This window comes from Enterococcus sp. C53, assembly GCF_040887425.1.
Taxonomy (GTDB): domain Bacteria; phylum Bacillota; class Bacilli; order Lactobacillales; family Enterococcaceae; genus Enterococcus_B; species Enterococcus_B hirae.
Genome location: NZ_JBFOFT010000001.1, coordinates 115,344 through 173,014, shown reverse-complemented (window position 1 = coordinate 173,014; position 57,671 = coordinate 115,344). Strand labels below are relative to the sequence as shown.

General features: G+C 36.0%; 52 protein-coding genes, 1 tRNA gene and 1 other annotated feature (2 of these 54 cut by a window edge). Of the genes, 10 read left to right on the top strand and 43 right to left on the bottom strand.

Features of this window, described 5'->3' with window-relative positions; genetic code table 11:
- Both AB3I42_RS00845 and AB3I42_RS00840 read right to left on the bottom strand, forming a co-directional pair.
- A protein-coding gene (locus AB3I42_RS00845) for a hypothetical protein (RefSeq protein ID WP_081122978.1) crosses the window boundary here: on the bottom strand, positions 1-701 show its 5' portion. 703 nt of this gene lie to the left of the window's left edge; 701 of the gene's 1,404 nt are visible here — the first part of the coding sequence; it begins with the start codon at positions 699-701; its stop codon lies beyond the left edge, outside the window.
- A gap of 100 nt (positions 702-801) precedes the next feature.
- Positions 802-1,056, bottom strand: coding sequence for a hypothetical protein (locus AB3I42_RS00840; RefSeq protein ID WP_220379638.1), 255 nt, complete (start codon positions 1,054-1,056; stop codon positions 802-804).
- Between the two features lie 191 nt (positions 1,057-1,247).
- Here AB3I42_RS00840 and AB3I42_RS00835 point away from each other — a divergent pair, with 191 nt between their 5' ends.
- Positions 1,248-1,937: a hypothetical protein gene (locus AB3I42_RS00835; protein ID WP_010719971.1), complete on the top strand. Its 690-nt coding sequence runs from the start codon at positions 1,248-1,250 to the stop codon at positions 1,935-1,937.
- 542 nt (positions 1,938-2,479) lie between these two features.
- Here the strand turns inward: AB3I42_RS00835 and AB3I42_RS00830 are convergent.
- From AB3I42_RS00830 to AB3I42_RS00760, 15 genes are all read right to left on the bottom strand, one after another.
- Complete coding sequence (locus tag AB3I42_RS00830) at positions 2,480-4,204, bottom strand: DUF6119 family protein (RefSeq protein WP_181933626.1); 1,725 nt, start codon at positions 4,202-4,204, stop codon at positions 2,480-2,482.
- Between the two features lie 323 nt (positions 4,205-4,527).
- Entirely contained in the window at positions 4,528-7,203 is a 2,676-nt protein-coding gene (locus tag AB3I42_RS00825) for an AAA domain-containing protein (protein WP_081122976.1), read from the bottom strand.
- Positions 7,204-7,303: 100 nt separating this feature from the next.
- Positions 7,304-7,543, bottom strand: a complete 240-nt coding sequence (locus AB3I42_RS00820; protein ID WP_010738376.1) for a hypothetical protein — start codon at positions 7,541-7,543, stop codon at positions 7,304-7,306.
- A gap of 454 nt (positions 7,544-7,997) precedes the next feature.
- Positions 7,998-9,389, bottom strand: coding sequence for a Fe-S cluster assembly protein SufB (gene sufB, locus AB3I42_RS00815; protein WP_010738383.1), 1,392 nt, complete (start codon positions 9,387-9,389; stop codon positions 7,998-8,000).
- A gap of 4 nt (positions 9,390-9,393) precedes the next feature.
- Entirely contained in the window at positions 9,394-9,864 is a 471-nt protein-coding gene (gene sufU / locus AB3I42_RS00810) for a Fe-S cluster assembly sulfur transfer protein SufU (RefSeq protein ID WP_010738384.1), read from the bottom strand.
- Complete coding sequence (locus AB3I42_RS00805) at positions 9,851-11,086, bottom strand: cysteine desulfurase (protein WP_368022197.1); 1,236 nt, start codon at positions 11,084-11,086, stop codon at positions 9,851-9,853. The genes sufU and AB3I42_RS00805 overlap by 14 nt, the downstream gene beginning before the upstream one ends.
- Entirely contained in the window at positions 11,083-12,372 is a 1,290-nt protein-coding gene (gene sufD, locus AB3I42_RS00800; RefSeq protein WP_010738386.1) for a Fe-S cluster assembly protein SufD, read from the bottom strand. The genes AB3I42_RS00805 and sufD overlap by 4 nt, the downstream gene beginning before the upstream one ends.
- 13 nt (positions 12,373-12,385) lie before the next feature.
- Entirely contained in the window at positions 12,386-13,159 is a 774-nt protein-coding gene (gene sufC / locus AB3I42_RS00795; RefSeq protein ID WP_010738387.1) for a Fe-S cluster assembly ATPase SufC, read from the bottom strand.
- Between the two features lie 456 nt (positions 13,160-13,615).
- Complete coding sequence (locus AB3I42_RS00790) at positions 13,616-14,464, bottom strand: MetQ/NlpA family ABC transporter substrate-binding protein (protein WP_081122975.1); 849 nt, start codon at positions 14,462-14,464, stop codon at positions 13,616-13,618.
- 23 nt (positions 14,465-14,487) lie between these two features.
- Complete coding sequence (locus tag AB3I42_RS00785) at positions 14,488-15,174, bottom strand: methionine ABC transporter permease (protein ID WP_010719980.1); 687 nt, start codon at positions 15,172-15,174, stop codon at positions 14,488-14,490.
- The gene (locus AB3I42_RS00780) at positions 15,167-16,201 is read right to left on the bottom strand and encodes a methionine ABC transporter ATP-binding protein (protein WP_010738389.1); all 1,035 of its coding nucleotides are present in this window, start codon (positions 16,199-16,201) and stop codon (positions 15,167-15,169) included. The genes AB3I42_RS00785 and AB3I42_RS00780 overlap by 8 nt, the downstream gene beginning before the upstream one ends.
- Positions 16,202-16,277: 76 nt before the next feature.
- Positions 16,278-16,547, bottom strand: a binding site (T-box leader).
- Between the two features lie 88 nt (positions 16,548-16,635).
- The gene (locus tag AB3I42_RS00775; RefSeq protein ID WP_010738390.1) at positions 16,636-16,974 is read right to left on the bottom strand and encodes a glycine cleavage system protein H; all 339 of its coding nucleotides are present in this window, start codon (positions 16,972-16,974) and stop codon (positions 16,636-16,638) included.
- Position 16,975: 1 nt separating this feature from the next.
- On the bottom strand, positions 16,976-17,332 hold the full coding sequence (locus AB3I42_RS00770) for an arsenate reductase family protein (protein ID WP_010719983.1): 357 nt from the start codon (positions 17,330-17,332) through the stop codon (positions 16,976-16,978).
- A 5-nt stretch (positions 17,333-17,337) separates the two neighbouring features.
- On the bottom strand, positions 17,338-18,534 hold the full coding sequence (locus AB3I42_RS00765; protein WP_010719984.1) for an FtsW/RodA/SpoVE family cell cycle protein: 1,197 nt from the start codon (positions 18,532-18,534) through the stop codon (positions 17,338-17,340).
- A gap of 174 nt (positions 18,535-18,708) precedes the next feature.
- Positions 18,709-19,527 carry a LysR family transcriptional regulator gene (locus AB3I42_RS00760; protein ID WP_010738391.1) on the bottom strand — a complete coding sequence of 273 codons (819 nt, stop codon included), beginning with the start codon at positions 19,525-19,527 and terminating at the stop codon, positions 18,709-18,711.
- 318 nt (positions 19,528-19,845) lie between these two features.
- On the opposite strand from AB3I42_RS00760, the gene AB3I42_RS00755 reads away from it, so the two are divergent.
- Both AB3I42_RS00755 and AB3I42_RS00750 read left to right on the top strand, forming a co-directional pair.
- Entirely contained in the window at positions 19,846-20,808 is a 963-nt protein-coding gene (locus AB3I42_RS00755; RefSeq protein WP_010738392.1) for a TDT family transporter, read from the top strand.
- 200 nt (positions 20,809-21,008) lie between these two features.
- Positions 21,009-22,049: a YeiH family protein gene (locus AB3I42_RS00750; protein WP_034866233.1), complete on the top strand. Its 1,041-nt coding sequence runs from the start codon at positions 21,009-21,011 to the stop codon at positions 22,047-22,049.
- A gap of 144 nt (positions 22,050-22,193) precedes the next feature.
- Here the strand turns inward: AB3I42_RS00750 and AB3I42_RS00745 are convergent, their stop codons facing one another.
- Complete coding sequence (locus AB3I42_RS00745) at positions 22,194-22,679, bottom strand: methylated-DNA--[protein]-cysteine S-methyltransferase (RefSeq protein ID WP_025480548.1); 486 nt, start codon at positions 22,677-22,679, stop codon at positions 22,194-22,196.
- A gap of 216 nt (positions 22,680-22,895) precedes the next feature.
- Here AB3I42_RS00745 and AB3I42_RS00740 point away from each other — a divergent pair, with 216 nt between their 5' ends.
- Complete coding sequence (locus tag AB3I42_RS00740; protein ID WP_368022196.1) at positions 22,896-23,837, top strand: glycosyltransferase family 2 protein; 942 nt, start codon at positions 22,896-22,898, stop codon at positions 23,835-23,837.
- Positions 23,838-24,045: 208 nt separating this feature from the next.
- Here AB3I42_RS00740 and AB3I42_RS00735 read toward each other — a convergent pair whose 3' ends face one another.
- The 3 genes from AB3I42_RS00735 to AB3I42_RS00725 form a co-directional block, all read right to left on the bottom strand.
- The gene (locus AB3I42_RS00735; protein WP_368022195.1) at positions 24,046-25,527 is read right to left on the bottom strand and encodes a helix-turn-helix domain-containing protein; all 1,482 of its coding nucleotides are present in this window, start codon (positions 25,525-25,527) and stop codon (positions 24,046-24,048) included.
- A gap of 137 nt (positions 25,528-25,664) precedes the next feature.
- Complete coding sequence (locus AB3I42_RS00730; RefSeq protein ID WP_081122970.1) at positions 25,665-26,072, bottom strand: hypothetical protein; 408 nt, start codon at positions 26,070-26,072, stop codon at positions 25,665-25,667.
- 848 nt (positions 26,073-26,920) lie between these two features.
- Positions 26,921-26,993 (bottom strand) — tRNA-Thr (locus AB3I42_RS00725).
- Between the two features lie 119 nt (positions 26,994-27,112).
- Here AB3I42_RS00725 and AB3I42_RS00720 point away from each other — a divergent pair.
- Positions 27,113-27,355 carry a hypothetical protein gene (locus AB3I42_RS00720; protein WP_368022194.1) on the top strand — a complete coding sequence of 81 codons (243 nt, stop codon included), beginning with the start codon at positions 27,113-27,115 and terminating at the stop codon, positions 27,353-27,355.
- Between the two features lie 393 nt (positions 27,356-27,748).
- On the opposite strand, the gene upp is transcribed toward AB3I42_RS00720, so the two are convergent.
- From upp to AB3I42_RS00685, 7 genes are all read right to left on the bottom strand, one after another.
- Complete coding sequence (gene upp, locus AB3I42_RS00715) at positions 27,749-28,378, bottom strand: uracil phosphoribosyltransferase (RefSeq protein ID WP_368022193.1); 630 nt, start codon at positions 28,376-28,378, stop codon at positions 27,749-27,751.
- Positions 28,379-28,612: 234 nt separating this feature from the next.
- On the bottom strand, positions 28,613-29,560 hold the full coding sequence (locus AB3I42_RS00710; protein WP_181914628.1) for an alpha/beta hydrolase: 948 nt from the start codon (positions 29,558-29,560) through the stop codon (positions 28,613-28,615).
- Positions 29,561-30,092: 532 nt separating this feature from the next.
- Positions 30,093-31,337 (bottom strand): serine hydroxymethyltransferase, encoded by a 1,245-nt coding sequence (glyA, locus tag AB3I42_RS00705; RefSeq protein ID WP_181914629.1) that lies wholly within the window; start codon positions 31,335-31,337, stop codon positions 30,093-30,095.
- Between the two features lie 231 nt (positions 31,338-31,568).
- Complete coding sequence (locus AB3I42_RS00700) at positions 31,569-32,600, bottom strand: L-threonylcarbamoyladenylate synthase (protein WP_081122966.1); 1,032 nt, start codon at positions 32,598-32,600, stop codon at positions 31,569-31,571.
- Between the two features lie 190 nt (positions 32,601-32,790).
- Positions 32,791-33,630, bottom strand: a complete 840-nt coding sequence (prmC, locus tag AB3I42_RS00695) for a peptide chain release factor N(5)-glutamine methyltransferase (protein WP_368022192.1) — start codon at positions 33,628-33,630, stop codon at positions 32,791-32,793.
- Positions 33,623-34,696, bottom strand: coding sequence for a peptide chain release factor 1 (gene prfA / locus AB3I42_RS00690; protein ID WP_010719998.1), 1,074 nt, complete (start codon positions 34,694-34,696; stop codon positions 33,623-33,625). Before prfA ends, prmC begins: the two co-directional genes overlap by 8 nt.
- Positions 34,697-34,698: 2 nt before the next feature.
- Entirely contained in the window at positions 34,699-35,283 is a 585-nt protein-coding gene (locus AB3I42_RS00685; RefSeq protein ID WP_010719999.1) for a thymidine kinase, read from the bottom strand.
- Between the two features lie 233 nt (positions 35,284-35,516).
- On the opposite strand from AB3I42_RS00685, the gene AB3I42_RS00680 reads away from it, so the two are divergent.
- Entirely contained in the window at positions 35,517-36,125 is a 609-nt protein-coding gene (locus AB3I42_RS00680) for a class I SAM-dependent methyltransferase (protein ID WP_034866230.1), read from the top strand.
- Between the two features lie 139 nt (positions 36,126-36,264).
- Here AB3I42_RS00680 and lepB read toward each other — a convergent pair whose 3' ends face one another.
- The 4 genes from lepB to AB3I42_RS00660 all read right to left on the bottom strand — a co-directional run bounded on the left by lepB (position 36,265) and on the right by AB3I42_RS00660 (position 39,231).
- A complete protein-coding gene (gene lepB, locus AB3I42_RS00675; protein ID WP_010720001.1) occupies positions 36,265-36,834 on the bottom strand; it encodes a signal peptidase I in 570 nt (189 codons plus the stop codon).
- A gap of 207 nt (positions 36,835-37,041) precedes the next feature.
- Complete coding sequence (locus AB3I42_RS00670) at positions 37,042-37,815, bottom strand: DUF6681 family protein (RefSeq protein WP_010720002.1); 774 nt, start codon at positions 37,813-37,815, stop codon at positions 37,042-37,044.
- Entirely contained in the window at positions 37,812-38,312 is a 501-nt protein-coding gene (locus AB3I42_RS00665; RefSeq protein ID WP_025480242.1) for a hypothetical protein, read from the bottom strand. The genes AB3I42_RS00670 and AB3I42_RS00665 overlap by 4 nt, the downstream gene beginning before the upstream one ends.
- Before the next feature lie 187 nt (positions 38,313-38,499).
- Positions 38,500-39,231 (bottom strand): epoxyqueuosine reductase QueH, encoded by a 732-nt coding sequence (locus AB3I42_RS00660; RefSeq protein ID WP_181914631.1) that lies wholly within the window; start codon positions 39,229-39,231, stop codon positions 38,500-38,502.
- 153 nt (positions 39,232-39,384) lie between these two features.
- Here AB3I42_RS00660 and AB3I42_RS00655 point away from each other — a divergent pair, with 153 nt between their 5' ends.
- Positions 39,385-40,785, top strand: coding sequence for a TrkH family potassium uptake protein (locus AB3I42_RS00655; protein ID WP_010720005.1), 1,401 nt, complete (start codon positions 39,385-39,387; stop codon positions 40,783-40,785).
- A 167-nt stretch (positions 40,786-40,952) separates the two neighbouring features.
- Here the strand turns inward: AB3I42_RS00655 and AB3I42_RS00650 are convergent, their stop codons facing one another.
- Complete coding sequence (locus tag AB3I42_RS00650) at positions 40,953-41,615, bottom strand: CPBP family intramembrane glutamic endopeptidase (protein WP_181914632.1); 663 nt, start codon at positions 41,613-41,615, stop codon at positions 40,953-40,955.
- Between the two features lie 498 nt (positions 41,616-42,113).
- Between AB3I42_RS00650 and AB3I42_RS00645 the strand changes: the two genes are divergently transcribed.
- The 3 genes from AB3I42_RS00645 to AB3I42_RS00635 all read left to right on the top strand — a co-directional run bounded on the left by AB3I42_RS00645 (position 42,114) and on the right by AB3I42_RS00635 (position 45,215).
- Positions 42,114-42,956 carry an Rgg/GadR/MutR family transcriptional regulator gene (locus AB3I42_RS00645; protein WP_010738404.1) on the top strand — a complete coding sequence of 281 codons (843 nt, stop codon included), beginning with the start codon at positions 42,114-42,116 and terminating at the stop codon, positions 42,954-42,956.
- 221 nt (positions 42,957-43,177) lie between these two features.
- Positions 43,178-44,530: a Mur ligase family protein gene (locus AB3I42_RS00640; RefSeq protein ID WP_010738405.1), complete on the top strand. Its 1,353-nt coding sequence runs from the start codon at positions 43,178-43,180 to the stop codon at positions 44,528-44,530.
- Complete coding sequence (locus AB3I42_RS00635; protein WP_010738406.1) at positions 44,523-45,215, top strand: type 1 glutamine amidotransferase; 693 nt, start codon at positions 44,523-44,525, stop codon at positions 45,213-45,215. Before AB3I42_RS00640 ends, AB3I42_RS00635 begins: the two co-directional genes overlap by 8 nt.
- Before the next feature lie 400 nt (positions 45,216-45,615).
- Here the strand turns inward: AB3I42_RS00635 and AB3I42_RS00630 are convergent, their stop codons facing one another.
- The 10 genes from AB3I42_RS00630 to AB3I42_RS00585 all read right to left on the bottom strand — a co-directional run.
- On the bottom strand, positions 45,616-46,668 hold the full coding sequence (locus AB3I42_RS00630) for a hypothetical protein (RefSeq protein ID WP_181914633.1): 1,053 nt from the start codon (positions 46,666-46,668) through the stop codon (positions 45,616-45,618).
- A 50-nt stretch (positions 46,669-46,718) separates the two neighbouring features.
- The gene (locus AB3I42_RS00625; protein WP_225428991.1) at positions 46,719-47,219 is read right to left on the bottom strand and encodes a hypothetical protein; all 501 of its coding nucleotides are present in this window, start codon (positions 47,217-47,219) and stop codon (positions 46,719-46,721) included.
- 41 nt (positions 47,220-47,260) lie between these two features.
- Entirely contained in the window at positions 47,261-48,994 is a 1,734-nt protein-coding gene (locus tag AB3I42_RS00620) for a peptidoglycan amidohydrolase family protein (RefSeq protein WP_220380961.1), read from the bottom strand.
- Between the two features lie 169 nt (positions 48,995-49,163).
- Positions 49,164-51,614, bottom strand: coding sequence for a VirB4-like conjugal transfer ATPase, CD1110 family (locus AB3I42_RS00615; RefSeq protein ID WP_181933623.1), 2,451 nt, complete (start codon positions 51,612-51,614; stop codon positions 49,164-49,166).
- Positions 51,553-51,930, bottom strand: coding sequence for a PrgI family protein (locus AB3I42_RS00610; protein WP_010720014.1), 378 nt, complete (start codon positions 51,928-51,930; stop codon positions 51,553-51,555). Before AB3I42_RS00610 ends, AB3I42_RS00615 begins: the two co-directional genes overlap by 62 nt.
- Before the next feature lie 33 nt (positions 51,931-51,963).
- On the bottom strand, positions 51,964-52,806 hold the full coding sequence (locus AB3I42_RS00605; RefSeq protein WP_306690226.1) for a hypothetical protein: 843 nt from the start codon (positions 52,804-52,806) through the stop codon (positions 51,964-51,966).
- A 4-nt stretch (positions 52,807-52,810) separates the two neighbouring features.
- Positions 52,811-53,014 (bottom strand): hypothetical protein, encoded by a 204-nt coding sequence (locus AB3I42_RS00600; RefSeq protein WP_010720016.1) that lies wholly within the window; start codon positions 53,012-53,014, stop codon positions 52,811-52,813.
- Between the two features lies 1 nt (position 53,015).
- Positions 53,016-54,413, bottom strand: a complete 1,398-nt coding sequence (locus AB3I42_RS00595) for an immunoglobulin-like domain-containing protein (RefSeq protein ID WP_368022191.1) — start codon at positions 54,411-54,413, stop codon at positions 53,016-53,018.
- Positions 54,395-54,676, bottom strand: a complete 282-nt coding sequence (locus AB3I42_RS00590) for a hypothetical protein (RefSeq protein ID WP_258924864.1) — start codon at positions 54,674-54,676, stop codon at positions 54,395-54,397. The genes AB3I42_RS00595 and AB3I42_RS00590 overlap by 19 nt, the downstream gene beginning before the upstream one ends.
- 76 nt (positions 54,677-54,752) lie before the next feature.
- A protein-coding gene (locus AB3I42_RS00585; protein WP_181914637.1) for a SpaA isopeptide-forming pilin-related protein crosses the window boundary here: on the bottom strand, positions 54,753-57,671 show its 3' portion. The gene runs 114 nt beyond the window's last position; the window shows 2,919 of its 3,033 coding nt (coding positions 115-3,033); its start codon lies beyond the right edge, outside the window — the gene reads right to left on this strand; it ends in the stop codon at positions 54,753-54,755.

The window sequence follows — 57,671 nt, the reverse complement described above, 5'->3', positions numbered from 1 at the left end:
ATGATTACTTGGTCAAACAGTTGATAAGATATCTTTTCGATATATTTCCTCCGTACAACGAGCTGCCGAATCTGCTCTGCTTGGATTCGTTGTTCTTCTACTAATTCTGTTTTACTTTTCCCATTTACTTGTTCTAGTCGTTGGTTTTTTTCAGCAATAAGCTTGGTTTCTTGTTCATTGATTTTTTCTAACTCGCGTTTACATTGCCTTTTAAAATCAGAGATAGCAGAAATACCAAGCGCTTCATAAAACGCCTGTTCTTGCTGATAATATTGATACTGTTCGTTTCCTTTTAGATCATTTAAGCTTTTTTTCGCTTGTTGATAATGTAATTCGATCGTTTTGAGCGTATGAGTATTCTTGACATTCAGCTGTTCATTTTGATTGATTTTTTCTTTGATATTTTGGTACTCATTCGTTAATTTTACCAATTCCTCCTGTAGTGACTTTACTCTTTTCTGGGTTTCTTCAGCAATTTTTTCACCGTCAATCCCATATTTTTGGCTGTATTCATTTAACTTGTGCCAGTGTTTCTCATTGGTTAAATACGCTTCTTCTTGTTGTTTTAATTTTAAGGTTACTTGTAACAGATCTTGGTCAAGTTGGTTGATTTCAGTTTCCTTAATCGTTATTTGTATCTGAATCTGTTGTTTTACTCCAGAAACTACATCAGTTAACCGCCTAGTTGATTCATCGATCATTCCTTCTAAGTGGCTGATTTCCTTCGTCAGTTGCTCAATCGGTAAAAGATCTGTCGTACTAGCTTCAATTTTTTGGATGATATGTTGAAATTCTTGATGATCATGGAGACATAATGGACAGACAGACGAAGACGTATCCGTTACGATAGAATAACCTAATTATGATAGATGCCAAATATTCACTAAAATCATTCAAGCAACGAGGTAACAGCATGATGTCAAACTCTTCTAAAAAGAAAGCGGCAATATGTGCGATATGAATCCCTTCAACAATCCCTTGTCGCCCTTCTGACTGAAGTTTCGTAATAATCCCGATCAAAGAACACTTCTCTTCATCTTTACTTTCAACATACACACCTGATCCTGAGCAACCTCGTATGTTCTCATACTCCGTGTTGTTAGACGATCCTATTTCATTGTCCAGTACCAATTTAAAAATATCTGGCTTACTGATTTGAGTTGCCTTTCCTCGATAGTCTGCATCCTTTAGACTTAAATTGTAAGCGAAAACGTTTACGACTATATTATATTAACAGGAGGAATATCATGAAAAAAAAATCATCACTGGTCAGTTTATTAATAGGAATGGTCGCTTTAGCCATCTTTTTAATACCGACCAAAGCAGCACATGCTGACGTCACTGTAACAAACGATTGTACGGACTTTTCAAGTATTCAGGTTTCAGTTAGTGCAAATTCTACAGGAAAGGGTAACACCGACTACTTCAATATCACACCTGGTCAATCAGACTCTTGGAGCAGACTTTCTCGTAGTGGATTTATCTTGGCGATTGTCCATAACGGAATGCTTAGAACCTATTATACGCCAACAAGTGCTTCTTACTCTTATAAAGATGGTAGCCTTTATCAACGAAACAGCTCAACTGAAATCACACCACTGAAAAAAGTAGTCTACTCTGATACAAAAGGAACTAAAATTGTAAATATGGTCAATCTCTCTGATGGAACTGTTCAGGTTGCATTAAGCAAATGGAAAACTGGCGGATATGCAGATTACTTTGAACTTGCTCGTCCAGCTGTAGAGAGCTGGAGCAGAAACAATGATCCAAGAGGCTTTTTAGTTTCAATGAAAGCCAAAAGTGAAATGAATGAATACATATATTATTTACCTAGCATTGAAAATATCGGTGGAAATTATTTAACTATTAAAAACCAAGCAATCCTTGATTGGGATGAAAGAACTCCATTAAAACTTGTAAATGTTATTAAATATTAATTTATAAGCAAATAAACCAAAAGAGACTTAGCCAAAAATTGACGGCTCTATAATTTATGGGACTGAAGAATCAATTTTGATTCTTCAGTCCCATTTTCATTTTTGCTATTAAAAAACATATCGTTCTCTAGTATGATTAAATCATCATAACATAAACAACTGAGAGAACGATATGTTCTATGAATGATTTCAACAAAAAAATGCTAAAATTAATAGATAAAAATTTAACAAAATTCAAATAAAAACTGAGCTAGAATGATGGTCCTTTTGATCCAGATTTGATTTTGTATCATTCATAGTTTTTAAATAAAGAGTAAAAAAAGCCAGTAAAACCTGCCATTAGATATTTCTAGCTAAAAAATTTTAATTTTTGCAGATTATTCCACATTAAAATACCTTCTCAATCAGTCTCATTAACCATCAAATCAAGTAATTAAGAGTCCATATAGTAGTTTAACGAGTTAATGGTTATCAAATTAAAATGATCAAAATCTGGTCATTTTAGATATGTTATTAGGAACAATACTTAATGTAAAAGTCTACTAAAATTGATCTTTTTTATTAACTTGAAGGTCTTTCCCCATATAAATTTTTGGTGTGAAATTATTTTCTAATATTGAACTATACCAATCAACAATCTTTAATTTTAATAGAATTGAACCTATTTGATTGAAGTCAAATTTCTTTTCTTCTGTCATCTTTACATATTTTTTTGTATTTTGTAACCACAACACTGAGGAAATCCTAGAATTTAAAATTTTCTCAATATTTTTTTTCTGAATATGAGGAAATTTACCTTTATCTTCATCTGTAGATGCTTTTCTATCATTATATTTTAATAACTCTTCTTCTACATTAAACTCAGTAATATTTCTTAATAATTGAAGTGATAATATAGATTGCTCAAAGCTATACATACTATTTGATGTATCCATTCCTCTTTTGATTGCTATTAACTCCTTGGTATCCTTTTTGTATACATCTGCTATTTCTATTGGAACTCCGTTGTAATTAATGTTTCTTTGATGTAACTTTATATAATTTTTATTCTCACTTAGTTTTTCAATATACCCACCTTCTCCTTTTAGCCTTCCTTCACCAGAAGAATAGTATATATTAAACTCTTCATTATACTCAATAACTCTATTTATCTCTTCTAATTGTTTTTTTAATAACTCTGAAAATTTATCGTTAAAGTATCCCCAAAATCCTGAATCCAAAGTATATAACATATTATTATATTCTAATTCACAATAAATCCATTCTTTTAATAGACGATTTTCAATTACATGATGTTCATGATTAGTCACTCTAATTTTCAGATCTGTTAAAGAAGTTATTTTTTCATTGTATTTACGAATGTATTCCAGTATAGAACTGTCGTAAGGTTCTATCTCTTCTTTCGTTTCTTTCAAATGCTTACTAACATATATCTCTAAATGGTTATTCTCCGAATATATATTAATCGAATTATTTACTAAGTGTATTTTACTCACGTCCAAAGCTATACCAATTTCATTGACATCATTTACTATTCTTTCTATAACTTCTTCATCCAATGATCCTGATAATTGAGAACTTTTCGCAATCCTTTTCTTTCTAGGTAAAATCGATTTATTTTCTTTTAAAGTTAAAGCTTTATCTACATTTTTTAATAATTCAGATAATTGATCAAATCCTTCTTTACTATTTATATCAAAATTTTTCGGAAAAGATACACCAGTTCCACAGTCAATAGAATTTCCATAAAAACTAAAATCTGGTTTTCCACTTATATAAGCATAGCTTTCACTTGCTTTAGGAAATTCTCCTTGATCTTTCTTATAATTAGTGATACCTTTCATTTTATTTTTTTGAATATAACTCACATTTTTTAAAGTAATATGCTCATTTTTGATGGTCTTTTCAGCAAACTTCAAGCCAAATTCTTCGTCAATAAACTTTTCAAGAACTCTAAATCCTTGACTTAACGAATGTGCATATAAGTTATTCGGAGTTTTTAGTATAATAACTGCATTATATTGATATAAAGTATCATCTATAATATTATGCTCTTTATAGTCTGCTTTACCAACATTAAAGAAACGTAATAATTCAGAAAGCCATTCTATCTGTTTCTTTTCATGACTCTCAAAGAAAAAAAACAATTCTAAATTATTTTTTGGCTCAGTTCTACTTTCTCCTATTTGTATATAACCATTTTCATTAAGTATCCTAGAAACCTCAGAAAAATTATTTGTTCTACATTTAGATAGTATAAGCTTCATTTTTTCATTTCCTTACATCACTTTATTTGTAAATATTAATTCCTATTTTTTAATACAAATATTTCCTTCCCCGAGGAACATCAAATTTCTTTCTTATATAACCCAATGTATTCTTGTAATATTCCATATTTCTTTCCTTTTCTATATTTTTTAAGATTTTTAATTCCAACTGCAGTAATGCTGACAAGTCTTCTTTATTTGATACACCGTAAAACCTCGAATTGACCAATTTCTTTCTCTAATCGGATTCGTCTTATATTGCTAACGATTACATTTTCTTTATAAATAATTTTCCCATAAACTGAGCAACTACTCATTTCAAATTAGGCACCACTCTTATTCATACACTCGTTTAAAAACTTTTTTGTTTTTCTCTCAATGTTTCCTTCAGTTGTCTTCAACCTAAGCAAAGGAATTTCAGCTTTTTCTAAAATAATATTTTTAAGCCTGTCACGTTCTTGCTGCACCTTATCATCATGACTACTTCCATCCACTTCAATCACTCCAATCGGAATCTTGCCGATCTTATAATAAATGACAAAATCACAGCTCGATTTTTGCTTCATGAATTCTATCTCTCTATCAGTAAATGAATTATTTTTAATGGAGACAAGTTGGATTAAATTGATCTGCATATGAAACGTCAAAGAAGCAAATTCATCTGTCCTTAAAATATCCCTCAACAAGGCAGCCATAATCCGCTCAGATTTGAAATATGAGTCCTTTAAATTTAATTGAGTATTTAATTTTTCCAGAGAACGATCATATTCCTTATATAATAAATCGAATGCAGAAATTACTGGACTATCATAGATGTATTGATCAGAGGCATAGTACTTAATATATCTAACTAAAGCTGCCAAACTTTTATTATTCTTTGTAAACACTTGATTACCAGTTACTAAAGTGAATTTATTGATGGCTCTAGAAACAGCTACATTCACCAAATGCGGATTATCAACAAAATCAATCGATGCTTGACTGCTTTTTTTCTTATCCAAAACTGTTGAAAAAATAATTTCTTTACATTCTCTTCCTTGAAATTTATGAATAGTTGCTCTAGCAAACTCTTCTGGTAGATACTTCCCAGCTAAATTCACTTGATTGTTATAAGGAGCAATAAATCCGATGTCTTTCTCATCTGACCAGCCAACTTCCACTAAAGACTCAATTTCCCGCAAATTAGCTCGTTTTCTTGTATGGTTTCCTTTAGATGTGATAATTAGTTCAATGGATGCTTCTCCTTCATCGATAGTCATAGGGATTAATTGATTATTGTAAAATTGCTGATTGCAAAATTGGATAATTTTAGGATGGCATCTATAGTGCTCTTTCAGCAAAGTAATCGGCACTTTCTCTTTAAATACATTGATAAAAGAATCCAGTAAACTATATTTTGTACATTCGTAATCATTAGAAGGCGCCTTGATTTCTGTCTTTTCAGGTATGTGAGGAAGTTGTTTGCGATCACCCACCACAATAATATTCTTTGCACAGCCCAGACTCAAAATCCCCGGAACGATATCTTGCTGTGATGCTTCGTCGATAATGATATAGTCTAATATCGCTCCCTCTGCTATAGAATTAATAATCGAATGTGCACTACTGCCAATCACTGGAAAACGTTTAATAAAATTACTGAACTCTTTTTTATAGCTATCTGCGGTAAAATTTGAATTAGATGGAATTGATTTTGATAATTGTTGCTTGAGAAATTGCATTGATTTATTCGTTAACTCTTCTAATAATTTTTCGAAATTATCCCTATTCAAATCGTTCTTATATTTTTGTAATTGCTGCTCTTTTTGTTGTAACGTTTTTTCATAATAATGAAATTGTAGAGAATAAATAAAATTTATTCGTTCAGTATAAGTATTTAAAAACTTAGTTCTAAATATTCTAAACCCTAGCAATAAGCGGAATCTCTCTTTAAAAGAAAATTTTATTTGAGAAAGATAATTCATATATGCAAGTAAATCAGAAGTTTTCTCTGGACTTAATTTGTATCTTTCGACATCCATTAACTCTACAAGTGTATTTTCTTCATGCCATTCTTCTAAGTACTTTTTCTCAACAAGCAGCTCGCTGATTTCTGCGGTCAATTGCGCTACTTTATTTTGTGTAGCCAGACTTGCTTTCACCTTCGCTAAAATATCATCAATTTCCTTTATAGGAGTAGCTGCAGAATTTGAATTATAACGAGGAACTTCTTTTACCCCTGCAAAGAATTCTGTCCTATTAGTTGAACACCCTAATTTCGCAATAAGGTAGTCTAGTTCTTTTTTAGCCATCTTCTCATACACATTTTCAACTGCTGGATTGTTATTTGAAACAATTGCAACAGATTTTTTATTTATTAAAATATTTGCAATGATATTTAAAATAGTTTGTGTCTTCCCTGTACCAGGAGGACCTTCAATAATACTAATTTGAGAGGAAAAAGCATTTTCAACAGCTTTTAATTGACTCTCATTCAATCCCAAGGGAAAAATCAAATGTTTCAAAGAATTTCTAGCCTCATTTTTACCATAGCAATACGAATGCAACGCTGTTCCTTTGTAAGGAGTGATTTTTTCCAATTGCCTTTCTATATTTTTGGTCATAGTTTTATTTTCTGGACTAGCATTACGAACACGCTCTTTTACAATTTCAGTAAAATAAGAAAATATATCCTCATTTTTCAAATCAGAACTCGAAATAATACTTACTTTTTCTGACTTCATGACATACTTTTTTTGGTCATTTGGATAGTTTACAACAATATACTTATTCCCGTATTCAGTGGCTTTATCTATTTGTTGATAAACATTTTCTTCTTTAGATAAAAGACCTGCATGTATCTCTTTTTGTGGTGTAATTTTACATAAATCTAATGGCTTCCAAAACGATTTACCTGACGGGAAATAAACAGTTACCATTAGTTTATTGTCTTTTTCCCAGAGCTTCCAATCAATTATTTGATTCGTTTTGTCTTGTCCATTCATAGATATGGAAAACATTTAGATCATACCACCTCAATTTCAGACTATATGCTTATTCTAGATTATTGGAAATAAAAGATTTAACTGGAATTCAGAGCCACTCAACTTTTCTGATAACCTATTCTATGGAACTTGAACTATATTTCATTTTTTCAAGTTCAAATGCTTCCATCTCTTGTGCATGTTGTTCTGCTAGACATTTTATACTAATAATAATTGCATTTATTTCATTAATATCTTCTAAACTGATTGAATTTACTATCAATCGTTCATAGGACATCTGGCTTAACGCTGAAAGACAGCTACTTAAACTATATGAATCAGCTACTAATTTATCGAGATCTACATTTTTTTCCATGAGAAATACTCTCCATTCTTTTATCTAGTTAAGGAACGAAACATCATTATAAATTTATATTAGAGCTGTTGCTTATCTTAATTAACTAATTCGGTATTAAAGCTATTGAATTAAATCTTTACTATTAAATAACTGTATAAGCTATCAACTTACGTTTATATAAATGATTAACGTAAGTTGATACTAATTCGTATTAAGTGACTTTCTCGTAGAATTCAGAAATATTAAGTTATATGGATACTTTTCGTTCATGTTAGCATATTCCCCTCAATTATTTTCCTCTTTTTTCAGCTTATTTCATTCAATTTTCTATTTTATCTTGCAAATAATTGATAAAATATTTCATTTTTTCTATAGCATTTACCTTTTAAATCTATCTTCTTTGCAAAGATGACTGAACAAACAAAAAAGCTAGAAACACCCTAAAAAGGTATTTCTAGCTTATGGTATTCATTTAACCCACGGAACCTTCCATCTCATAACTAATCAAACGGTTGAGTTCGACTGCGTATTCCATTGGGAGTTCTTTGGTGAATGGTTCGACGAAGCCCATGACGATCATTTCGGTGGCTTCGGATTCGGTTAGGCCTCGGCTCATAAGATAATAGAGTTGTTCTTCTGAGATTTTTGAGACTTTGGCTTCGTGTTCCAAAGAGACTTGGCTGTTGTGGATCTCGTTGAATGGGATCGTATCGGATTTTGAGTATTCGTCCATGATGATCGTGTCGCATTCAATGTGAGAGATGGAACCGGCGCTGTTTTTAGCAAAGGTTACTTGTCCTCGATAATTAACTTCTCCACCGTCTTTTGAGATTGATTTGGAGACGATGGAGCTTGACGTGTTTGGTGCGTTATGGATCATTTTTGCCCCAGTATCTTGGATTTGGTTTGCGCCAGCAAATGCAATGGAAAGCATCGTGCCACGCGCACCTTTGCCGTCTAGGTAAACACTTGGATATTTCATCGTTGTTTTAGCTCCTAGGTTGCCGTCGATCCATTCGACTGTGGCACCTTCGTAAGCTTTGGCTCTTTTGGTTACTAAGTTATAGACATTGTCTGACCAGTTTTGAATCGTGGTATAGCGACAATAGGCGTCTTTTCGGGTGAAGATTTCAACGATTGCTGCATGAAGACTGTTACTTGAATACGTTGGTGCTGTACAGCCTTCGACATAATGGATGCTGGCTCCTTCGTCAACGATGATCAATGTTCGTTCAAATTGTCCGGTATTTTCGGCATTGATCCTAAAGTATGTTTGTAATGGAACGTCGACTTTTACCCCTTTAGGTACATAAATAAATGTTCCTCCTGACCAAACAGCTGAATTTAAAGCAGCAAGTTTGTTGTCAGTGGGTGGGACTAATTTGGAAAAGTATTCTTTGAATAACTCAGGATATTCTTTCAATGCAGAATCAGTATCGGTGAAGACGATCCCTAATTTTTCAAATTCGTCTTTCATGTTGTGGTAAACGACTTCTGATTCATATTGAGCAGAAGCACCTGCGAGGTATGCACGTTCTGCTTCAGGAATCCCGATTTTTTCAAAGGTTTCTTTGATTTTATCAGGTACATCTTCCCAATCTCGGGCAGGTTTATCACTTGGTTTTTGGTAATATTTTATGGCATTGAAGTCGATGTCTGACAGGTCTGGTCCCCATTTTTGCATGGGCATTTTATTGAATGTTTCTAAGGATTTCAAACGAAAATCTAACATCCATTCAGGTTCACCTTTGATTCGAGACATTTCTCGAACGACTTCTTCAGTTAAGCCTTCTCCTGTACTGAAAACTGGTTCCACATCATCGTGAAAACCAAATTTATATTCTTCTAATTCTGGTACACCCATGTTCTCACTCCTCTTCCTGATGCACGTGATGGAAGGTTGCAGTGCCGTTTTCTTCCATTGCTTTTTCTAAGGCTTTCCAGCCTAATGTGGCACATTTGATTCTTGCGGGAAATTTGGCTACGCCACTGAGCATTGCTGCATCGCCTAATTGGTCGATGGCTTTGACATCTTTTCCTTGGACTAATTGCGAGAAATCAGTGATCAATTGTTGTGCTTCTTCAACAGATTTTCCCATGACAGCATCGGTCATCATGGATGCACTGGCTGTACTGATGGAACAACCGTTACCGTTGAATGCGATATTCTTGATGATTCCTTCTTTGACTTCGACTTGTAATTCGATGACATCGCCACAGGTCGGATTATTCAATTCGATTCGACTGGTTGATTCAGTCAACGTGCCTCGATGATGAGGATGCGAAGAATGATCAAGTATGACCTGGCGATAGAGATTATCTAGTTTAGAGAGTGCCATGTTGGAAAAACTCCTTCGTTGCAAGAATTGCTTCGACTAAACGATCTGCATCTTGTTTCGTATTATAAAAATAAAAGCTTGCTCGTGCGGTCGCTGAGACTTCTAAATAGTTCAATAAAGGTTGGGCACAATGATGACCTGCACGAACAGCGACACCTTCCATATCTAAAGCAGTGGCTACATCATGAGGATGCAAGCCATCTAGATTAAAGGCGATGACCCCTGTACGAGTAGCGGGATCTTGTGGACCATAAATGGTCAACCCATCGATTTGTTGTAGTTTAGGTAAGACATAGGCAATTAATTCTTTTTCATGATCATAGATATTGTCCAACCCAACATTTTCGAGATAATCAATTGCTTGACCTAGTACGATGGCTCCAGCGATATTAGGTGTGCCGGCTTCGAATTTCCATGGAAGTTCTTTCCAAGTACTATCGTACAAGTCGACAAAGTCGATCATTTCGCCACCAAATTCGACTGGTTCCATTTGTTCTAACCATTTTCGTTTGCCATATAAGACTCCGATCCCAGTCGGTCCACACATTTTGTGTCCGCTAAACGCAAAGAAATCACAGTCTAATTCTTGGACGTTGATTGGCATATGAGGAGCGGATTGTGCGCCATCTACGACTAGTACCCCACCTTGCTCATGGACAAGTTTTCCTAGTTCTTTGACGGGATTGATCACACCTAAGACATTTGAAACATGAGCAATCGATACGATTTTTGTTTTGTTAGTGATCAATTGTTTTGCTTGTGCCATGTCTAAAAATCCGTCGGTAGTCAAGTCAATATATTTTAATGTTGCTCCTGTCTTTTTGGCTAATTGTTGCCAAGGAATGACATTGGAATGGTGTTCCATGTAAGAAATTAAGATTTCATCCCCTGCTTGCAGAAACTGTTCACCAAAACTGCGAGCGACCCAATTCAAACTCGTAGTAGTGCCACGAGTAAATAGGACTTCAGCAGTTTCAGCTGCATGGATAAACTTTCTGACCTTTTCCCGAGCGCCTTCATAGGCAAATGTTGCTCGTTCGGCTAAGGTGTGGACTCCTCGATGCACATTGGCATTATCTTGTTCGTAGTATTTTTTTATTGCTTCAATTACTGCTATTGGCTTTTGCGTAGTGGCTGCATTGTCTAAATAAACGAGCGGTTCATCATTGACTTCTTGAAATAATATTGGAAAATCTTCGCGAATGGTTTCTTTCAGAATCATACATTCAACTTCCCTTCAATAACCTCCACTAACTCTTTTCGGACTGCTTCTACTGGAATTGCTGTTAACACAGAGCCAAGGAAGCCTCGAATAACCAATCGTTCTGCTTCTTCTTTATGAAGACCACGGCTCATCAAATAATACATTTCTTCAGGATCGACCCGACCAACACTGGCAGCGTGTCCTGCAGTGACTTCATTTTCATCAATGAGTAAGATCGGATTGGCATCTCCTCTTGCTTTATCTGAAAGCATCAATACTCGACTTTCTTGTTGGGCATCGGCTCCTTTTGCGCCTTTTAAAATATGTCCGATCCCGTTGAAAGTCAACGTCCCTTTTTCTCGGATCACACCATGTTGTAAGATATGTCCGATCGTATGAGGCGCTTTGTTCGTGACACGCGTATCAATTCCTTGGATTTGTTTTCCTGAGCTAATGGCAACGATTTTCACTTCTGCATGGGCGCCTTCGCCAACTAAATCAGAATCAAAATCAGCAATTACATGTCCATCATTCATCACGCCGATTGCCCAATCTACAGAAGCATCACGTAAAATATGACCTCGACGATTGATATAAGAAGTGATATTTTCTCCTAATTGATCGACAGCTGAATATTTGATTTTTGCTCCAGCTTTAGCGATCACTTCGACAATGATATTACCAGAAGCTTTTTGGATTTTCTCTTTGGTCGATTGGAATCGTTCCAAGTAAGAAAACTCACTATGTTCCTCTGCGACGATCAAGACATGTTTAAAGAAATGCTGTGCTAACTTGCCATCTTGGATGAATAAGCTCTCAATTGGCTCATTGATCACGACATTTTTAGGAACATATAAAAACACTCCGCTGTTCATGAAAGCAGCATGTAAAGCGGTCAATTGATCTTCATCCATTTTCACTGCTTTTTCCATATAGTATGGTTTGATTAAATCTGGATGCTCTTGGAGCGCTGTGAAGATATCTGTAAAGATCACGCCTTTTTCCATGAGTTCCACTGGTAATTGTTCAAAGATCGTATTTGTTCCTTCTTGCACCAACACAGGGTTATCCTTCATTACGTCAAACCCAGCTACATTTCCTGTTTCACTAAAGTGGTCTGTGAACTCATGGATATCGAATAATGGCCAGCGATGGAATTTTACACGATCGATCTGAGGAAGTGGTAATTGATTGGCTTTTTCTAACGCTGCTTGACGTAATTGGGTCATCCATTCAGGTTCTCCTTTGCTTAAAGAAAAATTGGTAACTGCGTCAAGTTGGTCGAGCCAGTTCGTTTCTTTCATTTTCCGCTCCTCCTTACGCTTCTTCTTCTTTATAGTCGATTCCTAGTTCTTTGCTGATACCAGCATACCCTTCTGCTTCAAGTCGTTTTGCTAGATCTGCATTCCCAGTCATCACGACACGTCCTTCCATCATGATGTGGACGACATCCGGAGTGATATAATTCAATAATCGTTGGTAGTGGGTGATGATCAATGCGCCAAAGTTTTCGCTACGCATTTCATTGACCCCTTTTGCTACGACTTTCAATGCATCGATATCTAATCCAGAATCAATTTCATCTAAAATGGCAAAAGTTGGTTCTAACATCAATAATTGTAAGATTTCATTTCGTTTCTTTTCGCCACCAGAAAAGCCTTCATTCAAGTAACGTTCGGCCATTTCTTCTGGCATATTTAACAGCGCCATTTTTTCATCTAATTTTTTCAAGAAAGTCAAAACAGACATTTTATCGTCTTCATCACGTTTGGCATTGATCGCTGCACGCATAAATTCTGCATTCGTGATCCCAGGAATTTCGCTTGGGTATTGCATCGCTAAAAATAATCCTAGACGTGCCCGCTCATCGACCTCTAAATCTAAGATATTTTTTCCGTCAAATAGGATCTCGCCTTCAGTGACTTCATAGTTTGGATTCCCCATAATAGCGGCTGACAGCGTCGATTTCCCTGTTCCATTTGGTCCCATAATGGCATGGATCTCGCCTGTTTTCATCGTTAAGTTTACGCCTTTAAGAATTTCTTTCTCTTCAATTGAGACGTGTAAATTTTTTATTTCTAAGACAGACATGCAAATTCCCTCCAGATTCTGTTTCGTTCTCACTTATTTTAGACTAATTGAGAATAGAGCGCAATGTTATAACCCACTAAAATCAAAACTTTTTTCACGAGTTATCATTAAATCAATATTACTAGATAATAATATTTATAAAGAAACTTCTGTTTTTAGCATTCATAGATCACTGGTTATGTTGATTTGTTTTATGTAAAACGATAGGTAAACGTTGGCTTGCAGAATGATGTCAGTACGCATCTCTTGATTACCGCTTATCTGTTCTTAATAAATGCTTCTTGAAAAATGCCATAATAAAGAGAGTTCTCTATTGGTTACATAGCTAATTTATTCACTATTCACTCTACAAAAAAACATCAAAGCTAGTAAAATCAACTAACTTTGATGTTTTTGATGACTTGATTATTTTTTAGATGAACATTTGATTTTGTTCAACTCTATTTTTTGAAGTGCTTATTTGGCATCAGCTGCGACAGGTTTGACTGAACCGCCCCATTTGTCTTCGATCCATTTTTGAACGTCTTCACGGTGTAAGACTTCAAGTAATTTTTCGATTTTTTCGCTATTTTCATCACCTTTACGTGTGGCAATGATATTCACATATGGTGAGTTGTCTTCTTCTAATAAGACAGAATCTTTCAATGGATTCAAACCAGCACCATAAGCAAAGTTTGCATTGATCGCTACTAAGTCACCTTCATCATTTTGATAAGTAGAAGCTAATAAAGAAGGATCAATCGAATGATTGAATTTTAAGTTTTTAGGGTTTTCAGCGATGTCATCAAACGTAGCTGTTTCTAGATCTACGCCATCTTTTACCTTAACTAAGCCAGCATTTTGTAAAATAGTGATGATTCGTCCCCAGTCAGATTCTGAATTTGAAGTAATCACTGTTGCGCCGTCTTTTAAATCAGCAATGTCTTTGATTTTCTTTGAGTACAAGCCCATTGGTTCAATATGGACAGCACCCGCATTGACAAAATCATAGCCTTTTTCTTTGATTTCTTTATTTAGATAAGGAATATGTTGAAAATAATTGGCATCGATATCGCCTTCTGCTAAAGATTGATTTGGTAAAATGTAGTCATCGAATTTCACGATCTCTAAATTAATGCCTTCGTCTTTCAATAGCGGTTGGACGTGTTCCAAGATTTCTGCATGAGGTGTTGGTGATGCGCCTACTTTTAAAGTTGTATCGTCACTTTTTGATGAAGCACCTTTACTATCGCTATTATTGCCACAAGCTGCTAACCCTACAGTCAGCAAGACCGCTGCTGCAAATCCAAAAATTTTCTTTTTCATATCCTTTATCCTCCTATTTCTTCTTATCTTTTATCTGTTTTCTTTGTTAAAAAGTCCCCGATTCCTTGAACAATAAATACAATGACTAGTATCACTAACGTTGCCACAAATGTCACGGTCAGATTACCACGTTGGTAACCTTCTTGCCAAGCAAGACCTCCCAAACCACCAGCTCCGATCGCACCCGCCATCGCAGTAAAGCCGATCATCGAAATGGTAGTAACTGTCAATCCGGAGATCAGTGCAGGCACGCTTTCTGGTATCAAGACTTTCCAAATGATTTCCCAGTAGCTGGCACCCATCGCATCCGCCGCTTCTAAAACTCCAGGACTAACTTCACGAAAAGCAATTTCAACTAGACGAGCATAAAATGGGGCAGCTGAAAGTACCAAGGCAGGAATAGCAGCTTGCGCCCCTAGCATGGTTCCGACGATTGCTTTCGTGAAAGGAATGATCAAGACCATCAAGATCATAAATGGCGTAGATCGAAAGATATTACTAATAATCGAAACAATGCCATAAATGATTCGTGCATAAGGTTTATTTTTTCGTCCAATCGAATACAGGATCAAACCTAGTACCAAACCAATGATGGTCACTAATACCATGGACACCAACGTCATATACAGCGTATCGATGAATGCTTGTTTCATCGTTTCCATGTTGATTTGACTAAAATCTAAATACGTTTCTGCAAAGCTTTTATCCACGGTGGATCACCTCCACTCCAACACCTTGTTCTTTAATAAACCGCTCTGCTTGATCCAATTCGTTCTCTGACCCAGTCATCAGTGTCGTTAAGGAACCAAAAGAACCTTCTGCTGTTTGTTTGATTTTACCGTAAACGACATTGATGTCGACGTTATACTGACGAATGGCTTGAGAGATGACTGGCTCGTTAGCATTTTTTTCGTTGAACACTAATGTCACTAATCGACCTTTTGGATTTTCTTTGATCAATTCAGCCAATAATTCTTTTGAGTCTGCTTCTGGTTCGATATCTTGTTGCACGAAACGTTTTGTTACTTCTTGTTTTGGATTTTTGAAGACTGTCAAAACATCGCCTTCTTCCACAACTTTTCCTCGTTCCATCACAGCTACCTTGTTACAGATTTTACGAATCACGTTCATTTCGTGCGTGATCAATACGATCGTTAAATGTAATTTCTTATTGATAGCTAATAAAAGATCCAATACTTCTTCAGTGGTTTGTGGATCTAGCGCACTGGTTGCTTCGTCACAAAGTAAGATCTCGGGATCGTTTGCTAACGCTCGAGCTATCCCAACTCTTTGTTTTTGTCCTCCTGAAAGTTGAGAAGGATAGGCATTTCCTCTACCCTCTAATCCGACTAATCCAAGCAATTCTTCCGCCCGTTCTTTGCGTTGGGCTTTAGGTACGCCTGCTAATTCTAATGGTAGTTGGATATTTTCTAAAACTGTCCGTGACCATAACAAATTGAAATGTTGGAAAATCATACCGATTTTTTTACGAAATGTTCTCAGTTCTTTATTTTTTAGTTTGGTAATCTCTTGGTCATTCACAACAACCGTTCCGCTAGTAGGTAGCTCTAATCCGTTCAATAAACGGACAAGTGTACTTTTACCTGCTCCAGAATAGCCAACGATGCCGTAAATATCACCCTTTTCAACAGTTAATGAAACATCATTTACCGCTTGGATCGTTCCATTTCTGCCACCAAATGTTTTCTCAACATTGGTTAATTGGATCAATGACATATTGCTCACATCTTTCTTTTATTTTTTACATGGAGATCAAGTAGGAAACAAAAAAGCTTCCGCCCCCTTGCTTTAGCAAAAGGACGAAAGCTGAAACTTCCGTGTTACCACCTTGATTTGCTGCTATCTCACAATAACAACCTTTACCAGTACTTGGGTCATCGTTCTTTCATCATAATCCTGCCCGTATACCGTTGTGCTGTAACGGGCACCCCCGTAGTAAGTTTGCAAGGCTCACCTACTCTGCTCTAAGACCATCTTCCATCTCATTTCCGTTACCCTTTTTCAGCAATCAGGGCTCTCTTTGAACGTCTGTGACATGTACTCTTCTTTTCAAAGCTTTATTTATGATTGTTCTGATTATAGCAGTTGGAAAATAACGTGTCAACATTTTACCGGTTACTTCTTTAAAATTTTCTGAAAATTGCTAACTCTTATAATTTCTCAAATTCTGTTGGATCGACTTCTTTAAAGCTTAAAAGCCAAGCATTCATTTCATCTTGATCATTTAAGACATTGATATCTTCATTGATTTTTTCATTCACGGAAGAAACCGTACCGCTTAACGGGCTAGCAAATTCACTGACCGCTTTTTCAGCTTCCACTTCGATCAAAGGCTCCCCGATTTGATAAGACTGACCAGCTTTTGGCAAATTGGCAAATGTGATATCACCTAATTCTTTTTGTGCTTCATTAGTTAAACCGACACAATATTCTTTCCCATTAAATAAGATCCAAAGGTTATCTTTTTTCTTCAAGTGTTTCCCAGCCATTTTATATCAATACTCCTTCGTATATTTTTTCATTAAAACCGATTGCGACGAGTTGTTTGCCTTTGACGATCAGGGGACGTTTGATTAACATCCCATCACTTGAAAGAATGCGACTAGCTTCATTGATCGAAAAATCAGCCACTTGGTCTTTTAGCCCCATTTCCCGATACTTCATGCCACTCGTATTGAACAGACGACGTAATGGAATCTCATTATGTTCCAACCAGTCTGTGATCATTTCTTCCGATGGTGGACTAGCAATCATATCAATTACTTGATAATCAACATGATGCGCATCCAACCAAGCTTTCGCTTTTTTGCAAGTGGAACATTTCGGATACCAATAAAAACGATACAACAGTGTTACCTCCTAGAAGTTTTCGCAGGCGCCTCATTTTGATACCTCATGGATAATATCAAACCGATACCGATCATATTTCCAAGGATCGATGATCCACCTTGACTAATGAATGGCAGGGGAATCCCTGTTAATGGTAAGAGTCCAATATTAGCACCAATATTTTCAAATACATGGAACAAGAGCATCATGATCAAGCCGCTGGCGATATAAGCATAAAATTCATTGTTCGTATCAAAGCAGACACGAATCATACGATAAATCAAAATAAAATACAAGAAGATGACGAATGCGCCACCGATAAACCCAAAATTCTCACCAATCACGGTGAAAATCATATCTGATTCACGAACAGGTACATAGATATTACTTACATTAAATCCTTTACCTAATAATCCACCAGTTCCTATTGCAAGCAACCCTTGTGCTGGCTGATAGCTCATCCCAGTCGTGTCATGGAATGGATCAAGCCAAGAATCGATACGAGCAAACTGGTAAGATTTAAACCCGATTTTATATAATAAATCTCTTCCGCCTTCTGTGGTAACTAAAAAGATCGTCCCAGCACCGACAATCACTGCCAAAGCAATTACGGGCACGATAATGCGCCAAGAGATACCAGACATTAAGAAAACTCCACCAAAAATTGCTAAGAATACCAGCATGGTCCCAAAATCATCTTGTGCCATAATCAAGGCTAAAACCGGGAGCGTCACAATCAACATCTTGGCGATCAACCAAAAATCTGATTTGAGCGTTCGTTCCTTCATCTGAGTATTATGTTTTGTCACGATCAACGCCATCATTAAAATATAAGCAATTTTCATTAACTCTGCTGGCTGAAACGTCAAGGAACCAAAACTAAACCAGTTTTTGGAACCGGTCGACTGGGCGAGGTTGCGGTCATAAAACTTTAACAAGAGTCCCATTACAATTAGACCAAAACCATAGAGATAAGGTGTTAATTTCCAGATCCATTTGGAATTCAAATGCATAATCACGACAATAGCAATTGAGCCCACGATATACCAAATCGCTTGCATCCCAACACCTCTTACTACCGAAGGGTGGTTAGGATCATGACTCAGCGCGACATATAAAGAAAGCAATCCAATCAAACATAATAAGAAGACTGGTAATATGACGCCATAATCAATGCGATTATCACGATTATTATTAGAAGCTTTTATTTTTTTTTCCATGTTTCATCCCTTTTCTTAAAAACCATACTGTTCTATATTATAGCGGTCTAGCGGCATAATTGAAAGCCAAAGCAAATACATTTGGGAAAACTTAAAATTATTCTTATCTAATCATCTGCCTTGCTGCTCTTCAGTCAGACCCATCATCGAGATAACAGATAACGTTCTGACGAATCATTTTTGATAGCGTTCATTATATCTCAAGATCTCTTTACCAATCGCTTGTAAATTCTCTGAAACTAAATTTGTTCGCTGGATCAAATAAAAATTTCGATGATACGCTAATTTCTCGGTTGGTACTTCTGGTGGCACCGCACGTTTTGATAAAATCGAACGTCCTACTCCTTCCTTTAAAAGAGCGACAATGACTTCGTTGCTTTTTACTAACAACTTTTTCCCATGGATATTTTTTTCTTCAAAATACCGTTGCGTATAATGAAAAACTCCAGAAGTTGTTTCTCGAACTAACCATAACTGACTGTCAGGATCCCCCGCGATCACTAGTTCATCCTCCATCAATGAAAATCTTTGAACACCAGAAGTTTCTAAAGGTTTTTCGATAAAACCAAAGTCAGCCTCGTGTTTTGCTACTTGTTCCAACGCATCATGAGAATTGGCATAGGCAATCACAAAATTAATTTTAGGATATTTCAAAAGCAAATCTTTCAACAATTTTGGTAACAGATAGACGGCAAAAGTGTGAGAAGCAACGATTCGGCAAACTTCTTCTTCATTTTGTTCATCTAGTAATTGTTGTTGTGTTTCTTGCCACTCCTCTAATAAAACTAACGCTCGTTCGTAGAGTAGATCTGCTTGTTTTGTCGGCTTCATTTCTTTCCGACCATTTCGCTCAAAGAGAATCACTCCTAATTCTCTTTCCAGCTGTTTGATTTGATTGGAGACAGCAGGTTGAGATAAGAAAAGTAATTCGGCTGTTCGAGAAAAATTTCTTGTTTCGTATACGACACGAAAAGTTGTTAACAATTTCAGCATGCGATCACTTCCATAATTTTTTATTATAGTAACTATATCAACTATTTGATTTAAATATATCACGAAATGACTATAATAGTAAATGTAACGCACAATATATGAGATTGAAAAGCAACGAATGTTTCAATCTCGCTCAGACATAAAAAGATCGTTACTTGTATTCTTAATGATCAGTCAGGGCTACCGATTTGTTTATTTCCCAATAAATAGTCATTCATAATTATTTATGCAACCTACTATCAACCTTTCCACCTGACTGATCATTTTGTTCTGAGCTTTAGACAACACACTCATCTTATGAAAAGGAGAATTCAATTAATGAAGAATTTTTTAAAACTTATTCCTGTCCCGATTTGTGGGCTCATTCTAGGTTTAGCTTCGCTAGGTAATCTGTTTAAAGAATATCATTGGATTCATCTAGGGAATATCATTGGTGGGATTAGTATGATTCTCATGATCCTAATGTTTAGCAAATTGTTCCTATTATTTGAACATACGAGACAAACATTACATGATCCAATCATTGCCTCGGTTTCACCGACTTTTACGATGTCATTAATGGTTATTTGTACTTACTTTGTACCATTTACGCACCTTTTACCAATCGTTCGGATCATCTGGCTTGGCGCTGTCCTGCTACAAGTGATTTTAGTTGTTTACTTTACTTACCATCATGTAATCAAAGCAGACTTATCACTGGAAGTCATTTATCCAAGTTGGTTCATTATTTATGTTGGTTTCGGGGTAATTACAGTAACTGCTGGAAACTTTTTCCCATTCATTGGCCAACTATTCTTTTGGTTATCTCTAGCTTGTTACGTTTTCTTATTGCCAATCATCATCCATCGGGTGTTTTTCGTGAAAAACATGGCACATCCTACACTACCATTGATCACAATCGTTGCAGCTCCGGGATCGCTTTGTTTAACTGGCTATTTGAAAAACTTTGCGCAACCTTCCTTTTATTTAGTCGTTGCCTTATTTATCCTTTCGCAAACTTTATATTTTATCGTGCTATCTCTTTTACCACGATTACTTAAACTACATTTTTATCCAAGCTACGCTGCTTTTACCTTTCCACTAGTTATTTCTGCAACTGCTATGTTTTGTGCTGTAAATTACTTTCATTCATTAGGGATCGCTACTGGCTTTTTAACGGTCTTGAAACTGGCTGAATTAGTAATCGCTACTGGAATGGTGCTTTATGTATTAGGTCATTATATCCGCTTCTTGTTCAAAGAACATGGAAACACAAATAAATATGTCCCTAAAGAAATTTAATTAAGATGTTATTCTTCTGTCTTTTTCAAATTTAGAAAAAGGCAGAAGATTTTTTGCGTTTTTAAACTTTGTCAATCAAAACGAATAGTGCTACTATTATCAAGGATATTCTTGAGTTCAGAGTCGTCGTCCTCTAAATACGAGTACCCGTTTTTCAACTCTGAAACATGCGCACAGATAATGAAAGGAATTTTTAGAACATGAATCTACAAGTAACCATTAATCAATTTAAAAATCAAGGCTCACGAAGAATCTTGCCTGGATTACTTCTTGCTTTTTCAGTAGCAGTCATGAGCAAACTTCTCGCATTGTTGCTCCCACAGCTTGGTGCTGCCACGATCGCCATTTTATTAGGGATCTTGTTAGGTAATACTTTTTTCAAACAACCTTCTTTAGCCATTGGAACGAAATTCGCTGAAAGCAAATTATTGGAATGCTCCGTTTTCTTATTGGGAGCAACGGTTACGGCTCAAACGATTGCTCAAATCGGCATTAAAGGGATTGCCTTCGTCTTGTTGCAAATGAGTGTGACGATCGTCGGTGCCTATTGGATCGGCAAAAAATTGTTGTTTAGTGATACAGCTTCCTTGATGATGGCAGGAGGAAATGCTGTTTGCGGTTCTTCGGCTATTGCAGCGATCGCTCCAGTGATCCATGCTGAAGAGGAAGAAAAAGGACAGATCATTACATTAGTTAATTTATTAGGAACGATCATGATGCTTTCTTTACCTTTTCTTGGCTTACACTTATACGGAGATCACTTAATTGAAAAAAGTGCCCTTTTAGGTGGAACACTTCAATCTGTTGGACAAGTAGTCGCTGGCGCCAGTTTGCTTGATGCTTCAGTTGTTCAATTTGCCATGCTCTTTAAAATTTTAAGGATCATGATGTTAGTTGCTGTTGTCTATTTATTTGAAAAATTTATCCAAAAAAAGACAGCTTCTGCTGAAACGATTTCGTCTGACAGTCCCAAGAAAAGAAGATTCCCATTACCATGGTATGTTTTAGGCTTTTTAGTTTTCTGCTTGCTCAACAGCCTATTTACGCTCCCAACTTTTATCGACAAAGGGGCTCACTTTATTAGTAATTGGTTTGAAATCACTGCTTTAGCCGCAATTGGTTTACGTTTAGATTTCGCTAAATTCATGAAAGAAGGACCTCGATTCTTATCTTATGGTCTAGCAGTTGGTTTACTGCAAACTGTTGCTGCGCTGCTATTCATTTGGTTAACAACACTATAACTACCGGATTCCACTGGTATAAGCGGTCTGCCTTTGTTGGCTTCATAAAATCCCCAGACTTAAAACCACCTCTTCGTCCCAAAATAGTCACTTCTATTTCAGGGCGAAGGGGTGGTTTTTAGGTCAAATAATTCCAGTTCTTTTTTATTCAGATAGTGCTTTTTCTAATACAAGTAGTTGACGTTTGATCAATAAGCCAGCTTCCGCATTTCCCATATAACCGGTTAATTGACCGTTTTGTCCAATCACTCGATGACATGGAATCACGATTGGTAATGGATTCATGCGATTCGCTTGTCCGATTGCTCGGACCGCTTTGGGATGATCAATGGTTTCTGCTATTTTTTTATATGTGCGTATTTCTCCATAAGGAATCTCTTGTAATGCTTGCCAAACCTTTTGTTGAAAAATCGTGCCTGTGTTTATTGATAACGGAAGTTGAAAGTCCTGCCGGTTTCCCTCAAAGTACTCAGCCAATTGACGTTCTGTTTCAAGTAGGATTTCTTGTTTCTTTCCTTGATCCTGTGCACCATTTACCGCCATTTCTTCAATCGGATGAAACGAAACCTTCGTCAACCCATTCTGATCTGCATCTAACCATAGTTCTCCAATTGGCGTATTTATTTTCATTTTCATCGTCTAATCCTGAATGAACTAGACTTGCCCTCCTCTACCGTTCTACTATTTTATTTATCTTGTATTATTTTAGCTAAAAATGCAATTTAAAGTTTTATTAAGTGTCAGCTTAATGATAAACTAAAAATGATGATTACTTAAGTAACAGAAAATACAGTTTATTTACTATTCTGTTCGAACAAATAATATTTGCTTGAAAGGATTTATCATATGAAAATATCAATTGTTGTCCCTTGCTATAACGAAGAAAAGACTGTACCGCTTTTTTTCGATGAAGTAGAAAAATTCAAAGACGGACACGAGTTTGAATACTTGTTTATTGATGATGGCTCCTCAGATGGTACGCTAGAAGCCATTAAAGCATTAGCGAGAAAATATAAATATGTGAGATTCGTTTCTTTTTCTCGAAATTTCGGAAAAGAAGCTGCCCTCTATGCGGGTTTACAAGCTTCGACTGGGGAGCTAATCACAGTAATGGACGTTGATTTACAAGATCCTCCAGAATTACTACCACTCATGATTGAAAAAATCACGACAACTGACATTGATTGCGTAGGAACGAGACGCTCAACAAGAGAAGGAGAACCAGTGATTCGGAGTTTCTTCGCTAAACGGTTCTATCAGTTGATCAATAAAATCAGTGACACAGAAATGGTAGATGGTGCAAGAGATTTCCGTTTGATGACTCGACAGATGGTTGATGCTGTTTTAGAGTTAACCGAGTACAATCGTTTTTCAAAAGGATTATTTAGTTGGGTCGGTTTCAAAACAGAGTATCTTTCTTTTGAAAACCGTGAACGAGTGGCTGGTGAAACCTCTTGGTCCTTTTGGAAATTATTCAATTATTCGATTGATGGAATCGTCAATTTTTCAGATGCACCACTAACGATCGCCTCTTTCACTGGCGCTCTTTCTTGTATTGGTTCGGGAATTGCTATTTTATTTATCATTGCACGAGCCTTATTATTTGGTGACCCGACAGCCGGCTGGCCTTCAATGGTATCGATCTTTTTATTTATCGGCGGCATCCAATTACTATGCCTAGGGATCATTGGCAAATACATTGGTAAAATTTTCCTTGAAACCAAACAACGCCCCGTTTATATCATACGTGAAACAGAACAAACCATCGTTTCTCGTGAAAAAGAATAAGTCGTGAGAATAACTATTTCTATTTCGAGATTTTCTCCCTTCGTGCCAAGGTTTTCTCTATAAAAAAACACCTGAAATGAGCGTTTGATTTCAGGTGTTTTTTTATTTTTCTAGTTAGCAAATACATTACTTCTAAACATAACAATAACATTCCGATAAAGCTATTGAATGAATCTCTGTCACATTATAGGCAGGTAAAGAAAAAAGACTAGCTGGTAGAGGAAACATTGGACGTTTCCTTTTGATTTACGACATTTTTTTCGCTGATGCATTGTTTAATTTGTTTAATTAGTTCTTGCCAATTATGATTGTTGGGCAATCGTTGCCATAAGATATGGGTACATTGAAGGTCTCCTAAATGAAAGTCAGAAATATAGATATCCGTTTTCGAAGAAATAACTTTTTCAATGACTATTTTTCCAGCTAAGGAATATTGGAGATGTTCTGCAATAAACTCTTCATACGCTTTTCCATAAGAAAAATCCAACGTAATATAAACAGCTTCTTCAACTGCTTCTAAGGGAAAATTTTCAATCAATTCCATCATATAGTACATGTATAAATCTGCTTTTTCTTCTTCATTAAGTAAAATAGAACGAGCTGTTTCCATAATGGTTTCATTGACTTTCTGATCAAATAAAGGATATTCTTCTCTTAAAAATTGAAAATTATGGATATTTCCAAAACGATGATGGATATCGGGCATAAATAACAACCGTTCATGTAGCGGTTGCACATTTTTCAATAACACTTTAAACAGACGTTGATCAACAAAAGTTGAATCAGCAATACCTTTTAGCATACTTGAATAATTATTGTTAAAAATTGACAGTGTCGGATCTAGTTCAGAAAAATCTAGACAAGACTTCTTATCAATGATCCGATTAACATATAAATAGGCATACAAGACTGAAGCTTCTTTTACTGCTACTGTATCTGATATTTGGTACTCTGTCTTCAATTTTCCTGCAAGTTTTTGAACCAATATTGAGGTCTGATCAACTTTGATCGTCAGATGTGCTTCATCCAAATACGCTTTTCTCTGAATCCGAAGCGCACTGATTGATAGAAATAAAGATAATTTATAACGTAAACTATTACGGATTCTAATCCTAAAAAATTGTTCGATCCAAAATACAAGCCGGTCACTTTGATTTTTTTGTTGCTCAGTAAAAGGAGAATCAATCCCATTCAAATTATGGAGAATGCCATATCCTACCGAGCGAATCTTCCATTCATTCCCTACTATCTTATTTTTCTTAATAATGAGATGATCTTTTTCTAACAATTTATTGATTCGTTTTTTATAAAGATATAAAGAAGAATTTGAAATGTAATGATCGGTCGTAAATTTATTAATCGGTCGGTTTGAAAACAGCAGGAAAATAAGCAGCTGATAAGTTAGCGAACTATTTAAATAGTGCTGACGTAATTTAAGAATGTTCTCATCACAAATAAAAGAATATACTTGAATAACGCCCCGCTTTACGACAAAAAAATCATTTAAGCATAATTTCTGTTCTAGCTCCATTTTCAACTCATGAATTAATTTACTTAATTTAAATTTAGATATACCTGTTTTCTGCGCTAAAAAAGAGATTTCTACTCTTTCACCAAGTTTTGTCTGAATAAGTTCCAGAAGTTTAATTTTCATTTTTGAGTTTTCATCTAGCAACTGAACGATATCCATTTCGCCATTCCTTTCCCTAATTACTTCCAGTAGATGAATTCAATACACTAGAAGTATGTTAATTATTCAGTTTTGCTCTTTTTCCAAAAGACCTGATAGTTTTCAAGAGCATTGAATCCTATTCCAAACATTTCGAATCAGAGGCTAGAAAGGTTCTTTTCGTTCGTTTTTGACAAACTTCGTTGTTTTATTTGTTGCTGTGTAGTTGGTTTTATTTGTTGTTTTATTTGCTGTTTTATTTGCTGATGAACTTGATAAACGATCTGTTTTACTTCATTTTTATTTATATTTTGAGTTTCAACAAGCTCTTTATTTTGAAGTTGACTAGGAATTTTAGGCGCTTCATTTATCGTTATTTTATGGTAAACATAAGTAACTGGTTGATACTGATCATTCAATGCATCCATACGCTCATCTGAAAACTTGCTCTCATCCAAAAGATTTCTTTCAAGTGTCGCTGCGTAAGCAAATGTTGTCCCGTTAGTAAGAACCTGACCAACAACTAACCCCATCACCAATACCTGATAATTTTTTTTCTTTTTCATTTTTCCCTCCTAATTTAAAATAAATTCAAATATATAATTAGAATAGAGTGTTTTTTATTGAATAAACACCAATTTTTTCCGTTTTTTTCTATTTTTTTCACTTTTAAAATAAAAAATAATAGTATTATGAAGGTTTGCTGATGTTTGCATATAAATATGAAAAATAAATAACTAATTTCAAGTGAATTTTTTTTGATCGTCAAATTTCTTCAACTTTTAAATCAGAAGGTCATGAAGCAAGATCATACAGACCATCGTTTATTTCAATATAAAAATACAACTACAGAACTAGTTTGCTATCATTAATAACGACAAATAAATAACCAATAAAAAAATCGGTATAACATTTTAAAAATTAGCAATCTATATTTACAGTGAAAAAAAAGGCGACTTAGATAGCAAAAAAAGGAATAATGTGCCAAATAATTGACTTGATTTAAGAAAAAAATCATTTCCTATCCGCTTTTTTCCTATCCATAATTTTACATTTATTAGAAATCCCACTTAGTTTTTTTATAAAAAAGAACGAAACCTCTAGTTGTGCCAAACTCCTTTAATTTTCAACAGTTTTATGATTCCATCTGTTTTAGCACTTGATGGCTGTCATTTGTTCAACAAAAAAACATCAAAACTAGTAGAATCTACTAATTTTGATGTTTAAAAAATTGGTTGAAGAACCAGATCTTGATGCTTCTTCGCAGTTATTGAATAGTAAAACAGATCCAGAATCGACATCCCCGTATCCGCTATTTTTAATGATGTTCCTTCCTCTTCTTTTCAAATTCCTTACGAAAAAAAGCAACGATCTCAAAATAAAAAATCTTTGAGATCGTTGCTTTTATAAATGATGCCAGCTGCAGGGATCGAACCTGTGACCTACGCGTTACGAGTGCGTTGCTCTACCAACTGAGCTAAGCTGGCGTTTCCATATGAAATTATATACGTATTTTAAAAATTTGTAAAGGCACAAGTGTAAATTTCGTTCTATTTCATGATTTTTTTCATAAAACGTGGTATAATTGATATGAAAGGCAGGTTTTATGAAAATGGCAACGTTTGGAAAATTTGATACAACTATCGTACCGTCAGAATTTGGGGAAAAATTTACGATCGACACTCACGTGACATTTATGATTCATGGAACACCGCAAACTGGAACAATTTCAAAACAACTGAAAAACTCGGCTGTGGTTGAAATTGACAAAACAGATGAAAATGCCAATTTAATGACACAAAGCAAAGGTGTAAGCATCATCAATTACAAAGAATTGAAGAAAATTTAACACTGACCATCTCTGCGTTTTTTGGGATGGTTTTTTTATTTGAAAAATTTCATCAACTATCTAGGATCACTTATTCCATTCATGGCATCATAAACGTGCCTATTGTTCTCTCTAACTTAAAAATAGTTTTTTTTCTCACATCAATAAAGACTTATGAGATGTCAAAAACTATCCTCTATTCTTTTGCTGTTCCTCTTGTTCACTTAAGATTCTGCAAGACTCCATCCGTTTTTTCAAATTCCGTATATTCTTTGATCCATCTTCTTGCAGCTATTCTTTGAATAAACTACTTTCTATCAAAACCATGATAAATTACTAGAATTAATAACAAACAAAAAACCATAATAGAATAAGAAATCCTACTATGGTTTGGTGCCTTAGCGTTTATTATTTTTATTTCGTACCAAATAAACGGTCCCCTGCATCGCCTAGACCTGGAACGATGTAGCCGTGTTCATTCAATTTTTCATCTAATGCAGCTGTGTAGATGTCAATATCTGGATGTGCTTCTTGTAAAGCTTTTACACCCTCTGGAGCAGCTACTAGACAAACAAATTTGATATTTGAAGCGCCACGTTCTTTTAATGCATCGATCGCCATGATCGCTGAGCCACCTGTCGCTAACATTGGGTCAACAACAAATAATTGTCGTGCATCGATATCTTCAGGTAATTTTATGAAATATTCATGAGGTTCAAATGTTTCTTCGTCACGGTATAACCCGATATGTCCGACTTTCGCAGCTGGGATCAATTCTAAAATACCGTCAACCATCCCAATACCTGCTCGTAGAATCGGAATGATCGCTACTTTTTTACCAGATAACGTTTTTTGAGTTGTTTCTGTAATCGGTGTTTCGATTACGATATCTTCTAATGGCATGTCACGTGATACTTCATATGCCATCAACATAGCAATTTCGTCGACAACCTCACGGAAAACTTTTGTTCCACAGTCTTTGTCACGAATAATAGTTAGTTTATGTTGGATCAATGGATGGTCGATTACTTGGAATTTGCCCATTTTTCTGGTCTCCTTTGTTCTGTCGTTTCTTTTTAATTGTAAAACAAAAAGACCCAATTGACTAGTCAAACCAACAACTTTTCAAAAGAAAATAAAATAAATAAAACAACAGTAATCAAAAATAAAAAAAAGCAGTAAAAAATAACAAAAAAGCTTTGAACAATGAGTTTTTTTGTTATTTTTACTGTCTTTTAGTCAGATTAATATTACATATATCTGGTTATATAAATAGGATCATCGATCCTGCTGTAACCACTGAGTCGCTAAAAGCATCGCTGCTCTGGTAGCATTGGTTTGGTCCAATGAATTGACCATCACAAAATCGTGGATCATCCCTTGAAAACGAACCTGGGTGACTGCCACACCTACATCACGTAACTTCCGAGCATAAGCTTCTCCTTCGTCTCTTAAAACATCCGCTTCACCAGTTAAAATCAAAGCTGGTGGTAAGTCTGCCAAGTCTTCAGAAGCCGCTCGTAATGGTGATGCGGTGATTTCTGACCGCTCTGAATCATCAGTTGTATATTGGTCCCAAAACCATTTCATTCCTTCTTTTGTTAAAAAATAGTTTTCGGCAAATTCTTGATAAGAATCAGTAGTGAAATTGGCATCCGTCACCGGATAAAACAAAAGTTGTTTTTGGATCGGCAACCCTTGGCGTTCTTTGGTTAAAATAGTCATTACAGTTGCCATATTACCTCCAACTGAATCGCCCGCTACCGCTAATTCAGTTAAATCTAACCCTTTTGATTCCGCTAGTTCACTTAGCTTTTGTAAGACTGCATAGCTTTGTTCGATCGCTGTTGGATATTTTGCTTCCGGCGAACGGCTGTACTCTGGAAAAACGACGACCGAGTTCGTGCGAACGGCTAATTCACGAATCAACTTGTCATGAGTTTGTGCGCTACCAAAAACCCAACCAGCTCCATGAATATAGAAAATCACTGGTAATTTATCAGTATTTCCTTCTGGACGGACAAAACGAACGTTGATGGACCCCCATTGACCAGTATCAACCTTTAAATCTTCAATGTCGACTGGTAGTTTATCAACGGGCGATTCTTGGACTTTTTCTAATAGCGCTCGTCCTTCTTCAGGTGGTAATTCGTAGATTCTTGGGTGGGGAGCATTTGCATCACTAAATTCGATTGCTGATTTTTCTAATGAGATTCGTTCGGTCATCATGGTTCCTCCCTACATTATAATAAAAAGCCAAATTACACCTCATATACTAGTGAGCCCCAATGAAAAAGTCAAAAAATCAGTTTGTTTGTTTTCTCTCAAACTCAGTCAACATAAGCATTCCCCATACTTCCCCCAGTACCTCCGTCTTAGTTTATCCCTTCATTAAAACAAAACCTCAACACTTCCATACCTAATCCATCTCAGTCCTATATCTCAGGCTATTTTAAATAGATTTCACCAATGTATTCGTGCTGCATCGATAGAAGAAAACTTTTGCCTAAATAAAACTAAAACACCCAAAAGAAGCGATTCCAACAACTTTCCCTTGAAAAAGTGTCCACACACAATAAGCCATTTCAAAAAATAATCCAAAGAATTCCAAAAACAGGAGAAGCGATTTTGGATTCTTCGGATTATTTTTAATATACAATAAATTTTAGCAAACTAAGAATTTTGAAACAGTTGCTTTTTTATGTCTGCTGATGGTACTTCTTGCGTTAAGCGACTCGTTTTGTAGTGATTATTCCTTTTATTTATTATATAAAGGATATTTTTCAGTCAATTCACGCACACCAGCTTTGACTTCAGCTAATTCGGCTTCATTCTCTTTGGTTTGTAAAGCTTTGACGATCAATTCCGCCACCTTCACAGCATCTTCTTCTTTGAAGCCTCTTGTAGTAATTGCTGGAGTACCGATACGGATCCCGCTAGTCTTGAACGGGCTAAGTGTTTCAAATGGAATTGAATTTTTGTTAACCGTAATATTCACACTATCTAAAATACTTTCGGCTTCTTTCCCGTTTAACTCTAATCCACGGACATCGATTAAAACTAAATGATTATCCGTTGCGCCAGAGACCACTCTTGTACCGATTGCTTGATTGAAGACTTTTGCCATCGCTTTGGCATTAGCAATAATCTGTTCACTGTATTCTTTAAATTCAGGTGTCAAAGCTTCTTTGAATGCTGCTGCTTTCCCTGCAATGACATGCTCTAGTGGTCCACCTTGGATGCCAGGGAAAACTGCACTATTGATTTTTTTCGCTAATTCTTCATTATTGGTCAAAATCATACCACCACGTGGTCCACGTAATGTTTTATGAGTGGTTGTCGTAGTAATGTCCGCATAAGGGATTGGACTTGGATGGACACCAGCTGCAACTAAGCCAGCGATATGTGCCATATCAACCATTAATTTCGCACCTACTTCATCAGCGATTTCTCTAAATTTTTCAAAATCAATGATTCTACCATAGGCACTTGCTCCGGCAACGATCAATTTTGGTTGATGTTTTCTAGCTAAAATCCGCACAACATTGTAATCAATGACTTCTGTTGTTGGATCAACACCATAGGCTACAAAATGGTACGTTTTTCCACTAAAGTTCACAGGAGAACCATGAGTCAAATGTCCACCTGCTGAAAGATCCATCCCTAAAATCGTGTCACCAGGTTCTACTAAAGCAAGATATGCTGCCGTGTTCGCTTGTGAACCAGAATGAGGTTGAACATTGACAAATTTTGCACCGAATAATTCTTTTGCACGATCGATCGCTAAACTTTCGACGATATCGACAAATTCACAGCCACCATAATAACGATGCCCAGGGTAACCTTCTGCATATTTATTTGTCAAGATACTTCCTTGAGCCGCCATCACTGCTTCAGAGACAAAATTTTCGGAAGCGATAAGTTCCAAATTATTTTCTTGTCTTTCTTCTTCTTTTGCGATTGCTGCCCATAAATCTGGGTCAAACGTTTTGTAGTCTACCACACACAACAGCTCCTTCTTATTGTTTACTAAGAAATCATGAATCAACTAGCAATCTATGCACGATCAGCTAAAATCCTTAACTGGTCATTCAGATCGCTGTAAAAAGCTACATCTCACGAATGATTGCTGATTCTTTCTCTTTTGAACATGATCTCTCAGTTTTATTCAAGTTTATTCAAGTAGAGTTTACTTTATTGCATTGTATCATAATAAAGTATGGGTACAAGCTACCTACGTTCTTTTTTCAAAATATTTTTGTCCCGCTGATTTTTTTAAGCGATTCATATAAGCATTTCCCAGACCTTCTTCTGGAAATACTGCAACAAAGATCATATCAAGTCCAAGGTTCTTCTCATCTAACCCACGTAATCCTGCAAATAATCCTTTCGTAGCGGCTTCTACTGAATCATCAAAATACATGTAGACTGCTGCTACATCAAAACGAACAGCTTCAGCAATTTTAGGACCTGCAATTACTCCAACACGCAAATGTTCTTCTTTCGCCCATTTTACAGCGCCTTCCCAATCATTTTCTTGGACCATCATGACTTGCGTATCAGGCGAATAGTGCTTATATTTCATTCCTGGTGATTTAGGTGTTTCAGTGCTTTGGACTAAATGACGATCAACGGCCACCTTTCCACCGATCACTTTTTCAAGCTGTTCTTTGGTCACCGCTCCTGGACGTAAAATCATGGGTTCACGATCCGGATCACTGAGATCGATCACGGTTGATTCCACACCAATTCGGGTTGCACCATCATCAATGATCCCATTGATTTTTCCTTTTAAATCATGGTAGACATGTTCCGCAGTCGTTGGACTAGGTTTTCCCGAAGTATTCGCACTAGGACCAACAATTGGTATACCAGCTAATTGGATGACTTCAAGCGTTTTTTTGTTATCTGGCATACGAAAAGCAGCTGTGGATAACCCACCTGTTACAATAGGTGGTAAAGACCCTTTTTTGATCTCAAAAATAAGTGTTAAGGGACCTGGCCAGAAATGATTGACGATTTTTTCCGTTAAAGGATGAAAGTTATCCACAAATTGTTTTACTTGCTCAAACGATGAAACATGGACAATCAAAGGATTATCTTGTGGACGACCTTTGACCGAAAACACTTCGGTTACCGCTTCAGGCAAAAGTGCATTAGCGCCTAGTCCATAGACAGTTTCAGTTGGAAAAGCAACGAGTTCGCCACTTTTTAATGCTTGTGCTGCTTCTGATAATTGTTCTTCATGATAATAGTTTGTTTCCACAGTCTATCCACACCCTCATTTTTCAATATGCTTGATTTATTCTACTTTATCCTCATGTTATCAACAGAGTGTTGATAACTATTTTGTCAATAGTGGATAAGTATGTTGATAAGTCAATAACTCGTTTTCATCCTTGTAAAATCAATGTTTTTTTATGATAAAAAACATAAAAAATATTTTTCATCCACAATCAGCTCATCACAGAAACTATTCGTTCATTTCCAAATAAATCTTTATGAATACTTACTTGTTTATTGGGGAATGCCGTTTGAAAGATTTGTTTCACGATCTCCCCTTGGCTAAATCCTATTTCCAAAAATAGTTTTCCCTCTGGTTTCAAACATTGTTTTGCTTCTTTTGCTATTTTTTTATAGATGGCTAATCCTTCATCTTCGGCAAATAATGCCATTTTAGGTTCAAATGTCCGAACACTTTCATCCATCAATTCCCATTCATCGAAACGAATATACGGCGGGTTGGAAATAATGACGTCAAAGGTTTGATCACTGACCGGTGCCAGTGTATCTCCATGATAAAAATGGATCGCCAGTGCAGCTTGTTGCGCATTCTCTTTCGCTACTGAGAGAGCTGCTGGAGATAGGTCCACAGCCGAAACGTCCCAGTTCTTTCTTGCAGCTTTTAAACTGATCGCAATTGCCCCTGTTCCTGTTCCAATATCTATGACCTTCAAGTTTTGTTCTGACGTTTCTTGCAAACATCGTTCAACTAATTCTTCTGTTTCCGGTCTAGGGATCAAAGTGTCCTCTGTCACTTTTAGGCGGTGACCATAAAAGTCAGCATACCCCAACAAATATTGAGGCGGATAATTGTTCATCAAATGCTCCAGATCTTGTTCGATCATCTGTTGATCTTCGCTAGAAATGGGCTCATTCATCTGCAACAACCAATCAAGTTTTTGCCAACCTTTACGTTCAAGAAAAAGAAATTGGATACTATGTCCTTCTTTTCCATGATCTTCTAAAAAAGAAGAAGCCCGTGATAGGACTTCTAAATACGTGGTCTTACCCATTTTGCATTTCTTCCAATTTTGATGTTTGGTCATACATGATCAACGCATCCACGATCTCATCCATTTTTCCAGCAAGGATTTGATCTAATTTTTGGATAGTTAAACCAATACGATGGTCAGTCACACGGTTTTGCGGGAAATTATACGTACGGATCCGCTCAGAGCGATCACCCGTTCCAACGGCTGATTTACGGTTTGCATCGTATTCACTTTGTGCTTCTTGTTGGATTTTATCATAGACACGGGCCCGTAAAATCTTCATGGCTTTTTCACGGTTTTTCAGCTGTGAACGTTCATCTTGCATTGCTACCACGATTCCAGTAGGTAAATGAGTTAGACGAACTGCCGATGCTGTTTTATTGACGTGCTGACCGCCAGCCCCTGATGCATGATAGATATCTGTTCTGATATCTTTATCTTCAATATCGATTTCTACTTCTTCTGCTTCTGGCATGACCACAACGGTTGCTGTTGATGTGTGGATTCGTCCTTGTGATTCTGTAGATGGCACTCGTTGTACACGATGCGCACCACTTTCATATTTTAATTTTGAATAGACATTTTCTCCAGAGATCATCATGATGACTTCTTTATAGCCACCGATACCAGTAATACTTGCCTCCATCACTTCCGTTTTCCAACCTTGTGATTCTGCATATTTCTGATACATGTTGAATAAGTCACCAGCAAATAACGCTGCTTCATCTCCACCTGCTGCCCCACGAATTTCCATGATGATGTTTTTATCATCGTTCGGGTCCTTTGGTAGTAATAAGATTTTGATTTTTTCTTCTAATTCTTCTTTTTCTTTTTTCAAATCAGATAATTCTTCTTTGGCCATTTCAGCCATTTCATCATCCAACTTTTCACCTAACAGCTCTTCTGTATCTTTGATCCCTTGTACGACATCTTTGTAACGACGGTAGACATCAACAGTTTCACGAGTGTTTGCTTCTTCTTTTGATAATTGCATAAAACGTTTCGTATCTGAAATTACTTCTGGATCGCTTAGTAGCTCGCCCAGTTCTTCATAACGGTCTTCAATTGCTTGTAATTGATCGTACATCTTTATTCTCCTTCTGTCATAATTGATGGTTCAAAATAGTGTTTCCGACAAACGGGGTAATAGGCTTCATTTCCACCAATTTGTACCTGATCCCCCTCGTAAACTGGTTGACCATCGATATAATGTAAATTCATGATTGCTTTCTTATGGCAGAACCAGCAGATCGTTTTCATCTCTTCGATTTTGTCTGCATAAAGCAATAGATATTTTGATCCTTCAAATAACTCATTTCTAAAATCATTCTTCAAACCAAATGCCATCACCGGAATGTTTAATTCATCAACAATTTTCGTAAACGCAATTACGTGTTTTTTCTTTAAAAATTGCGCCTCGTCGATCAATATACAATATGGCTTATCCTCCATTTGAAAAATGACATCAAAGACATCTGTTTCTTCAAAAATCGGCGTGGCTTCTCTTTTTAACCCAATACGACTAGAGACAACACCAACACCATCTCTGGTATCGATCCCACTTGTCATCAAGACAACTGGTTTATTCTGTTCTTCATAATTATGTGCGACTTTTAAGATCTCAATTGTCTTGCCGCTATTCATTGCGCCATACTTAAAAAATAGTTGTGCCATTTACTTGCTCACCTTCCAGTTTGTTCCTATGGTATTATACTTGATTTTCATTATTTTTTACAGTGAGAATTTTTCATCTGGTAAAAACGTTACTTTAGATTAAAACACTCATACATTTAAAACAATAGCTGCGTGTCTTTCAATCCTTCAAAATCAACTAGTGGTTTGGGAAAACAGTTTTTTTTGCTATACTTAACAAAATTCATCTAACTTATGAAGTCAGGAGTGACCTTATGTCAGAAATCTTCAATCAAATCGCAAACCATTATGATACTCCCGAAAGAAAAGCACTAGCAAAAATTATTCAAGATGAACTAATTTCTCAACTACCTTCTTCCACCAAAGAACTGACTTTTATGGATTATGGCGGAGGTACCGGTTTGGTTTCGTTAGCTTTAGCTGACCGATTCAAGCAACTTCTTCTAGTTGATTCCTCTGATGCGATGCTAACAATTGCTGAAGACAAAATTAAGACTAGCGGATTAACAAACGTCTCTTCGGCAACGTTCGATGCCACAACCGAATCCATCGATCAAAAAATCGATCAAAAAGTAGATCTTATTTTGATGTCATTAGTCCTACTGCATATTCCTGACACACGTTTGATCTTAGAAAAACTCTACCACATGCTTACGCCAAACGGTCAACTTTTGATCATTGATTTTGATCACAATGATGCGATCAACCATCCAAAAGTCCATAATGGATTTGACCATGAAGCACTTATGGCTCTACTTGAACAAATTGGGTTTCATTCCACGAATATCCACACTTTTCACTCTGGTAAAAATTTATTCATGAACCAAGATGCCTCTTTGTTTTTTGCTAGCGGAAAAAAATAAAAAATAAGCCACAGAATCCTTAAAATAGGAAAAACTATTTCGGATTCTGTGGCTTATTTTCTGGGCTAGACAACTTGGTCATGACCACTGTTGCCTGCTTTTTGCTCATGCTCTTTCTGATACCTGCTCAGAAAGAGACTTAAAAGATTTTGATTTCGTTCAAAGGCCAGTAACGGAAAACTACTTTTCCTTGAATCATGTCTGCATCCACCAAGCCAAATATTCGGCTATCTTTAGAGATCAAACGATTATCTCCCAAAACTAAATATTTTCCTTTGGGCACAACATATTCAAAATCACTTGTGAAATGCTGCGAATTTTCAGCCTGTGCTTGGAAAGCTTCACTGTAAGAATATTCATTCTGCAATTTATCTTTCGCAAAATCTTTTTTAAACTCATTTAAATAAGACTCATTATATTTTTTACCATTAATCGTCAATTGATCATTTTCCATTTTCACGGTATCGCCCGGCATGCCAATGATTCGTTTAACGATCATTCGTTCTTCATCTCCAGGTTCTTTCGTCGTGATAATATCAAAGCGTTCATACTTTGAGATTTTCGACGAGATCAATCGTTGACCATCACTCAACGTCGGATCCATTGAATGTCCGTTAACGGTAACTGGCGTAAATACATAGACCCGAGCTAATAAAATAGCTGCTAGTACTACGATCAAAATACCCCAATTTTTAAAAAATTCTTTCACAACATACCTCCCGCTTTACTTTTGTTTTCTCTTCGTATTATTCAATTGATTTTTTTATTGTTCTTTTTTATTTTACCTTTTTTAGAAAGTAAAGGAAAGAATAAGAATACATCACGTATAACCCTATTTTTTTCTTTTATTATTCAAAGGGAGATTCTGTCATTTTTCATCCACAATTTTCCAACCTGTCTTGATCAACGTGATCCATTAACTTCGTGAATGCTTTCTTCGTTGACTTCTACTGTAAACCATTGCTTCATTTTCTGGTTGTTCTTTTTTCACGATAAGTTTTAAACGATAAGGCTCATGATACCTTAAGCCTTCTTTGACGAAGTCACCACCTACAATAAACAACCCAACTGGTTCGAGCTTTTCATCCGCCGAATCCATAAGAATCGTTCCAACAGGGGCTAAATCCGAGTAGCTGCGCCCAATACTCAACTGATATTCTTTTTCTGCTACTTTTTTAACGTAATAATAAGGATAAAGTGTGTTACGATCCACAAGATAGCCATCCATTCTTCCTAGATCATTTGTTTTAATCTCACCATTCCCGATTAAATAACGCATGTTTTCAGCTAATCGCAATTGATAATCTTCATCATAAGAAACACTGACTTCTTTCGTGTTCACTTTGTCGATTGCACCGCTATTCAGCATCGCTTCTTCTGTTTGAATATTGAATGCTTCTTCCGGTAAATATTTGACAAACAATTGTGTCACATCCGCTTTGGTATTCTTATCCAGAAAGTAATAAAATACATTCAAAATGATAAAATACACTAACACTAAAAAGCCGATTCCATACAAGAAAAATTGTAAGTAATTTTGGTTTTGCCAAAGTCCATAAATAATCCGTAAAAGATACATCGTTGGGATTACACTTAAAATCGTATAGCCTCGATTTAAATATTTAGGACTAATATCTAAATAACCTAAAAACTTATGCACGCTATTGATAATATCTAATAAAATTGTCATTGTGAATCACCTGCTTGCTGATTATACACTTGTTTTCCATCTGTATTTTGGGTTGGCGTTACATTTTTCACGGTAGCCTCTCCACTATCCTGTCCTTCAGTACTTGGTGTCGTATTACTTGGTACTGTTGACGAACTTGAGCTTGGTTCTGTATGATTTCCTCCATTGATCGCATTCGTATCACTGGTTTCGGATGAACTGCTTCCTTGCTTGTCAGACTTTTCTTTCGAACTACTTGGTTGCTCTGTAGAATACGTATTTTCGTTGGTTGAACTCGTATTTTCTTCCCATGTGCTCGATGAATCATTCGTCTGATCCAGTGTTGTCGACGTTTCATTAGATGTGGTCTCTGGTGTTGATGTTGGTGTTGTTTCTTCCACCGAACTTGAACTAGGGGTACGATAACTTGAGCTGTTGACAACACCGGTCGCAGTAGCAACGATTGTTGAAATAGTTAAGACTGCTATTGGTTTCAAAATAGGTGCTACTTTTCGCATCATATCTCTTCCTTTATGTTTTATTTTTCATCACTATTATTTTTTATGCTTGGTCTAAAATTCATTTTTCCACCAAACTGAATATTCGTTTTCAATCGAATCAATCGCTTTTATTTTGACACTTAATTATACTTAACATAAATTTCTTATTTTTTTCTTACGTTTTCTTGAAAATTTTATAATAGAGCTAATTAATTGAAATTTTTGAACTTGCTAAATAATCCTTTGCTTCTTGGTTTATTTTCTTTAAATCACAACCTTGCTGTTTAGCTGCAAAGACACAGCCACAGTAACACTGACGAAAAATGTCATACTCTTTACACATCTGGATCGATCGCTCGTATCCTTTATTTTTCTTAAAATCACTTGGTAAGTAATGAGTTCCATAAATTTTTTGGATATCCATCCCGATTTGGTTGATCAGAGTAGCATTTTTCTTGGGTGAGATCGTTAATGCACTCCCAAAATAATCATAACCAAGTTCTTGGGCTTTTTGTGCTACCAGGTCTAAACGCATATTAAAACAGGCACTACATCTTGCGCCACCTTCTTTTTCTTCCGTAAGGCCTTGCGTAATGACCATTTTATTAAACTCGCTGGGGCGGTACTCATCAACGATCAGCTGAACATGATGATTGGTTTGCTCGTTAAACTGATTAACAAATCGCTTTTGTTCATGGAGTCTTCTTAAATATTCATTTTTAGGATGGATATTAGAATTTGAAAAAAATAAAGTAACCTCTGCAAATTGGCACATAAATTCTAACGTATGTGTGCTGCAAGGAGCACAACAAGTATGGATTAATATTTTTGGTAGAGTTTCTTCTTGTTGCCATTGTTGGATCATTTTTTGTAGTACTCGATCATAATTTATTTTCTGGTTTTTCATTTTTTCAACAATTACCTTTGCATCAATCATTGGGAGACCTCGCTATTCTTCAATTCTTCCATAATTATATGCTATTTGATAGCAAATCAAAAGAAAACGTACATTTTGTTTAAGATTTCTTTGAGTATTATTTATAACCTCGGTATACTGAAAGAAACAACTTTTAAAAAGGAGGATAGTTTCTTGAAATTAACCCTTTTCATGCGGAAATTAAGACGTCGAAGCGAACGTTACGCTTCTAGTCATTTTTCTTCAATCCAAGTCATTGTTTTTTACTATCTTATTATGACCATTGTCTCTTTAGGATTGTTTTACATTCCTTTTTTTCGTGAACCAGATAGTCACGTACCTTTTATCGATATGCTTTTCATGGCGATCAGTACAATCAGTGTAACGGGATTGTCCACATTTGATATTAATTCGGCTTTTAATGATAACGGGGTAATCTTACTTGAAATACTATTCCAAGTAGGTGGATTAGGGATTATGATGATCTCTACTGCTTTTATTATCTTTTCTAAACGAAGAATCACGTTACGACAGCGACAACTGATCATGACGGATATGAATCAGCCACGCTTATCTGGTATTGTTCGTTTGATTCGTATCACCTTTGTAATTTTGTTGTGGTTCCAAGTCCTTTTTGGCGCTTTCTTTTCCATTTATTTCTATTATCGAGGCTACTTTGATCATTGGCGGGATGCACTTTTCTATGGATTTTACCAATCGATTTCTGCTGTGACCAATTCGGGTTTCGATGTCACAGGAAACTCAATCGAGCCGTTTGCACATGACTATCTGTTCCTATTTGTTATCATGTTTTTGATTTTTATTGGTGGGATAGGATTTCCTGTTTTGATGGAATTTCGTGAATGGATTTTGTATAAACGCTCAAAAGCAAAATTACCGTTTCGCTTTTCCTTATTTACAAAATTAGCGGTTTTAGCCTTTATCATCTTATTTGTTGGTGGGACGCTGTTAATTTTTTTACTTGAAAAAGACCATCTTTTTCAAGATTCTAGTTTAAGTGTCAAGTGGATCAATTCTATGTTTTACTCTATGACTACTCGTAATGCTGGCTTACAAATCCATGATTTGGGTAATTTCCAAATCACTACATTGATCGTTTTTTCTTTATTGATGTTCATTGGATGTAGCCCCAGTTCGGTAGGTGGTGGGATTCGTACAACGACCGTAGCAATTATTGGTCTTTATCTCTACTCTTTCCTTAAAAGCGAAGACAACATCAATATTTTTGGTCGTCGAATCGATAATGATGATGTGCGTAAGTCAGTCGTTGTATTTATGTTATCTCTTGGTATGTGTTTTTTCTGTATCGTCTTTTTATCAGCTACAGAAAATCAGCCTTTAATTGCAATTATCGTTGAAGTAACTTCAGCCTTCGGAACCACTGGCTTATCCCTGGGAATTACTGGGAACTTGTCAGTAATTGGGAAAATCACGATCGCAGCTTTAATGTTTATCGGTCGTATCGGTATGTTGTATACTTTGATGTTATTTGTTCCAAAAGAAACACGAGATTTAGGCTACGAATACCCTACTGAAAAAATCATCATTGGGTAAAATTTCAGACAATCGACAAACCTTGAAAGGCTGAATCTGTATTTAGTATACAAAAATGCATCCTGTGTCGCTCTAATAAAAATAACCCAAAGTAGTCAGAAAATAGAAAAGCTATTTTCGGCCACTTCGGGTTATTTATTTGTACTGAAAACTTTGCTCTTATTTGTCTAAGAGGATAATAAACTTCCTAAAACAAAAGCAATTAAATCAAAAGCATAATGCACTGCCCAACTAGTATTCAATGACTTTGTTTTTAAATAGGCTTGGTTAAACCAAAGTCTAATTCCTCCTTGAACTAAGATGACTTGCACAATCGTGAACAACGCTGAACTTCCTAGATAAGTTTCAAAATGAATCAGTCCAAAAATAATTGCTGTGAGAAATGATGCCACCTTAGTATTGATCCTCATTTTTTTACGTAAAGTATCAAAAATAGTGATCGAAAATAGTTCTTCTCCCAGTAAAGCAATTGGTAAAATAAATACAAAAAACCACCAAGGATTATCTTGCGCACTATTTGCTTTCGTCTGAATATCTAACAACTGTGCCAGTATTCCCATGATCATCGAAGCCAACATACCATAAATTTGTGAACCAACTAAAATCAGCAAGAATGTTTTTATCAATCGTTTAGGTGTACTAAATAATTGCCTCACACCAACAAAACCAAATACCAGTAAATAGCTTACTAAACCACTAATAACAAGAAAACTAAACTGAATATAATAAAAGTCAACCTGGGTCAACCCATAGAACCCTACCCCTAACACTCCAAAAGCAATCATTATTCTAAGGACTTGATTATTTGGTTCTGTAATTCTTTTTGTCATATTTCTTGTTCCTCTTCCGTTAAATAATTATCATTTGTTCATTGATTAGTCGCTGACGACCCTTCACATGAGTATTGTTTACGTGTCTTTTATACTGCCCCATCTCCTCAAACAAGCCTTCATCATTGACAGATTTCCAATGATTTATCATGAATGTTTTCCTTTAATTTTCCATAGTATAATCATCTACGAATGAAAATTCTTTTATAGTCCTATATTTAAGACTTTTGGTACTTTGTATCTAAAAATAATCTGACCATAAATACAATAAATATGCGAATAATTAGTTTTTTTGAACTCCACTTGACCTTCATTCGTACTTATTTGTTATAAGAAACGTGCGGATAACACCCCTCGTCTAACTCTACTAAATTCTCTTTCTTTCAGTCGCTTTTCTGGTCACTTTTCCAAAAGTATCTTTCTTAGAATTTTGACAATTTTTTTGCTACTATTACTTCATTACATAAACACATAAAATAATTTTGATGGAGAGATACTATGGAGTATGGTCAGTTAGTACGAAAAATCCGATTAGATAAAGGTTTTTCTCAAAAGGAAATCTATTCAGGAATCGTAACAAAATCTTATTGCATTGAATTTGAAAAAGGAAACCATGACTTGTCTTTCCGACTTTTAGCTCAAGTGTTGGAGCGATTGCTGGTAGATGTGGAAGAATTTATCTTTTTATATGACTATTATCACTCTTCTTCACAAAATTTATGGAAACAATATGAATTGGCTTCTAATACAAAGGACTTAGAAAAGCTCTTTGAGATCTATCAAACGACAACCGCTTCAAAAGATAAAAAAATTCAGCTTCTAAACGCTTTAACTAAAATTGGCCATGATCAATTGAGCGACCATCAAATAGACAATGAGACCTTGGAGTTCCTTGTTGATTATTTAAAATCCATCGAAACATGGACACTACAAGAAATCAAAATTTATACCAACACCTTGAATTACTTTTCAGAAGAACAGCAACAAATTTTCTATAAAAATTCATTAAAAAAAATTCAGATCTATCAAGAATATCCCGCTGGTAAAAAAATTTATTTGACGTTGCTTCTTAATAGTTGCGGTCATTTTATTTCCTATGGGAATTTCTTTTTAGCAAAAGATGCGCTTAGTCATTTAAAGGAATTAACTACCGGAACTGAAGATACAATCTTTAAATTATATCGTATTTATTTTGAGAACATTCTGATTTACTGTACAGAAGAAAAAAGCACAAGTGAAACAATGATCCACTTTATTATCGAAACCTTAGACAAACTGGAGTATTCTTTTTTAAGCGAACAATGTACACTCTTTTTTCAGACGATCAAAAACAACTATTAATTCACTATAGTTATTCCTAAAAAATCAACTGTTATCCGCTGGGGCTATTCTTAGACTAAACGAAACTTCAAATAAAAAATCAAGCCTAGTACCAATCGTTGTTAGACAAGAGAATCGCAACCATTTCTTAAAAAAAAGAAAAGCAATTTAACCTTTTTTTGAACATATGGTATGATTAATTGAATTTACTCGTCGTTAAGACGTTTTATGGAGGTTACATAATGGGAGTACGCAGTCAATTTGCGATTGCTGTTGGTAAAACATCACAATGGGCATTAAAAACCTTCTTTAAAGGAGGATCAAGTTTACCGGGTAAACTTGCACTAAAAATCGACCCACACATTTTAGACAGTCTTGCAAAAGATTATCAAGTGGTTGTCGTTACTGGAACAAACGGAAAGACATTGACAACTGCTTTGACAGTTAATATATTACGGCAACAATTTGATGAAGTATTAACCAACCCAACTGGGGCAAATATGGTTCAAGGAATCGTTTCTACTTTTTTGCAAGCCAAACCTAAAAAAGGGCAAAAAAAATTCGCTGTTTTAGAAATCGATGAAGCAAGTTTGAGTAAAGTAACTGAATACATGAAGCCTGAACTATTTTTATTTACAAACATTTTCCGTGATCAAATGGATCGTTATGGAGAAATCTATACCACCTACAAAATGATTGTAGACGGAGCAGCGAAATCACCTGATGCCACAATTATCAGTAACGGAGATTCGCCAATCTTCAACTCTGTGGAAACAATCAATCCTCGCCAATATTATGGGTTTGATCATGAAGAAGACCATGAACAAATGGCTCATTATAATACGGATGGTGTGCTCTGTCCTAAATGTCATCATATTTTACATTACAAGATGATCACGTATGCAAATTTAGGGAAATACTATTGTCCAAACTGTGACTTTAAACGTCCTGAACTTGATTATCGTCTAACGGATATGTTGCGCATGGACAATGTCTCAGCTGATTTTACGATTGATGGTCATAACTATGGAATTGAAGTTGGCGGGATGTACAATGTCTACAACGCGTTAGCTGCCACAGCGGTAGCTGAATATTTTGGGGTAACCCCTGAAAAAATCAAGCAAGGCCTAGGATACGACGAAAAAATATTTGGTCGTCAAGAAATCATTGATATCAATGGTAAAAAATGTACACTCGTACTTGTTAAAAATCCTGTTGGAATCAATCAGGTCATCGATATGATCGGCTTAGCCCCTTATCCATTCTCACTAGTTGCTTTATTAAATGCAAACTATGCAGATGGAATTGACGTTAGTTGGATCTGGGACGGAAATTTTGAACATTTTGCTGATATGGATATTCCTGCAGTGATCGCTGGTGGGGATCGTCATACCGATATGTCGTTACGTCTAAAAGTTGCAGGAATCCCTGAAGATAAGATCATCGAAACAAAGGAACTGAATGAAGTCATTAAAAATATCAAACAATTACCGACCGAACACGTCTACATCCTAGCTACCTATACAGCAGTTCTTCAATTACGAAAAGAATTAGCGAATCAAGGATTTATCAAAGGAGGGATGAATCATGCCTAATTATGAACTGAATATCGCCCATCTTTACGGTAATTTGATGAATACTTACGGAGACAACGGCAATCTATTGATGCTTAAATATGTCGCTAAAAAATTCGGTGTGACCTGTCATACCGAAATTGTCAGTCTGCATGAACCATTTGAAGCAGATAAATATGATTTAGTCTTTTTTGGTGGCGGACAAGATTATGAGCAACTGATCATTTCAAAAGATATCCAAGAAAAAAAAGCAGCACTAACAAACTACATTGAAAATGATGGTGTGATGTTAGCTATCTGTGGCGGGTACCAATTCCTTGGACACTATTATGTGGGTGCCAATGGAGAAAAAATCCAAGGAATCAGTGCCTTAGACCATTACACCTTAAGTCAAGAAAATAATCGTTTTATCGGCGATATCGTTATCTATAATGAAGAGTTTAATGAAACCTATTATGGTTTTGAAAACCACAATGGGCGGACATTCTTAGGGGAAGGCGAACGACCTTTAGGAAAAGTCGTTCAAGGTCACGGAAATAATGGTGAAGACCAATCCGAAGGCGTCATTTATAAAAATGTTTTTGGCTCTTATTTCCACGGACCGATTCTTGCCCGAAATGAGAATCTTGCGGAACGATTGATTCGTTTAGCACTTAAACAACGTTATGGAACAGAACTTGATTTACCAGTCGAATCTTTAGCATAAAACATAACTTTTGTTACCATTAATATTTGCTGGATTGTGATTGTAAATAAATCAATAGTAACAAGCGCAACACCACAACAGAAATAGCAAACTTTAATAATTGAGCCAAAGAATACGAAAATCACTGCTCTGATTTCTGGTATTCTTTGGCCTATTTTTGATCAAGTAATGATTATTACCTTGGGATACGATTGGAAAAGCAAATGACTTCACTGACGATAAGAAAGAATCGTTTGAAAAAGCGAACTAACTTTTCTGCCGTTACCTCTTTTCATTAACACTTCAACACTATCTTTTAACTAATAATTTTAGCTAATTTGCCAATCAGTTTTTCTTTTTTATTATTCTATTCCCCTTAATTAGTTACCCTTCGACAAATAACAACTGAATCCAAGACCACTCATTCCCTATCATTGATATCTGATTGACCAATCATTTCTAATCGTTGTTCCCACAATAATTGATTTCCCGGATCTTCATTTTGCTGGTATAACTCAATAAAATCAATAATGATGGAAGCTTGTTCGATATAAGTTTGTAATATTTTTTTCACTTCTTCCTCTTGGATCAATTCTAAATGTTTCGTTGTTTCTGCAATCTTCTTCTGTTTTAAAAAAAACAACCCTTTCTGTAAATAATTTTGGTCTAACTTTCTTGATAATTCTTCACTTTCTAAATATTTATTTAATATCTCTGCTTCGGCCAATTGTTCTAATTCAATGTAAGCAAATGCAAGCATCACTTTTCTTTTGTCAGATAAATTTTCTGGGGACGTTTCAATAACTACTTCCCAATTTTTTTCAAAAAAAGCTAAATCAAATTGTGCATCTGCGGTGGGGTAATATTCATTGATCTCTTTCAACCATGTAAATTCTTGTTGCTCTGTCAAATAGTTGATCAATTCATGACGCTTTTCTGGATATTCCGTTGCCGCTTGAAGATAGGCTTGCGCTTCGATTAATTTTGCCCACTCCTGCTCCTCTGTCGTGGTAATTTCTTTTTGATCTACTTTCGTAATAAAGTGTGGCCACATTACGCTAATGCCTATGAAAAGACTGAAAACAATCACCACAATAAACCAGACCCTTTTGATCGTGGGAATCAAAGATAGTAATTTTCCTTTGGTTGATCTGCTAGGTTCACCATACTTAATTGCTTTTTTCGTGCGTATCGCTGCTTTACTTTTTGTCGTCTTCTTTTTACTTCGGACTATCTGATATTGCCCACTGATTATTTCTTCTATGGCATCCTTTAACGGAAATTGTAATTCCATTGAATGAAGAAGGTGATTTTTATGATTGTAAATCCGAATACGACAACTACCTATGCTTTTATTAAGGATCGTTTGTTTATTGACCTCTTCTAATAAAATGAGGGCCTCGAAAATCGGTAGACGCTCTTCTTCGATTTCTAGCCTTTTGACATGATCAATCAGTACAGTTTCTCTTGCCATAGATAGACATCCTTTTCATTTACCAAAAGTGATGGACAAAACCGGTATTTTCATTCTGCGTATTCTTTCGATTCCTTTTCAGCTATCTCTATTGGTTGATACCTTTCCACCAAAAAGTGTTTTGTAGCTGAATCAAACACATACCAAATTTGAAACAGCCCTTCATTCTCAAGTGTTTTAGTAGACTTACCTTCTTGATTCAAACTATCAATCGTCCTTGTGACGTTGGCAATCACTTCAATTTGTTGGTCATTCACGTGACGTATAAAATTCTTACTTTTTATAAAACGAGAATGTCCAAAAAATTGTGGAAAAAAATCGCTTTGCTTTCTGCTTTCTTCTTCAGCAATTTTCGCTTGTTTTGCTAAAAATTTCTCATAATTCAAATAATTATCCCCGTACTCTGTGAAAGTAAAATACGAGCGTAAAAAATCATTGACCTGTTGTTCCGAGAAATGAGCAACAGGTATACGGTTATTTGCTTCTTGCTGTGTGTTCTTTTTACCAAAAGTATATCCAATACTTACGGCTATACTGCTACTGATAACCAAACAAGCAATCGTTGTAAATAATTGATGTTTATTTCTGATTTTTACCCGCTCCCTACGATTCGATAAAAGTAAACTGGTGCCAGTTGTGGATCACCATAATACCCTGCAAATGGAGTAATGACGACATCACCATTTTGACTAAATCCTTTTTTCGTAGCGGGTGTACAGTGAATAATCGTTTTTCCACCAGCATCTAAAAAGAATCCTGTATGCCCAAAATCGCCCGACGAATTACCTTTTTCTCCCCAAATAAATAAGTCACCTGCTTGTACTTCGGAATAGTTGATCGGATAGAGAAGTTGTCCTTCCAAACCATAAAGTGTTTCTGTATTTCCCAACGGTACATTTAGTCCCATTTCATTCAACACCCAAATTACGTAAGACGAGCAATCGTGATAAGGAAATACGCCTCTTTGGTTTCCCTGAGAATAATACACACCTTTTTGATGAAGACTTTGTGCTTTAGCTAAAAGAGCCTCATGAAAGTCAGAGAATCGCTCCCACAGCAATCCCATCTCTTGCTTTCCACCCAATTGCACCATTAATTGTTTGATCGCAGGCACCCAATAACGATTGAGCCCCATGGGATCATTTGTCGCATCAATCGGACAATAGACCGCTCCTAATTGTTCGATAGTTACTCGTTGCTGGTCAATAATCAGCTTTTTAAGTGTTCGACCAGTTGCTTCGATTCCTTCGTCTAACGTACGATATGAAATTAAACCTTGATCATTCATTAGACCAGCTGGGTTATTTTTTTCTAAGATTCCTTTACTAGTTCCCCAGGCACTTTCATGAATCATGATCGCCGCTAAGATCACCGGTGAGATGCCGTTTCTTTTTGCTTCTTGTAAAATTTTATCTGCTCGATCGCTAAACGCATGACACTTAAGCAGAATTAATTGCCGAAATGTCCATTCATCAAATGACGTGTTTTGATTACCAGAGTCTAATTGGAATGTTTCCGAATATGCTACTTCTTCAAAATAAAAACTTGGATTTACTGATTGTCCATTTTTGGAATATTCAATGGTTACTTCATTTTCTTTCGCTACAGTTCCAATCAATTCTCCCGAAACGACTTCTTGGTCATGATTGACTAATGGTGAAACATTCTTTAAGACAAGCTGTCGATTATTGAATTGGATCACGATTGACAGATCAGTCACAGTCGTTTTCCCAGCCATCGGAGCATATAATTCTATATTTTTCTCAGCTTGTAATTGGATTCCCTGAAATAGCTTTTTTTCTTGGCCATCGAGAAAGTAACCATATCTTTGATTGACCATTAATCGATGATCTTCCTTAAATGGCGATTGTAGTTCCATCAATTGACGATAACGACCAATCGTTGAACCAACATTCAATCGTTCTTTCAATTCTTCTGTCCATTCAATAATCTGAGTAAAATATTTTGTTGTTAATGTTGCTTCGTTCCCTTTTGCATGAAGGGACCATAAGTTATCATGGATCTCATGGATTTTCGCTTTGATTACTGGATTTTCGAGTTCCACATTCTCATAACAAATACCCAAATAAGACAATAATTCATCAATATTAGAAACCAAATTCATGTCTTGTGTCATCCCTATCTGTCCGTTGATTTTAATAATGTTATGCTGCTGACGAAGCACTCGATTTTTTTCAACATCCAAATGAGTCATGTACGTCCAAATATTTGTTAATTCAAATTCATTGATATTGGGTACACTCGAATAAATGACACTGGTTATCCCTATCGTCAGTAAGAATAGTAATACACAACTAAGAACCATGAGTGATCTAAAAAAATGCTATTTATTGGGCTGAACAGCTAAGAACTTACGACGCTTTTTTCTGAAGGGAACTAACATTTTATTTGTAACGCTCCGTTTTATCGATTGATTCAAGCTACTTGATAGAAAAATTTTCCGATACTCGTTGTCTCGTTTGTTCCAATTAGATTTATTCATCGGATTGTTCCTGTTTTCTTTTTATCCGTTCCTCGGGATCAGTCGTGATTAATTCATATAATCTTGTGGTTGAATCAACGGTATTAGAAAAAGGCACGATTGCATGACCTGCACGTATCAACCCTGCACCTTTTGGCGGATGGATCAAGTGTTTTTGTTGTTGAGTAGAAAGACGAAAAAGAGTAGAAAGTTCGTCCAGATCACTTTTAGCCTGTTTTAGCATAATGATAAATTCAGTGTTGCTTAGCATCCTCCGTGCTTTATCTGAAAGCAGTAACGTCTCCACATTTTGCGTGATCCCTGTAGGAATTGCTCCCCACTTTCGGATACGACTCCATAATTCAAAAAAATAATTTTCACAGTAAGGATCATTTAGCATCAACTGCATTTCATCAATGTAAATCCACGTAGTGATCCCTCGATCCCGATTACGTACCACCCGATTCCATACTTGCTCTAAAACCACCATCATCCCAAATGTTTTTAACTGACTTCCTAACTCTTTGGTGTTGTAGATGATAAAACGCTTATTTAACTCAATATTTGTCGTATGGGAAAAAATCGCTAAAGAACCTTCAATATATAATTCTAAGTCTAATACTAGTGCCTGCGCTTCTTTTTCCGGCTGTTCTTTGAGCAACGTAAACCATTCCTTCGCTAATGTTGGCATTTGCTTGTCCTGAGAATGAAAATAGTTAAAATAAGTCAAGCGAGTCACACGATCAATGATGGAACGTTGTGCGGAATTCAAACCCGATTGTCCACCGATCAAAGCTTCAAATGCTGTTAACAAAAAGTCGGATTTTAATTTTACTGGATCAACTTCCCCACTTAAATCATCTGTGATATCCAATAGATTGATAAATGTATCGGTATTTGGTGCAATTTTAACAATTTGCGCATCAAAAGTTTGCCCAATTAATGTATCTTCATCTTCAGGATCAATCGAGATGATTTCGTCTGTTGGATTTTTTAGTAGTGTAGTAATTTCTTCATATTTTTTGGCTACCCCTTTTCCTGAGCCTGAACTACCTAAAATCATTCCACTTGGGGTATTCAACCGTTTCCGATTGATCCGAACTACATTTTTCGTTAGCTTATTCATTCCATAGTATTTACCCTCCTCGTGGTCAAGTTCTTGCGCAGTAAATGGAATAAAAATAGCTGCACTTGCTGTAGTCAATGTTCGGCGGGTTGTTATCCAATTTTTTCCAAATGGAAGGACGGAGTTCATCCCTTCTAGTTGTAGATAATCCAAATAATGAAAGTCACAACCATTTTTTCTGGCAATACTCAAAACTCGTTCGGCTATATCAGTCAATTTTTCTTTTGTGTTTGTTCTGAAATAGACAAAAACCGAAACGAAAAATAAATTCTGTCCTTCTTTTAACAAATCATCTAATAATAAATTAGCTTCATTGATACTATTGGTTAATTCATATGGAATACTTGTATAAGGATCGTAGCCTTTTTGAGTTGCTTTTCTTTGAGCAGCGACTTTGTCTCCTTCCATATAGGCTTTTTTTATTTGAACCAGATGATTGGCTTGCTCAGCCCCGACTGGATCAATGTGGATCGATAACGTGATTTCTTCGGGTATTTCCATCAATTCTGCCATGAGTTTATCTGACAATCTAGCTGGATAGTCTTTTAGGTAAAGAATCTGGGCATATTCCTCATTGATTTCAAAATAGTTTTTCTTTTTAAAATTAAAACTGGAAGGAGCAATCACAGCTTTTGTTGAAAGATGATTAAAGACTAAATCGGAATAGTTAAATTGAAAGTGTTCCGATGATTTCAACAACTGATTGACCAATTTTAGACGCTTTAAACCGTCTAATGGGTCAACCGTTGAGCCAATTTCTTCCAAATTTCCGATTAAATTCTTTTCGATTCGTCCCAATAATTGTTTTGCCTGCTCTAAGTGATTGGCTGGAGTACTGAAAGTCAAATAGTTTTCTTTTGTAAAACGATTCTCCCCTTCATTGATTTTTTGAAGAAGCATCTGATTGACTTCTTCACGATAGCTATCATGTTGATCGCCTTTACTCTCATAAAAAAGCTTATCCGTCATCTCATCAAGCTCAACTCTTTTTTTTAAGATCGTGATTGTTAGATGGATCGTATCATCAAGACTGTTCAATAGTTCACCGTACCTTTGGAATATCAGCAATTGTTCATCTTGTTGAGCAATTTGATAATTCACATCTGAAAATCGAACACTTTTGGAATAATAATTAGGTACAATTTCACAAATGCCACTTTCAAACATTTTTTCATAACGCAACAAATCTTGGACATTACGCTTTGGCGCTAACTTTTTTTGATATTGCCCTCTTTTTTTCTTTTGTTTTTGCATCAAACGAATAAATTTTTTATTATTAGTTTCCGTACTCAACTTGTTTTCTTTCGGCACGCTTACTCCTTTGACCCACCATGGCATTTGAATACAACTCCTCTACAATAGGATAAGTATAATAATTCGCCAATTGAAAATAATTCCATCGAATCTGCACATACTTTTCTAAAGGTAAGTGATTAGGTGTCAGCCAGCCCACTGACAAGATAGGGGCACTGAGTACCATAAAAACGATCCCGATATCATCAATCGGATACTTCCAACTGACATAATTTAAAATGCCCAGAGGAACGATCAAAAGCAACGTTACAACAGCAGAGATAAATTGTCTTAACGAAACGCCAAAAAACAATTTTTCTTGGTAGGTTAAAATTTCTTTTCGAATTGGTACTTCAATCATCGATTTTATTTCCCTCCAGTTAAAAATGATTCTCTAGGCAGTTGCAAGAATGATTTTTGCCCATTTATTGGTATAAAATAAACTAGCACATAATGTTAGACAATTCCCTGATATCCCACTGATCACTGCAATCATTCCCTGTTTTTCATCAATTGAAAACACAGAATGTACGAGCAGTGGATAAAAACTTAATATAATAAATAAGAGGATCCCTTGCAGGGAGGAAGCACAAACTAATTTCAAAAAATTTTTACCAATCGAACTAACTTCTTCATTAAGAAACGTCACAAGAGGTAATGGAGAAATGCTAAAATACAAATAAATTTCAAAAAAACGCATGAAAATAACCAGTTTTGTTAGCACACTTGTTAGTACGGATAAAATCAACGGGATCAACAAAATAATTAACAACGTAAGTTTTTCAAAAAAGCCCCAATGATAGATTCCCTCAATCAATGAAAGAACATCAACAGTCTTACTTCCACCTTCTCGAATCCCAATTTGACTGATACCATTACTGATTGTTGTACTAATTTCAACGATCATATGGATAAATATTGTTAAATGGCGCATGATCAACAGGCTTACTCCTAATTTAAGAAAGAGCGGGAGGAACAACTCCATGCCACCAAAACCGGAATAATTTCCATAAATCTTTTGTGCCATTTGTTGAAACTCCAGCAATAGTAAAAAGCCTAGTACAGAATAAGCAATTGGTTTGATTACTCCATTCATAATTAACTCACTGTATTGATAGATATCAGGTAGATAGGTTTCTAGATTTTGTAGTAGCATATTTTTAGGGTCGTTTGAAAAATTTAATTGATCAGCAATTGTTTGCAGTAAAAATTTGATTGCACCGTTCAGCTTAGCCACTTCCTTAGATTGAAATAGTTGCTACCCAAGCGCCAGCTGCAACGATAACAGCCCCACCAACGATCTGAAAAAGAGCATTTTGCATTCCGGGACCATTATGTTCTTTGATAGCCGCGCCGAGTTGAATAATCCCCCATACAGTGAGCAGACTGCCAGAAGCAAGTACTCCTTTTGAAAACAACGACATCGCTTGCTCAAAATAGTCCATATTATTCTTTCTCCTTTTCTATCGCTTGTTGATTCATAATGGTTACTTGGTAACTAGCATGTACCCGCTCAAAAGAATCACTGATACTCAAACTGACAGTGTAAGTTCCTGGTTTGTTGACATCGACGTTTTCAGTCACTTCGACATCTGTTAAAGATAATGTTTCTTCTTTGTCGTAAACCTCAATTCCTGCTAGCGGATCAAATGCCTCTCCAATAGCTAGCACCTTATCGGCTATGCCTATAAATCGTGGTGGTTCATTGATGACCGTGATTTTCCCATAACCACTGGTTGTTTTGCCATTTGTATCAGTGACTTTAAGAGGAAGCAAATATTTTCTTAATTTAGATGTATCGATCCGATTCCATGCTGCTTCATCTATTTCAATATTTAATCGTTCTAACGGATCTTCTCGATCTGAAACAACCAGTTGTGCAAAATAATCTTCTTTCTTCAAAGCAGAGAAAACATTGACTTGAAGATCCGCCTGGATGATTTTAGGGGCTTCATTCGTTACTTGTACGAGAAGTCGCCTCTCCTCTGCATATTTTCCATATCGATCTTGCACATTGCCAATCCTAAAGAAATATTTTCCTTCTTTATTGGAATCAAAATTAGTTTCTAAGATATTGGTTTTAGTTAATGAGATATCTCCGTCTTCCCTATCCCAAGCTTTCACATAGTCGAAAATATTCAACTCTTGATTTATCTGATGGTCAATCCAATCGGGTATATGGATTACCGGTGCATCATTTTCAATTTTGATAAACGCTTTCGTTTTCGCTTGAGCCCCATGTCGATCATTGACAGAATAAAGCACCTCATAGCTTCCTTCTTTGTTGATATCTAGATTTGTTTCGACTTCAATCTTTGCGGTTAAATCCCCATCTTCTTGGTCCATTGCGGATACTCCTGCTAACAAATCAACTGGTACACCGATCTGCTGGTACATTGTCGTCTGCTTCAAGTTGATTTTCGGTAAGCTATTAACAAAAAAGTAGATGGTGGCATCTGTAAACATTCCTGCCGAGTCGGTGACACGGATCGTAAATTTTTGCTCGCCCAGCTTCGACGTGTCAATAAAATTATGTTTGACTGTGGGAAGAGCGTCGTTACCCATGAGAATCTCAAAATAGTCTGCTGGTTCAAATTTACTATATTGCTCAATGACCATGTAAGTGGATGCTAGTGAAATTTGTGGTTTCTGCCAAGTCGTTTGGTCACTCTCACGATTCTTTTCTTTTTCAATAGAAACTGGAGGGGCCTCATAGACTGGGGCTTGTTTACTATCCGCTCTTTCTTTTGAAGTTTCTAAAGTTGTGACTTCTGTTTTCTTTTTTTCTTTAGCAAAGGCAACGACTAATTGCGCTACCTCATGCTCTAGTTGTTGAAGTGGCAATTCCGTTCCCTCAGTTTTAGAACTAAAATAGTCAAATTGTTCCATGAATGAGTGGGTATTTCTTCTTTTTCTAAGTTTTTTGTATCAATGATATTTGCTACTTGTTTTTGTTTACTTGCTACTGTTTTTTCCTGATTGTGACTTAGGTAGATGCTAGTAATTCCTGTGATACTTCCACTGATAAAAAGGAACAAAAGTCCATATTTTATCCTGCCTAGATTCTTTTTCGATAACTGATCTACAACGATTGAACGTTTCACCATTCTTTAGACCATCCTTTCTTTTATCTTCTAAACACTTTGATCATACTTTTAGTAAAAATAAGCGAAATCAATTTTTTCACAACTTTACATGTTTCTGCTTTTTTTGAAGATAAAGATAACTGCTAACGATAATAATCAAGCTCAATCCAAGAAGAACCATCTCCAGCGAACGTCGTTCATTCGTTTTTGGCAATATGCTTTGCTTTAATAATAATTTTTCTTTTTTTAATGTAATTGTCTGATCTTTGTTCCTTAAATCATCCTCACGTCCTACTTCATTTTTTTGCTCTTCTTCGTAATATAAGACGTGGGTCGCTGTTAATTGATCGCTATCTTTGAGGATATTTGCCTTCAACTCAAGAAATACTTCAAATGTATCTTCTTTGTTCTTTGGAGTGTAAGTTGATGTCGCTTCACTGACCACTTCTCCTGTTTTCGTATTCTTATATTGCGTAAAAACAGTATAAGTGTGTCCGATTTCGATTGCCTCGCCTTTGACCCACACCACATCTTTCAACTGATTATCTACTGTTGGGTCAAGTGTTTTTTCGCCAGCAATATCGGTAAATAAAGTGGTCAACTCTAATGGTTCCCGTTCATTGTAGGCTTCAAGAACAAGTAGTTCGCCATCCTTTTCAACCGTGACAGAAAAATCCATTGGTTCTTCTAATGGTAAATAGCCTGCCAAAGGTTCCACTTCAACAAATTTATAGTTGCCATAAGGTAGTGCCTCTACATTGATTTTCCCTTCTTTATCAGTCAAATATTTTTCAATTAAGGTTTCAGTCAATTCTCCATTTTCATCCGTTGCTATGTTGTATAAATGAAATGGGACATTTTCTAATGGTTGTTCATTCAACCGATCTCGTTTGATCAATTGGATATCTTGTCGAGCTAAGCGATTCGGAATTTCTAAACGAATCAAGGCATCCGCATTCTCTTCTGTGACACTAAAAATGAGTGGTTCTTCTAGTGGTACATATCCTTCTGGTGCTTTGATCTCATGGAGTTCATAGCGATCCACACCCCAAGGCAAACTTTCTGTGGTAATGATTTCGCCTTTGTCATTAGTTTCAAAAATCTCGGTCTGTTCCGTGTCAGTTGGTCGCACCATCGAAACAAATTCGCCTTCTCCTTCATTTGCCCAAGTATCAAAAATTTTGAACTGAGCGCCTGCGTAAGGTATGTTCTCGCCTGTTTCTTCATCCACTTTGATGATATGCAATCGAGATTCAATCACTTTATCTTCCAATAAAAAGAAATGGGTATAACCGTCTTCCGTGATCGTCACTTCAAATGGTTCGATCAATAAATAGCCATCCACACCTTGGGTTTCTTCAATGGTATAAGTGTCATAAGGTAGATTCTCAAACTTGAAATACCCGTTCTTACCAGTGACTTGGACATATTCTTGTCCAGTGGTGTGGGAAGTAGCTGTCAGTTCAACGCCTTCTAAAGGTGGCTTTACCCCCTGTTGCTCTTTCGCCAGTCTGGCAATTACTTCAAAAACGGTTTGAGGAATCAAGGGGCGTGAACCAAACTTATAGCCTTCTACATTTCCTTTGATGACTCGATCAGTCACCGTTTTACTGTGAAGCGCTACGGTTTCATTTTGTCCAGCATACGTGAGGTTAACGGTATGTTTTGTATCATCCAAATTGTAGCCTTCTGGCGGTTCGATTTCTTGGAGATAATAGGTTCCTAACTTTAATCCTTTCACCTCTGCTTGTGCTATGCCATTGACATCTTGCATCGTTAGTTTACTAATAGAAGTCCCATTCTTATCGGTTAATTCGTAAACAGCTCCTACCAATTGAGAAGCCCCTTGTGGTTTACTGCCTGTTTCTTCATCTTCTTTGATCACTTTGAGATTTGCTAGTTGCTCTTTATTATCTAAACTGATCGTGGTGGTCTCATTGGCTTTGATGGTCACTGTCTGAGGTGTGGCATTGAGGACATAGCCATTCGGTGCTTTGATTTCTTGTACCGTGACTTTTGTGTCGACTAACAAATCATTCCAGGTAGCATAGCCATCAGAACCTGTAGTGATTTCTTTGGTTTTTCCATCAGACGTAGTAAAACGAAAAACGGCACCTGCCAATGGTTGCTTGGTCGTTTCATCTACTTTGCGTACACGGGCATTGCCGTTTTTTAAAACAGTTATGGTTAAAGAAATTTTTTTACGTTCATTTAATCTGCCAACCATCATATTTTGGGTATATGGGTGTTGATAAATTAGCGGAACACCTTGAAAAGTAGAGGCAATATCATAGTCAAATTCAACTCGACTAGTCGCTTCTGCATTTTTGTTGGCAAGAATCGTTAATTGATTTCCTTTTTTAGAAATACTTAGTCCTTGTGAGACGAAAGATGGTAATGACTGATAATTACTAAAGGCATGGGTCGTGTCAGTTAAGGTGATACTTTCTCCAACTTTTAAGTTTATCGTTTGTTTGTCAAAAGAAGGTGATGTATAGAAATAATTGACATTTTTCATGACAGCAGATTTAAAGGTTTGATAGTCCGTCATCGAAAATACCCCTGAAATACTCAACGGTGTAATCCCTTGTTGTTCCCATGCCAAAATTTGAGTCATCAATTCTTTTTTCAACGTGTGGCCCGAAACCATCAGCCCGTAATACTTAATCAAAGAAATTTTTTTCATCTGTTCAGTATTTCGCTCAGCGACTGTATAGCCAGAGTTATTTCCAAGATTAAGTGCAGCACCTGGTTCTATGCACAAGGCAATTTCATTGTTGATCCGTTTACCGTACCAGCCATATTCACGTACACCGTTCGATAAGCGAATATCAATATTGGAGATATGAGCATTGGGGTCAACATAAATCGTTTGATTGTTTCGTTGGTGGGTTTGAGTTTCTCCTAAAGCAGCATGAATCGAGTGAGTGATGTAATTCGAAAGAGTTGTCGTATATAATTTGCCGTCTTCAGTTTGAATCAACTGATTCTCTTGAAGAAAACTTATCTTACGATC

Excerpts from the sequence above, each read along its gene's own strand:
- AB3I42_RS00835 (WP_010719971.1), top strand. The coding sequence starts at position 1,248 with ATGAAAAAAAAATCATCACTGGTCAGTTTATTAATAGGAATGGTCGCT.
- AB3I42_RS00830 (WP_181933626.1), bottom strand. The coding sequence starts at position 4,204 with ATGAAGCTTATACTATCTAAATGTAGAACAAATAATTTTTCTGAGGTT.
- AB3I42_RS00825 (WP_081122976.1), bottom strand. The coding sequence starts at position 7,203 with ATGTTTTCCATATCTATGAATGGACAAGACAAAACGAATCAAATAATT.
- AB3I42_RS00820 (WP_010738376.1), bottom strand. The coding sequence starts at position 7,543 with ATGGAAAAAAATGTAGATCTCGATAAATTAGTAGCTGATTCATATAGT.
- sufB (WP_010738383.1), bottom strand. The coding sequence starts at position 9,389 with ATGGGTGTACCAGAATTAGAAGAATATAAATTTGGTTTTCACGATGAT.
- sufU (WP_010738384.1), bottom strand. The coding sequence starts at position 9,864 with ATGGCACTCTCTAAACTAGATAATCTCTATCGCCAGGTCATACTTGAT.
- AB3I42_RS00805 (WP_368022197.1), bottom strand. The coding sequence starts at position 11,086 with ATGATTCTGAAAGAAACCATTCGCGAAGATTTTCCAATATTATTTCAA.
- sufD (WP_010738386.1), bottom strand. The coding sequence starts at position 12,372 with ATGAAAGAAACGAACTGGCTCGACCAACTTGACGCAGTTACCAATTTT.
- sufC (WP_010738387.1), bottom strand. The coding sequence starts at position 13,159 with ATGTCTGTCTTAGAAATAAAAAATTTACACGTCTCAATTGAAGAGAAA.
- AB3I42_RS00790 (WP_081122975.1), bottom strand. The coding sequence starts at position 14,464 with ATGAAAAAGAAAATTTTTGGATTTGCAGCAGCGGTCTTGCTGACTGTA.
- AB3I42_RS00780 (WP_010738389.1), bottom strand. The coding sequence starts at position 16,201 with ATGTCATTGATCCAATTAACCAATGTTGAGAAAACATTTGGTGGCAGA.
- AB3I42_RS00775 (WP_010738390.1), bottom strand. The coding sequence starts at position 16,974 with ATGGCTGGGAAACACTTGAAGAAAAAAGATAACCTTTGGATCTTATTT.
- AB3I42_RS00765 (WP_010719984.1), bottom strand. The coding sequence starts at position 18,534 with ATGGAAAAAAAAATAAAAGCTTCTAATAATAATCGTGATAATCGCATT.
- AB3I42_RS00760 (WP_010738391.1), bottom strand. The coding sequence starts at position 19,527 with ATGCTGAAATTGTTAACAACTTTTCGTGTCGTATACGAAACAAGAAAT.
- AB3I42_RS00755 (WP_010738392.1), top strand. The coding sequence starts at position 19,846 with ATGAAGAATTTTTTAAAACTTATTCCTGTCCCGATTTGTGGGCTCATT.
- AB3I42_RS00750 (WP_034866233.1), top strand. The coding sequence starts at position 21,009 with ATGAATCTACAAGTAACCATTAATCAATTTAAAAATCAAGGCTCACGA.
- AB3I42_RS00745 (WP_025480548.1), bottom strand. The coding sequence starts at position 22,679 with ATGAAAATAAATACGCCAATTGGAGAACTATGGTTAGATGCAGATCAG.
- AB3I42_RS00740 (WP_368022196.1), top strand. The coding sequence starts at position 22,896 with ATGAAAATATCAATTGTTGTCCCTTGCTATAACGAAGAAAAGACTGTA.
- AB3I42_RS00735 (WP_368022195.1), bottom strand. The coding sequence starts at position 25,527 with ATGGATATCGTTCAGTTGCTAGATGAAAACTCAAAAATGAAAATTAAA.
- AB3I42_RS00730 (WP_081122970.1), bottom strand. The coding sequence starts at position 26,072 with ATGAAAAAGAAAAAAAATTATCAGGTATTGGTGATGGGGTTAGTTGTT.
- AB3I42_RS00720 (WP_368022194.1), top strand. The coding sequence starts at position 27,113 with ATGAAAATGGCAACGTTTGGAAAATTTGATACAACTATCGTACCGTCA.
- upp (WP_368022193.1), bottom strand. The coding sequence starts at position 28,378 with ATGGGCAAATTCCAAGTAATCGACCATCCATTGATCCAACATAAACTA.
- AB3I42_RS00710 (WP_181914628.1), bottom strand. The coding sequence starts at position 29,560 with ATGACCGAACGAATCTCATTAGAAAAATCAGCAATCGAATTTAGTGAT.
- prmC (WP_368022192.1), bottom strand. The coding sequence starts at position 33,630 with ATGGGTAAGACCACGTATTTAGAAGTCCTATCACGGGCTTCTTCTTTT.
- prfA (WP_010719998.1), bottom strand. The coding sequence starts at position 34,696 with ATGTACGATCAATTACAAGCAATTGAAGACCGTTATGAAGAACTGGGC.
- AB3I42_RS00685 (WP_010719999.1), bottom strand. The coding sequence starts at position 35,283 with ATGGCACAACTATTTTTTAAGTATGGCGCAATGAATAGCGGCAAGACA.
- AB3I42_RS00680 (WP_034866230.1), top strand. The coding sequence starts at position 35,517 with ATGTCAGAAATCTTCAATCAAATCGCAAACCATTATGATACTCCCGAA.
- AB3I42_RS00670 (WP_010720002.1), bottom strand. The coding sequence starts at position 37,815 with ATGACAATTTTATTAGATATTATCAATAGCGTGCATAAGTTTTTAGGT.
- AB3I42_RS00665 (WP_025480242.1), bottom strand. The coding sequence starts at position 38,312 with ATGCGAAAAGTAGCACCTATTTTGAAACCAATAGCAGTCTTAACTATT.
- AB3I42_RS00660 (WP_181914631.1), bottom strand. The coding sequence starts at position 39,231 with ATGATTGATGCAAAGGTAATTGTTGAAAAAATGAAAAACCAGAAAATA.
- AB3I42_RS00650 (WP_181914632.1), bottom strand. The coding sequence starts at position 41,615 with ATGACAAAAAGAATTACAGAACCAAATAATCAAGTCCTTAGAATAATG.
- AB3I42_RS00645 (WP_010738404.1), top strand. The coding sequence starts at position 42,114 with ATGGAGTATGGTCAGTTAGTACGAAAAATCCGATTAGATAAAGGTTTT.
- AB3I42_RS00640 (WP_010738405.1), top strand. The coding sequence starts at position 43,178 with ATGGGAGTACGCAGTCAATTTGCGATTGCTGTTGGTAAAACATCACAA.
- AB3I42_RS00635 (WP_010738406.1), top strand. The coding sequence starts at position 44,523 with ATGCCTAATTATGAACTGAATATCGCCCATCTTTACGGTAATTTGATG.
- AB3I42_RS00630 (WP_181914633.1), bottom strand. The coding sequence starts at position 46,668 with ATGGCAAGAGAAACTGTACTGATTGATCATGTCAAAAGGCTAGAAATC.
- AB3I42_RS00620 (WP_220380961.1), bottom strand. The coding sequence starts at position 48,994 with ATGGTTCTTAGTTGTGTATTACTATTCTTACTGACGATAGGGATAACC.
- AB3I42_RS00615 (WP_181933623.1), bottom strand. The coding sequence starts at position 51,614 with ATGCCATGGTGGGTCAAAGGAGTAAGCGTGCCGAAAGAAAACAAGTTG.
- AB3I42_RS00610 (WP_010720014.1), bottom strand. The coding sequence starts at position 51,930 with ATGATTGAAGTACCAATTCGAAAAGAAATTTTAACCTACCAAGAAAAA.
- AB3I42_RS00600 (WP_010720016.1), bottom strand. The coding sequence starts at position 53,014 with ATGGACTATTTTGAGCAAGCGATGTCGTTGTTTTCAAAAGGAGTACTT.
- AB3I42_RS00590 (WP_258924864.1), bottom strand. The coding sequence starts at position 54,676 with ATGGTGAAACGTTCAATCGTTGTAGATCAGTTATCGAAAAAGAATCTA.